At 48.6% G+C, this 57,671-nt stretch carries 49 protein-coding genes and 1 riboswitch (1 of these 50 running past the window's edge); of the genes, 20 read left to right on the top strand and 29 right to left on the bottom strand.

Translation table 11 applies throughout. The features are described 5' to 3' along the window. On the bottom strand, positions 1-893 hold the 5' portion of the coding sequence (locus K3G39_RS14145) for a POTRA domain-containing protein (protein WP_220626827.1). Its footprint begins 871 nt before the window's first position; 893 of the gene's 1,764 nt are visible here — the first part of the coding sequence; the start codon lies at positions 891-893; the stop codon falls past the left edge of the window. A 213-nt stretch (positions 894-1,106) separates the two neighbouring features. On the opposite strand from K3G39_RS14145, the gene hemW reads away from it, so the two are divergent. The 3 genes from hemW (at position 1,107) to K3G39_RS14130 (ending at position 3,499) form a co-directional block, all read left to right on the top strand. Further along, positions 1,107-2,234: a radical SAM family heme chaperone HemW gene (gene hemW, locus K3G39_RS14140; protein WP_220626826.1), complete on the top strand. Its 1,128-nt coding sequence runs from the start codon at positions 1,107-1,109 to the stop codon at positions 2,232-2,234. Between the two features lie 71 nt (positions 2,235-2,305). Beyond that, positions 2,306-2,725, top strand: a complete 420-nt coding sequence (locus K3G39_RS14135) for a hypothetical protein (RefSeq protein ID WP_220626825.1) — start codon at positions 2,306-2,308, stop codon at positions 2,723-2,725. A 3-nt stretch (positions 2,726-2,728) separates the two neighbouring features. Continuing rightward, entirely contained in the window at positions 2,729-3,499 is a 771-nt protein-coding gene (locus tag K3G39_RS14130) for a cyclase family protein (protein WP_220626824.1), read from the top strand. 201 nt (positions 3,500-3,700) lie between these two features. On the opposite strand, the gene metF is transcribed toward K3G39_RS14130, so the two are convergent. Both metF and metH read right to left on the bottom strand, forming a co-directional pair. Next, complete coding sequence (gene metF / locus K3G39_RS14125; RefSeq protein ID WP_220626823.1) at positions 3,701-4,657, bottom strand: methylenetetrahydrofolate reductase [NAD(P)H]; 957 nt, start codon at positions 4,655-4,657, stop codon at positions 3,701-3,703. Positions 4,658-4,704: 47 nt separating this feature from the next. Continuing rightward, positions 4,705-8,415, bottom strand: coding sequence for a methionine synthase (gene metH, locus K3G39_RS14120; RefSeq protein ID WP_220626822.1), 3,711 nt, complete (start codon positions 8,413-8,415; stop codon positions 4,705-4,707). 70 nt (positions 8,416-8,485) lie between these two features. Then, a riboswitch (SAM riboswitch) is annotated at positions 8,486-8,595 on the bottom strand. A gap of 380 nt (positions 8,596-8,975) precedes the next feature. On the opposite strand from metH, the gene K3G39_RS14115 reads away from it, so the two are divergent. Further along, on the top strand, positions 8,976-9,614 hold the full coding sequence (locus K3G39_RS14115; protein WP_220626821.1) for a hypothetical protein: 639 nt from the start codon (positions 8,976-8,978) through the stop codon (positions 9,612-9,614). Between the two features lie 74 nt (positions 9,615-9,688). Here the strand turns inward: K3G39_RS14115 and rpmA are convergent, their stop codons facing one another. Next, on the bottom strand, positions 9,689-9,958 hold the full coding sequence (rpmA, locus tag K3G39_RS14110) for a 50S ribosomal protein L27 (RefSeq protein WP_220626820.1): 270 nt from the start codon (positions 9,956-9,958) through the stop codon (positions 9,689-9,691). Positions 9,959-10,033: 75 nt separating this feature from the next. After that, complete coding sequence (rplU, locus tag K3G39_RS14105) at positions 10,034-10,342, bottom strand: 50S ribosomal protein L21 (RefSeq protein WP_220626819.1); 309 nt, start codon at positions 10,340-10,342, stop codon at positions 10,034-10,036. A gap of 646 nt (positions 10,343-10,988) precedes the next feature. Between rplU and K3G39_RS14100 the strand changes: the two genes are divergently transcribed. The 3 genes from K3G39_RS14100 to K3G39_RS14090 all read left to right on the top strand — a co-directional run bounded on the left by K3G39_RS14100 (position 10,989) and on the right by K3G39_RS14090 (position 15,374). Next, a complete protein-coding gene (locus K3G39_RS14100; RefSeq protein WP_220626818.1) occupies positions 10,989-11,948 on the top strand; it encodes a ribonucleoside-diphosphate reductase small subunit in 960 nt (319 codons plus the stop codon). Positions 11,949-12,295: 347 nt separating this feature from the next. Next, on the top strand, positions 12,296-14,674 hold the full coding sequence (locus tag K3G39_RS14095) for a ribonucleoside-diphosphate reductase subunit alpha (protein WP_220626817.1): 2,379 nt from the start codon (positions 12,296-12,298) through the stop codon (positions 14,672-14,674). A 94-nt stretch (positions 14,675-14,768) separates the two neighbouring features. Then, positions 14,769-15,374 carry a hypothetical protein gene (locus tag K3G39_RS14090; RefSeq protein ID WP_220626816.1) on the top strand — a complete coding sequence of 202 codons (606 nt, stop codon included), beginning with the start codon at positions 14,769-14,771 and terminating at the stop codon, positions 15,372-15,374. Positions 15,375-15,912: 538 nt separating this feature from the next. On the opposite strand, the gene K3G39_RS14085 is transcribed toward K3G39_RS14090, so the two are convergent. Together K3G39_RS14085 and K3G39_RS14080 are read right to left on the bottom strand one after the other, a co-directional pair. Further along, complete coding sequence (locus tag K3G39_RS14085) at positions 15,913-16,344, bottom strand: STAS/SEC14 domain-containing protein (RefSeq protein WP_220626878.1); 432 nt, start codon at positions 16,342-16,344, stop codon at positions 15,913-15,915. 640 nt (positions 16,345-16,984) lie between these two features. Then, positions 16,985-18,625, bottom strand: a complete 1,641-nt coding sequence (locus K3G39_RS14080) for a T9SS type A sorting domain-containing protein (protein ID WP_220626815.1) — start codon at positions 18,623-18,625, stop codon at positions 16,985-16,987. A 469-nt stretch (positions 18,626-19,094) separates the two neighbouring features. On the opposite strand from K3G39_RS14080, the gene K3G39_RS14075 reads away from it, so the two are divergent. The 6 genes from K3G39_RS14075 to K3G39_RS14050 all read left to right on the top strand — a co-directional run bounded on the left by K3G39_RS14075 (position 19,095) and on the right by K3G39_RS14050 (position 23,085). After that, positions 19,095-19,481, top strand: coding sequence for an Hsp20/alpha crystallin family protein (locus K3G39_RS14075; protein WP_255594356.1), 387 nt, complete (start codon positions 19,095-19,097; stop codon positions 19,479-19,481). Positions 19,482-20,364: 883 nt separating this feature from the next. Then, on the top strand, positions 20,365-20,670 hold the full coding sequence (locus K3G39_RS14070; protein WP_220626813.1) for a hypothetical protein: 306 nt from the start codon (positions 20,365-20,367) through the stop codon (positions 20,668-20,670). Between the two features lie 42 nt (positions 20,671-20,712). Further along, on the top strand, positions 20,713-21,462 hold the full coding sequence (locus tag K3G39_RS14065; protein ID WP_220626812.1) for a hypothetical protein: 750 nt from the start codon (positions 20,713-20,715) through the stop codon (positions 21,460-21,462). Positions 21,463-21,470: 8 nt separating this feature from the next. Then, positions 21,471-22,169, top strand: a complete 699-nt coding sequence (locus K3G39_RS14060; protein WP_220626811.1) for an alpha/beta fold hydrolase — start codon at positions 21,471-21,473, stop codon at positions 22,167-22,169. A 27-nt stretch (positions 22,170-22,196) separates the two neighbouring features. Then, positions 22,197-22,601, top strand: a complete 405-nt coding sequence (locus K3G39_RS14055; protein ID WP_220626810.1) for a septal ring lytic transglycosylase RlpA family protein — start codon at positions 22,197-22,199, stop codon at positions 22,599-22,601. Between the two features lie 118 nt (positions 22,602-22,719). Further along, a complete protein-coding gene (locus tag K3G39_RS14050) occupies positions 22,720-23,085 on the top strand; it encodes a hypothetical protein (protein ID WP_220626809.1) in 366 nt (121 codons plus the stop codon). 152 nt (positions 23,086-23,237) lie between these two features. On the opposite strand, the gene K3G39_RS14045 is transcribed toward K3G39_RS14050, so the two are convergent. The 6 genes from K3G39_RS14045 to K3G39_RS14020 all read right to left on the bottom strand — a co-directional run bounded on the left by K3G39_RS14045 (position 23,238) and on the right by K3G39_RS14020 (position 27,272). Next, on the bottom strand, positions 23,238-23,993 hold the full coding sequence (locus K3G39_RS14045; RefSeq protein ID WP_220626808.1) for a ZIP family metal transporter: 756 nt from the start codon (positions 23,991-23,993) through the stop codon (positions 23,238-23,240). A 6-nt stretch (positions 23,994-23,999) separates the two neighbouring features. Beyond that, positions 24,000-24,734, bottom strand: a complete 735-nt coding sequence (locus K3G39_RS14040) for a bifunctional 2-polyprenyl-6-hydroxyphenol methylase/3-demethylubiquinol 3-O-methyltransferase UbiG (protein ID WP_220626807.1) — start codon at positions 24,732-24,734, stop codon at positions 24,000-24,002. 161 nt (positions 24,735-24,895) lie between these two features. After that, the gene (locus K3G39_RS14035) at positions 24,896-25,192 is read right to left on the bottom strand and encodes a hypothetical protein (RefSeq protein WP_220626806.1); all 297 of its coding nucleotides are present in this window, start codon (positions 25,190-25,192) and stop codon (positions 24,896-24,898) included. Positions 25,193-25,293: 101 nt separating this feature from the next. Further along, a complete protein-coding gene (locus K3G39_RS14030) occupies positions 25,294-25,875 on the bottom strand; it encodes a hypothetical protein (protein WP_255594355.1) in 582 nt (193 codons plus the stop codon). A gap of 50 nt (positions 25,876-25,925) precedes the next feature. Further along, positions 25,926-26,783 (bottom strand): carboxylating nicotinate-nucleotide diphosphorylase, encoded by an 858-nt coding sequence (nadC, locus tag K3G39_RS14025; protein ID WP_220626805.1) that lies wholly within the window; start codon positions 26,781-26,783, stop codon positions 25,926-25,928. A 66-nt stretch (positions 26,784-26,849) separates the two neighbouring features. Continuing rightward, entirely contained in the window at positions 26,850-27,272 is a 423-nt protein-coding gene (locus K3G39_RS14020) for a DUF4783 domain-containing protein (RefSeq protein WP_220626804.1), read from the bottom strand. 308 nt (positions 27,273-27,580) lie between these two features. Here K3G39_RS14020 and gpmI point away from each other — a divergent pair, with 308 nt between their 5' ends. The 3 genes from gpmI to K3G39_RS14005 all read left to right on the top strand — a co-directional run bounded on the left by gpmI (position 27,581) and on the right by K3G39_RS14005 (position 31,307). Beyond that, a complete protein-coding gene (gpmI, locus tag K3G39_RS14015; RefSeq protein WP_220626803.1) occupies positions 27,581-29,113 on the top strand; it encodes a 2,3-bisphosphoglycerate-independent phosphoglycerate mutase in 1,533 nt (510 codons plus the stop codon). A 1-nt stretch (position 29,114) separates the two neighbouring features. Further along, on the top strand, positions 29,115-29,690 hold the full coding sequence (locus K3G39_RS14010) for a hypothetical protein (protein WP_220626802.1): 576 nt from the start codon (positions 29,115-29,117) through the stop codon (positions 29,688-29,690). Between the two features lie 123 nt (positions 29,691-29,813). Then, positions 29,814-31,307, top strand: coding sequence for a M43 family zinc metalloprotease (locus tag K3G39_RS14005; protein ID WP_255594352.1), 1,494 nt, complete (start codon positions 29,814-29,816; stop codon positions 31,305-31,307). A gap of 13 nt (positions 31,308-31,320) precedes the next feature. Here the strand turns inward: K3G39_RS14005 and K3G39_RS14000 are convergent, their stop codons facing one another. From K3G39_RS14000 to prfA, 3 genes are all read right to left on the bottom strand, one after another. After that, the gene (locus tag K3G39_RS14000) at positions 31,321-31,746 is read right to left on the bottom strand and encodes a secondary thiamine-phosphate synthase enzyme YjbQ (RefSeq protein WP_220626800.1); all 426 of its coding nucleotides are present in this window, start codon (positions 31,744-31,746) and stop codon (positions 31,321-31,323) included. Between the two features lie 201 nt (positions 31,747-31,947). Continuing rightward, positions 31,948-33,318: a hypothetical protein gene (locus tag K3G39_RS13995; RefSeq protein ID WP_220626799.1), complete on the bottom strand. Its 1,371-nt coding sequence runs from the start codon at positions 33,316-33,318 to the stop codon at positions 31,948-31,950. A 136-nt stretch (positions 33,319-33,454) separates the two neighbouring features. Next, a complete protein-coding gene (prfA, locus tag K3G39_RS13990; RefSeq protein WP_220626798.1) occupies positions 33,455-34,528 on the bottom strand; it encodes a peptide chain release factor 1 in 1,074 nt (357 codons plus the stop codon). Positions 34,529-34,715: 187 nt separating this feature from the next. Between prfA and K3G39_RS13985 the strand changes: the two genes are divergently transcribed. The 3 genes from K3G39_RS13985 to K3G39_RS13975 all read left to right on the top strand — a co-directional run bounded on the left by K3G39_RS13985 (position 34,716) and on the right by K3G39_RS13975 (position 36,052). Beyond that, a complete protein-coding gene (locus K3G39_RS13985; RefSeq protein ID WP_220626797.1) occupies positions 34,716-35,339 on the top strand; it encodes a DUF3365 domain-containing protein in 624 nt (207 codons plus the stop codon). Between the two features lie 146 nt (positions 35,340-35,485). Continuing rightward, positions 35,486-35,806, top strand: a complete 321-nt coding sequence (locus tag K3G39_RS13980; protein WP_220626796.1) for a thioredoxin domain-containing protein — start codon at positions 35,486-35,488, stop codon at positions 35,804-35,806. A 3-nt stretch (positions 35,807-35,809) separates the two neighbouring features. Further along, positions 35,810-36,052 (top strand): hypothetical protein, encoded by a 243-nt coding sequence (locus tag K3G39_RS13975; protein ID WP_220626795.1) that lies wholly within the window; start codon positions 35,810-35,812, stop codon positions 36,050-36,052. An 84-nt stretch (positions 36,053-36,136) separates the two neighbouring features. On the opposite strand, the gene K3G39_RS13970 is transcribed toward K3G39_RS13975, so the two are convergent. The 9 genes from K3G39_RS13970 to rbfA all read right to left on the bottom strand — a co-directional run bounded on the left by K3G39_RS13970 (position 36,137) and on the right by rbfA (position 46,398). Then, a complete protein-coding gene (locus tag K3G39_RS13970) occupies positions 36,137-36,745 on the bottom strand; it encodes a TetR/AcrR family transcriptional regulator (RefSeq protein ID WP_220626794.1) in 609 nt (202 codons plus the stop codon). 162 nt (positions 36,746-36,907) lie between these two features. Beyond that, entirely contained in the window at positions 36,908-37,591 is a 684-nt protein-coding gene (locus K3G39_RS13965; RefSeq protein ID WP_220626793.1) for a carotenoid biosynthesis protein, read from the bottom strand. Further along, positions 37,584-39,080: a 1-hydroxycarotenoid 3,4-desaturase CrtD gene (gene crtD, locus K3G39_RS13960; protein ID WP_220626792.1), complete on the bottom strand. Its 1,497-nt coding sequence runs from the start codon at positions 39,078-39,080 to the stop codon at positions 37,584-37,586. Before crtD ends, K3G39_RS13965 begins: the two co-directional genes overlap by 8 nt. Before the next feature lie 165 nt (positions 39,081-39,245). Next, entirely contained in the window at positions 39,246-39,686 is a 441-nt protein-coding gene (locus K3G39_RS13955; RefSeq protein WP_220626791.1) for a hypothetical protein, read from the bottom strand. A gap of 348 nt (positions 39,687-40,034) precedes the next feature. Beyond that, positions 40,035-42,968, bottom strand: coding sequence for a DEAD/DEAH box helicase (locus tag K3G39_RS13950; protein WP_220626790.1), 2,934 nt, complete (start codon positions 42,966-42,968; stop codon positions 40,035-40,037). A 180-nt stretch (positions 42,969-43,148) separates the two neighbouring features. Continuing rightward, entirely contained in the window at positions 43,149-43,823 is a 675-nt protein-coding gene (locus K3G39_RS13945; protein WP_220626789.1) for a hypothetical protein, read from the bottom strand. Positions 43,824-43,863: 40 nt separating this feature from the next. Continuing rightward, positions 43,864-45,087 carry an FtsX-like permease family protein gene (locus tag K3G39_RS13940; protein ID WP_220626788.1) on the bottom strand — a complete coding sequence of 408 codons (1,224 nt, stop codon included), beginning with the start codon at positions 45,085-45,087 and terminating at the stop codon, positions 43,864-43,866. An 88-nt stretch (positions 45,088-45,175) separates the two neighbouring features. Next, positions 45,176-45,985: a bifunctional 2-polyprenyl-6-hydroxyphenol methylase/3-demethylubiquinol 3-O-methyltransferase UbiG gene (locus K3G39_RS13935; RefSeq protein ID WP_220626787.1), complete on the bottom strand. Its 810-nt coding sequence runs from the start codon at positions 45,983-45,985 to the stop codon at positions 45,176-45,178. A gap of 17 nt (positions 45,986-46,002) precedes the next feature. Continuing rightward, complete coding sequence (gene rbfA, locus K3G39_RS13930) at positions 46,003-46,398, bottom strand: 30S ribosome-binding factor RbfA (protein WP_220626786.1); 396 nt, start codon at positions 46,396-46,398, stop codon at positions 46,003-46,005. 145 nt (positions 46,399-46,543) lie between these two features. Here rbfA and K3G39_RS13925 point away from each other — a divergent pair, with 145 nt between their 5' ends. After that, positions 46,544-47,908 (top strand): hypothetical protein, encoded by a 1,365-nt coding sequence (locus K3G39_RS13925; protein ID WP_220626785.1) that lies wholly within the window; start codon positions 46,544-46,546, stop codon positions 47,906-47,908. A gap of 15 nt (positions 47,909-47,923) precedes the next feature. Here the strand turns inward: K3G39_RS13925 and rpiB are convergent, their stop codons facing one another. From rpiB to K3G39_RS13905, 4 genes are all read right to left on the bottom strand, one after another. After that, positions 47,924-48,361 (bottom strand): ribose 5-phosphate isomerase B, encoded by a 438-nt coding sequence (rpiB, locus tag K3G39_RS13920; RefSeq protein ID WP_220626784.1) that lies wholly within the window; start codon positions 48,359-48,361, stop codon positions 47,924-47,926. A gap of 4 nt (positions 48,362-48,365) precedes the next feature. Beyond that, complete coding sequence (tatC, locus tag K3G39_RS13915) at positions 48,366-49,208, bottom strand: twin-arginine translocase subunit TatC (protein WP_220626783.1); 843 nt, start codon at positions 49,206-49,208, stop codon at positions 48,366-48,368. A 36-nt stretch (positions 49,209-49,244) separates the two neighbouring features. Next, positions 49,245-50,519, bottom strand: coding sequence for a serine hydroxymethyltransferase (gene glyA / locus K3G39_RS13910; protein WP_220626876.1), 1,275 nt, complete (start codon positions 50,517-50,519; stop codon positions 49,245-49,247). A 241-nt stretch (positions 50,520-50,760) separates the two neighbouring features. Next, positions 50,761-56,904 carry an IPT/TIG domain-containing protein gene (locus tag K3G39_RS13905; protein ID WP_220626782.1) on the bottom strand — a complete coding sequence of 2,048 codons (6,144 nt, stop codon included), beginning with the start codon at positions 56,902-56,904 and terminating at the stop codon, positions 50,761-50,763. Positions 56,905-57,671: the final 767 nt, after the last annotated feature.

Here is a 57,671-nt window from a genome sequence, read left to right as displayed (position 1 = left end):
AGGCCCAACTGCTTACCGCTCCCTTTGATGTTGCGGATGTTCATATTAGCCTCGCCCGTAATAAGTAGCTTGTTGCCGGAGCGACTCGGGTCAGGTAGGAAACCAACCACACCATCTAGCTGGTTTGTCTGTCGGTCTTCTAAAAAGTAAACTACTTTTGCCTTGTCCCGGAGAAACTGTACCTGCGGCGGACGCACCACTTTTAGGTATGACAGCGTGGTGAGCATCCGCTGCGAGGCCTCCACCTGATCCTGGTTATAAGGCTGGCCAGGGTATAGCTGCAGGTAGCGCATCAGGAATTTAGGCTTCGTTTTGCTGCCTCCCATCACTTGCAGCGTATCGTAGATTACCACAAAGGCTTTCTCCACCATCAGGGCAGCCGATATTTTGTTGTCTTTTATCTGAATGGAGTCAAGCCAGACGGAGGCGAAGGGATAACCGTTGCGCTCGGCATAGTCGAGGATGCGCTGCTGCAGCCGGGCATATTCGGCAGGCTTAAAAGGTACGTTGCGGTAAAACTTCTCCCGAAAACCCGACTCCACCAGTATACCTTCGCTTAGGTTGCCATTGCGCAGCTCAGCCCAGTCAAAACGATTGCCGATGTGCAGTTTCACGTGGAGCGTATCGTTGCGCTTGTAAGAGCTGTCGGCAGAGGTCAGCAGGTAGGCGTCCTGATGCAAACGATGTACCAGTGCTGTTACTTCTTTGCGCGCCTCTATGGTGTCGGCCAGTTGCGTGCGGTAGTTGTACTGCCGGAGCACCTGTTGGTCAGAGCCGGCAGCGTATACCCTGAGCGCTGCCATTGGCTGTTTAACCAACTTGGGCGTTGGCGGCTGCACCTGCTGCGGTGGCACAGGCGGCTTGTCCTGCGCCTGCAGCAGGGGCAGGCACATGAATAAGCACCACACTAAGACAGCGATTTTGTACATTTGTACACTAAATGGTTGAATTGTTTACTGGCTAAATTGTTTCTCTATTAACATGAGGCTTTTGCTCAAATTATGCTCGCAAAGGTATAACTGCCCGAACGGATTCCTGCATCATACCTTCACATAATAATTAAGCGAAACAACAATTTAACCATCAGCAATTTAACAATTAAAGATTTGTCCGGCATATACCTTCATATTCCCTTTTGTAAACAGGCCTGCCACTACTGCGACTTCCACTTCAGTACTTCCATGGGGCACAAAGAGGCTACCATACAGGCCATTGCCCGGGAGCTGGAACTGCGTAAAGATTACCTGCAGGGACAGGAAGTGCGTACCATTTATTTCGGTGGTGGCACCCCTTCGCTGCTCACACAGTCGGAGCTATACCTTCTCCTGCAAACCATCAAAGCGCTGTTTATAGTTTCGGAGGGGGCAGAAATAACACTGGAGGCCAACCCGGATGACCTTTCGCCGGAGAAGCTTCAGGAGCTGAAAGCGGCAGGTATAAACCGATTAAGCATTGGGCTGCAATCCTTCCATGAGCCGCACCTGCGCATGATGAACCGCGCTCATAACGCAACGGAGAGCCTGCAATGCGTACGCGACGCACAAGCTGCCGGCTTCGACAACATCACCGTGGATCTGATCTATGGTATACCTGCGCTGGACCACAGCATCTGGCTGGAGGATTTGAAAACACTCTTTTCACTTAATGTGCAGCATGTTTCCTGCTACGCCCTGACCATAGAACCCGACACTGCCCTGGGCCGTTGGAGCAAAAAAGGCACTTTCAAGCCTTCGGAAGACGAGTTTACGGCGCAGCAGTTTGAGATCTTGCTGGAGCAGATGAAGGCGCATGGGTATGTGCAGTACGAGGTGTCCAACTTCAGCAAGCCCGGTTTCGAGTCGAAGCACAACAGCAATTACTGGCGTGGCGTGCATTACCTGGGCGTTGGCCCGAGCGCGCATTCCTTTAACGGCCACAGCCGGCAGTACAATGTAGCCAACAACCGTAAGTATACCGCCGCCCTGGCTGAAAGCGCTATACCTGCCGAGGTGGAAGAACTGACATTGGCCGACCAGGCCAACGACTACCTGCTTACTACACTCCGCACCATCTGGGGTTGCGACCTGAGCGTGATGCGCGACAGGTATAGCTACGACCTGCAGTCACAGCATCGGCTTTACCTGCAACAGCTTAGCGAGAAAGGATTGGCGCGTGTTGAGGCGAATGTGCTATACCTGACCGACCCAGGCAAGCTGCTTGCCGACCAAATAACCCTGGACCTGATGATAGAATAGCACGTGCTGATTATATCAGATTTATTTGTAGATTTGATTTCAGCCGGAAAAAAGCCCCGCGCTACACCACCATGCAGCTATTGGAAACACTTTACCTAAACGACATCAGCCGAATTTCCACAGACCTCCAACACGGCATATTGGCGAACACCTGGCTGCGCCCCGTGGAACACAGCGAGATGCTCCAGACTGCTGAAAAGTTAAGCTTGCTACTGGAGGAGTCTAAGGCTGATAAGCTGCTGCTGAATGCGCTGGTCATTGGCAAACTGCTTCCCCATACCAAAGAGTGGCTGTCTACTACCTTTTACAAATCGCTTTCGGAACTGGGCGTGAAAAAACTGGCTCGTGTGCTGCCCGAAAATGTGTTTAACAGGCTCTCATTTGAGTCTGTGATGACAAGGGCAGAGGCACTTGGGGGAGTGCACTTTGAGGCGAGGAACTTTACGAATGATGCAGACGCCCTGCGCTGGCTGCGCGATTATGAGAGTTAAGTGATGCAGGCCTCCATTACATACCGCGACCAGCCCTATACCTTCGACCCGGCACAGCCGCTGGACATCTCCATGCCGCTGCACGATAAACAGCTGCAACCTGAGTGCTTCTGGGCTGAGCCAGCGAAGTTTGATGTGATCCGGGTGGGAGATTTTGTCGGAAGCGTAGCCCAGGGAGGAAGCACCAATTACAAGCGCATGCACCTGACGCCGCACGGCAACGGCACTCACACCGAATGCTACGGCCACATTTCAGCCGACGAGCACGCCACCATCCACAACTGCCTGAAACGCTTCCTGTTTGCAGCACAGCTCATCACGGTAACTCCACAAAAGCAGGAAAACGGCGATGAAGTGGTACTACTCGAGGATGTGAAAGCCGGACTGCAAGGTATAAAATGCGAAGCGCTCATCATCCGCACCCTGCCGAACTCCGACGAGAAACTCACCCGCCACTATTCCGGCACCAACCCGCCCTACCTGGAGCATGCCATTGGGCAGTATCTGGCTGAGAAAGGTATACAGCACCTGCTACTCGACCTGCCCTCTGTGGACCGTGAGCTGGACGAAGGCAAACTGGTCTGCCACCACGCTTTCTGGCAGTACCCCAAAAACACCCGCTGCGGCGCCACTATCACCGAACTGATCTATGTACCGAACCAGGTAGAAGATGGGCTATACCTGCTCAACATCCAGCTCGCCAGCCTGCAACTCGACGCCAGCCCAAGCAAGCCGGTGCTATACAAGCTGTCGCCTGTTTTCCCGACTTTATAAGGTATAGCTATACCTGCCAGATCTCCCGCGAGTATCTTAGCCAACCGCCTAGCTAAACCTGCGACAGCCCATTTTCTCGATAATCATAGAACTAAAAGATGCTTTAAAGTCGTGCGATAGGTATGGCTATACCTGTTAAAAAGAAAAGCTGAAGCCAAAAGCCCCAGCCTTAAGGTTAGATTTAGTTTAGTTGAGGTTTCTTTAAAACAACTGCTTCGCCACTTTCCGCACCGATTCCGACTTGCCCATGGAGTAGAAATGCAGGCAAGGCACACCAAACTCCATCAGTTCTTTAGACTGCTGAATCGCCCACTCCACACCTACCTGTGCGGCCGCTTTGTTATCGGCACAAGACTCAATAGCATCGGCCAGCGCGCACGGAATCTCGACATGAAACAAGCTGGGTAACAGGGTGAGCTGCGTTTTGGTGGTCATGGGTTTCAGGCCCGGAATGATCGGCACGTTTATACCCTCGGCACGGCAGCGATTCACGAAATCGAAGTACCTCTGGTTTTCAAAGAACATCTGCGTGACGATGTACTCTGCGCCGAGCTCCACTTTCTTTTTGAGCCAGCGCAGGTCTGAGGTTATGTTGGGGGCCTCGAAGTGCTTTTCTGGATAGCCCGCCACGCCAATGCAAAAATCAGTACCGTTGTGGTACGCCTGCTCATCATCGAGGTAACAGCCCTTGTTCATGTTCACGACCTGGCCGATCAACTCTGTTGCATAGGTATGCCCGTCGGGTTCCGGCACGAAGCGCTGCTCACTCTTCACACAATCTCCCCGAAGCGCCAGTACATTATCTATACCCAGGAAGTGCAGGTCAATCAAGGCATTTTCTGTTTCCTCCTTGCTGAAGCCGCCGCATATCAGGTGAGGCACCGTGTCTACCTTGTAATGGTTCTGGATGGCCGCACAAATGCCTACAGTACCCGGGCGCTTGCGCGTGCTGCGCTTTTCCAGCAGGCCGTTCTCGCGCTGCTTGTAGATATACTCTTCGCGGTGGTAGGTCACATCGATAAAGGGCGGCTTGAACTCCATCAGCGGGTCAATGTGGCTGAAGAGGGTTTTCATGTTCTCGCCTTTGAGTGGCGGCAAGATCTCAAAGGTGAACAGCGTATTGCCGTTGGCGTTCTGGAAGTGCTCGGTTACTTTCAAGGTATAGCTGAATTGTTAAATTGCTGTATTGTTAAATGGTTTGAGTACTACACCGCCTGCTGCGCTACCGGCTTTGGCTCGTAGTTCAGGTTTGGAGAGAGCCAGCGCTCCAGTTCCTCTTTGGCCATACCTTTGCGCCGCGCAAGGTCGGCTACCTGGTCTTCGCCGATTTTGCCGAGGCCGAAGTAGCGGGAATCCGGGTGGGAGAAGTACAGCCCGCTTACCGAGGATGCCGGATGCATGGCCAGGTTCTCCGTCAGGATCACACCGGTTTCTTCTGCCTTCAGTAAGTTGAACAGCGTGATCTTCTCGGTGTGGTCGGGGCAGCCCGGGTAGCCAGGGGCAGGGCGTATACCTTTGTATTGCTCTTTGATCAGCCCTTCGTTATCCAGCTGCTCGTCTGCCGCGTAGCCCCACAGTTCTTTTCGCACTTTCAAGTGCATCAGTTCGGCAAAGGCTTCGGCTAATCTATCAGCCAGCGCTTTCACCATGATGGATTTGTAATCGTCGTGCTCGGCTTCGTACTGCTCCAGGAGCCTCTCGATGCCAAAACCAGACGATACGACAAAGCCGCCAATGTAATCGGCTATATCTGTTTCTTTCGGGGCCAAGAAATCGGAGAAGGACAGGTTCGGCACATTCGCTCCTTTCTTGCCCTGCTGTCGTAAGGTATGGAATTCCGTCAGCACGTTTTCACGTGAATCATCGGTATATACCTCGATGGTATCGTCGGCCTCCACGTTGGCGGGGTAGAAGCCCACCACGGCGCGGGCCTCGAGCAATTGCTTGCCTACGATCTCCTGCAGCATGGCCTGTGCGTCGGCAAACAGCTTGGTGGCTTCCACACCCAGCTCCGGATCGTTCAGGATTTTCGGGTACTGCCGCTTGAGCTCCCAGGTATGGAAGAAAGGCGTCCAGTCGATGTAAGGGATGATTTCCTGCAGCGGGTAGTTGGTGTATACCTTGTTGCCGGTAAAGCTTGGCCTGGCAACCTCCGTTGCCGCCCAATCTACTTTATACTTATTGGCGCGGGCCTCTGCTATACTGGCAAAGGCTCGGTCTTTCGTTCGATTCAGGTGGTCTTCGCGCAGCTTTTCGTATTCGGCTCTGATTTCAGCGATATAAGTGTCGCGCTCGCTGCTGAGCAGGATACTCACCACCGTCACACTGCGCGAGGCATCATGCACGTGTATCACCGGGCCGCTGTACTGCGGCGCGATCTTCACAGCTGTGTGCACCCGCGACGTAGTGGCTCCCCCAATCAGGAGCGGGATCTTCATGCCGCGGCGCTCCATCTCCTGCGCTACGTATACCATCTCGTCCAGCGAAGGGGTAATCAGCCCGCTCAGGCCGATGATGTCTACCTGATGCGCTTCGGCTTCTGCCAGGATCTTATCCAGCTGCACCATCACGCCCAGGTCGATCACTTCGTAATTATTGCAGGCCAGCACCACGCCCACGATGTTTTTACCAATGTCGTGGACGTCGCCTTTCACGGTGGCCATCAGTATTGTGCCTGCCGTTGACTTTGAGGTGTCGGACGCCAGCTTTTCTTTTTCCATAAAGGGCAGCAGGTACGCCACGGATTTTTTCATCACGCGGGCACTCTTCACCACCTGCGGCAGAAACATTTTGCCGGCACCAAACAGATCGCCTACCACCGACATACCTGCCATCAAGGGTCCCTCGATCACATCCAGGGTTTTAGTTGCCTGCTGACGCGCCTCTTCGGTGTCTTCGTCGATAAAATCGACGATGCCTTTTACCAGCGCATGTTTCAGACGCTCCTCCACCGGCGCCCCACGCCAGGAGTTATCAGCGGCAGTGGCTGTTTTACCTTTGCCTTTGATGGTTTCCGCGTAGGTCACCAGCTTTTCGGTTGCGTCCGGATGGCGGTTGAAGATCACATCTTCGATCAGGTCGCGCAGTTCAGCCGGAATTTCGCTGTACACGCCCAGCATGCCGGCGTTCACGATGCCCATGTCCATCCCTGCCTGCACGGCGTGGTAGAGGAACACGGTGTGCATGGCCTGGCGCACCAGATCATTGCCACGGAAGGAGAAGGAGAGGTTACTCACGCCCCCGCTTATCTGCGCATGCGGCAGGTTGGCCTTGATCCATTTTACTACTTCAATGTAATCAACCGCATAGTTGTTGTGCTCCTCTATACCTGTGGCGATGGCCAGGATGTTCGGGTCGAAAATAATGTCCTGCGGCGGGAAGCCTACTTCGTCCACCAGGATGCGGTAAGAGCGTTCGCAAATCTCTTTTCTACGCTCCAGCGTATCGGCCTGACCTGTTTCATCAAATGCCATCACCACCACGGCAGCGCCATACTGGCGTACTTTGCGTGCAAGTCTTTTAAAAGCTTCTTCTCCTTCTTTTAAGCTGATAGAGTTAACGATCGATTTACCCTGCACGCATTTCAGCCCCGCCTCTATCACACTCCATTTCGAAGAATCAATCATAATGGGCAGTTTGGCAATGTCGGGTTCGGAGGCGATCAGGTGGAGGAAGTCGGTCATGGCCTGCTCCGAATCAAGCATACCTTCGTCCATGTTCACGTCAATGATCTGGGCACCGCCTTCCACTTGCTGACGGGCAACTGAGAGGGCTTCTTCAAATTTGCCATCAACGATCAGGCGGGAGAATTTTTTGGAGCCGGTGACGTTGGTGCGTTCGCCGACGTTCACGAAAAGGGTATCAGAGGTGATGGTGAGGGGCTCGAGGCCGCTGTAGCGGGGAAGGGGGGCTACGGGAGTGGGAACGTGCGGTTTATACCTGCGCACCAGGTCTGCGATTACTTTAACGTGTACGGGCGTCGTGCCACAACAACCACCCAGTACGTTCACCAGCCCTTCCTTCAGATATTCCTCTACAATAGCGCCCATCTGCTCGGCTGTCTCGTCGTAGCCGCCAAAGGCGTTCGGCAGACCAGCATTCGGGTAGGCGCTGATGTAACAGTCCGAAATGCGGGAGAGCTCCTGAATGTGCGTCTTAAGCTGACGCGCCCCCAGGGCACAGTTAAAGCCCACGCTTAGGATAGGCGCATGCGAGATCGAGTTCCAGAAAGCCTCTACCGTCTGCCCGGATAAGGTACGTCCGCTGGCATCGGTGATGGTACCAGATACCATAATGGGGAGTTCTTTGCCGCCATCATTTACATACTGCTGAATAGCAAAAAGTGCGGCTTTGCAGTTGAGCGTATCAAACACAGTTTCCACCAACAGCAAGTCTGCACCGCCGTCCACCAGGCCGCGTACCTGTTCGTAGTAAGCTTCCACCAACTGGTCAAAAGTGATGGCGCGGAAACCGGGGTTGTTCACATCCGGGGAGAGCGAGGCCGTGCGGTTGGTCGGACCGATGGCGCCGGCTACGAAGCGCTTGTGCGCAGGGTTTTTTGCTTCCGCTTCATTCGCCGCCTCACGGGCTATCTTCGCCGACTCGTAGTTTATCTCATACACCACATGCTCCAAGCCATAATCCGCCATCGCGATGCTAGTACCGCTGAAGGTATTCGTCTCGATGATATCGGCACCGGCCTCCAGATACTCGGTATGAATGGCGCTGATGATATCCGGACGCGTGATGGAGAGCAGGTCGTTGTTGCCCTTCAGGTCAGACGGATGATCCTTAAAACGCTCGCCGCGGAAATCGGCTTCGGAGAGTTGGTAACGCTGGATCATGGTACCCATGGCGCCATCGAGCACGAGCACGCGCTCCTGCAACAAAGTATGGATCGGATGTGATTTGGTCATTTCGGTGTTCCCCTCTTGGTTAAGTCTACATAAGCGCTTATCAAGAAGGACACCCTGAGGTAGGTATACTCTCTTATCTTTTCCCGGCCAAGGTATGGCTGAGAAGGGAATTAGCACCAAGCTGGTACAAGGTTGCTAAGACGTCATAGGGCCCTGTCCCTCGGTCTTTCTTGATAAGAAGCTGTAAAGATACATACTTATCCGAAAACCACGAATTTTTGTTGCCTAAGAATAGGAAGTTATCGGGCAGATGTGGGGGGTGTACTGAACTGTACAAAAGGTATAAAAACAGAAAGGGACACCAGAAGTGTCCCTTTCCTAAAAGAGTTTAATTGTTTTCACTCTATAACTCTTTATATCTAGGTATACGGGCCTTATGCAGGTATGTTGCCGTATACTGAAAAGAATTTTCCCCTGATCAGATGCTTCACCAAGCCCCCTTGCTTCCGCCTCAGGTATAGCCCGATCGTCTGCACATTTAGCCGGTTAGTATAATACTTTATGTTGGTTTAATTAAAGACAATATCTTAAGGACTCAGAGCAGCTTAGCAGGTATATACATGAACTTCAAAACATTCACGCTCAATGGCATCAGCGTTTTCCTGGGGCTTATCTTCTTCACGGCAGGTATGGCGAAGATCTTCTACGAGCACCGGTTCCCTGGCCTGATCGGGCCGGTATGGCTGGAGGAGAAACTGGCGGAGTTCGGCTTAGGGCTCTTCGCCCGCTTCATCGCCTACTCCCAGATTGTGGTAGGGTTTATGCTGTTGACGCTCCGATACCGCACGCTTGGCGCCATCGCCCTGCTCCCCATGTTGCTGAACATCCTGCTGGTTACTATATCGCAGGTCTGGAAAGGCACGCCCTATGTACTGGCCTTTTTCCTTTTGCTGAACCTCGCACTGCTGGCAGCGGAAGCCCCCAAACTTCTGCATCTGCTCGGAGTCAGAACGAATTATGCAACTACAGCCCACTCGCCTATACGCTATGGTTTGATCTGGCTGTCGGGCCTTAGCCTGGTGCTATGCAGCGTACCGCTTTCTTTCCAAAGCCAGACTGCTGCTTATTTACTTTGTGGGGCAGGTATAGCTACCGGGCTCTATACCTACTGGAACGGCGGCCGGGCAGGAAAGCAAACAATAGCGCCCCCGGCTATACCTGAAGCCGAAGCCATACCTACCCCGAGGCAAAAAGTATAGCAAATAAAAAAGGGATGCCGTGGGCACCCCTTTTTTATTCTTCCACCCGCAGGTGGCAGTATAGGCTGTAAAGCTTACGCTTCAGCTTCTACTTTAGGAATTACAGAAACGTAAGAACGGTTCTTAACGCCTTTTTTGAATTGAACTACACCGTCAGTCATAGCGAAGAGTGTGTGGTCTTTGCCCATACCCACGTTGTTACCTGGGTGGTGTGCAGTACCTCTTTGTCTTACAATGATGTTACCTGCGATGATGTCCTGACCACCGTAAATCTTAACACCAAGTCGTTTTGAATGTGACTCGCGGCCGTTATTAGAACTACCAGCTCCTTTTTTGTGTGCCATTTTCTTTTACTATTTAGTTCAGGTCAGTAGTGACTCCAACCCGAAAAGATTTTACGATTAATTTCCTCTTACTGCTTACCCAATGCTCTCGATCAGGACTTTCGTATAATGCTGGCGGTGACCATTCATTTTACGATAGCCTTTTCTTCTCTTCTTTTTGAAAACGATCACTTTGTCGCCTTTCACGTTGCCAAGGATTTTTCCAACCACTTTAACACCGCTAACGAAAGGAGCACCCAAAGTAATAGTGCCGTTATCATCAGTAAGAAGAACATTGGTGAACTCCACGGCGTCACCATCATTGCCGGAAAGCTTGTTAGCGTAGATGAACTTACCGCTCTCTACTTTGGTCTGTTGACCTGCGATTTCTACAATTGCGTACATCAGCTTCAATGTATGATTTAAAAAAATTTAAGTCTGCAAAATTAGCGGACTTAAAGTTAATATGCAAATCATTGTTTTCTAATTCTTTCTGTTTCTGCAGCGCTTATGGGCAACCATGTGGATAACGCTGTTGAAATCTACACTCCGTAATTTTGCACCTTCCAAAAACACGCATAACACATTAGTCCGCAGCGCCTTGACTCATTAGCGCAAGAAACGGGTTTTCCACAGCAGCTTCCAAACCCAAACAAAATTCAGCTTTAAGAAGATAGCTCCTGCAGCTAAATTTGGATTTTGCACCGCCGAAATCAACCCCAACTCCTGAGCAGGCTCCCTTAGGTTGTACTTTTCAGCACTTAACAATGATTTAATATTTAATTAACTATATTTTAACAATCATATATGTTAACGGCATCATGTTAATAAGCCTGTTAATTCCGGCTCAATTTTCAGACAATCAACCACTTAACAAAGTGTTAATAAATTGAACAACTTTAGCCCGCCAATTCAAGTTCTTATCACTATATTTGAAATCCTGTTACCCAAAGGTCATTCCCCGTAGGGTGATCAGACAGGTAGGTTTAACATCTAATAAAACAGTAACGAAGTGTCGCTGTTAATTTAAATAACATTAAAGTTTACGCGCATGGAGCCAATACTACAAGAAAACCCGAATCGCTTTGTTTTATTCCCGATACAGCACGACGAGGTGTGGCAGATGTATAAGAAAGCAGAAGCCAGTTTCTGGACTGCCGAGGAGATCGACCTGTCGCAGGACCAGAAGGACTGGGAAAACCTGAACGACGGCGAACGCCACTTTATCAGCCACGTACTGGCCTTTTTCGCCGCTTCAGATGGCATCGTAAACGAAAACCTGGCGATTAACTTCATGCAGGAAGTGCAGCTTCCGGAGGCACGCTGCTTCTATGGCTTCCAGATCATGATGGAGAACATCCACGCCGAAACCTATTCGCTGCTGATCGACACCTATATAAAGAAGCAGTCTGAGAAAGACTACCTGTTCAATGCGCTAGAGACGGTGCCGTGCGTGAAGAAAAAAGGCGAGTGGGCCCTGAAGTGGATCAACAGCGAGAATTTTACGGAGCGCCTGATTGCTTTTGCGGCTGTGGAAGGTATTTTCTTCTCCGGTTCTTTCTGCTCTATTTTCTGGCTCAAGAAGCGTGGCCTGATGCCGGGTCTTACCTTCTCAAACGAGCTGATCTCCCGCGACGAAGGCCTGCACTGCGACTTCGCCTGCCTGCTCTATTCTATGCTGAACGAAAAACTGCCTGAAAGCCGTGTGCACGAAATTATCCGTGATGCCGTAGAATTTGAGAAGGAATTTGTGACGGACGCACTACCGGTTGACCTGATCGGCATGAACGCCAAGCTGATGAGCCAGTACATTGAGTTTGTGGCCGACCGTCTGCTTGTGTCATTGGGTTGCAGTAAACTTTACAACGCCACCAACCCGTTCGACTTTATGGAGATGATTTCGCTGCAGGGCAAGACCAACTTCTTCGAGAAGCGCGTGGGCGAGTACCAGAAAGCCGGCGTGATGGGCGACAAAGACAAAAACGTTTTTTCGCTCGACGAAGACTTTTAACAATCTGAATTACTTTGTAAGTTTAGGAAATAAAGGGCGCCGGGCCTCGGTCCGGCTGCTTCCCGAATTACCTTACCATCCGGATGCAGGTACAGCCAACCGCGTCGATGCCTGCAAACCGGACTCTATACCTGGCAAAGGTCGCCAGACGGGGCATTCGCCTCCAAACCTGTGAAAGCAATTGGCTTTAGCTTTTAAACTATAGTATTTCAACGGATTACGTATAGTCATGCGTATTTCCCTATGAAAATATTAACATGTATCAACCCGCTGCATCGGTAGCGGCTCTCTTATACCTATACCTTATAAAAAACCCGGGCTTTTGACTCCCGCTAAATGTATACGCTATGTTAGTAGTTAAACGAGACGGCAGACGCGAATCCGTCAAATTCGATAAAATTACCGCACGCATCGAGAAGCTGTGCTATGGTCTGAACATGGACTATGTGTCGCCGATTGAGGTAGCCAAGAAAGTAATTGACGGCATCTACGACGGCGTAACAACCATTGAGCTGGACAACCTGGCGGCTGAAACTGCTGCATCGCTCACCACCAAGCACCCCGACTATGCGGTGCTGGCTGCGCGTGTAGCCATTTCGAGCCTGCATAAGGTAACGAGCAAGTCGTTCTCCAACACCATGAAGCGTCTCTATACCTACGAGGATCCAAAAACGGGTGAAAACGCTTCTCTATTGGCCAAAGATGTGTATGAGATCATCCGCAAGCACGCTGCTACGCTGGACTCGACCATCATCTACGACCGGGACTACAACTACGATTATTTTGGATACAAAACGCTGGAGCGCTCATACCTGCTTCGCCTTGATGGCAAGATCGTGGAGCGCCCCCAGCATATGTTGATGCGTGTGGCCGTGGGTATCCATAAGGAGGACATCGAATCTGCCATCGAGACTTATAATCTCATGTCTGAGAAGTGGTTTACGCACGCCACACCAACATTATTCAATGCCGGCACCCCAAAGCCGCAGCTGTCCTCATGCTTCCTGCTCACCATGCAGGACGACAGCATACCAGGCATCTACGATACGCTGAAGCAATGCGCGCAGATCTCGCAGAGCGCCGGTGGTATCGGCCTTAGCATCCACAACGTGCGTGCAACAGGCTCTTATATCAAAGGCACCAACGGTACAAGCAACGGTATTATACCTATGCTGAAGGTGTTTAACGACACTGCCCGCTACGTGGACCAGGGTGGTGGCAAGCGCAAAGGCGCTTTCGCCATATACCTGGAGCCATGGCATGCCGATATCTTTGAGTTCCTGGACCTGAAAAAGAACCACGGCAAAGAAGAAAACCGCGCCCGCGACCTGTTCTACGCCCTCTGGACGCCAGACCTGTTCATGAAGCGTGTGGAGCAAAACGGAGACTGGAGCCTGTTCTGCCCGAACGAAGCACCTGGCCTGGGCGACACCTGGGGACAGGACTTTGAGCGCCTGTACGAGAAGTACGAGCGCGAAGGCCGTGCCCGCAAGACGGTGAAAGCACAGGATCTGTGGTTTGCCGTACTGGAGTCTCAGATCGAGACAGGTACGCCGTACATGCTCTATAAGGATGCGGCTAACAGCAAGAGCAACCAACAGAACCTGGGTACAATCAAGAGCTCCAACCTCTGCACCGAGATCATGGAGTATACCAGTCAGGATGAAGTAGCGGTGTGTAACCTGGCTTCGCTGGCACTGCCTCGCTACGTGAAAGAGGAGAGTGGCCACAAGGTGTTTGACCACCAGAAGCTGTTTGATGTGACCTACCACGTGACGATGAACCTGAACAAGGTGATCGACATTAATTACTACCCGGTACCTGAAGCCCGCAATTCCAACATGCGCCACCGTCCGATCGGATTGGGTGTGCAGGGACTTGCCGATACCTTCATTGCACTGCGTATGCCGTTTGAAAGCGACGAAGCCAAAGGCCTGAACAAGGATATCTTCGAGACGATCTACTTCGCCGCCATGACGGCTTCTAAAGATCTGGCCAAGAAGAACGGAGCTTACGAGACGTTTAAAGGTTCTCCACTTTCAGAGGGTAAATTCCAGTTTGATATGTGGGGCGTAACACCAGACAGCGGCCGCTGGGATTGGGAAGAGCTGCGTCAGGAAGTAGTGAAGCACGGTGTGCGTAACTCTCTGTTGCTGGCTCCAATGCCTACTGCCTCTACTGCACAGATCCTGGGCAACAACGAATCGTTTGAACCTTATACTTCTAACATCTATGTGCGCCGCGTGCTTTCAGGCGAGTTCATGGTGGTGAACAAGCACCTGCTCAAAGACCTGATTGGCCTGGGTCTGTGGAATGATAAGATGAAGAACGCCATTATCGCAGCCAACGGCTCGGTGCAGGACATCCCCAACATCCCGCAGAACATCAAAGACCTGTATAAGACAGTATGGGAGATCAGCCAGCGTACCGTAATCGATATGAGTGCTGACCGTGGTGCTTACATCTGCCAGAGCCAGTCACTGAACCTGCACGTAATGAACGTGAACTTCGGTAAGCTGACCTCAATGCACTTCCACGCCTGGAAGAAGGGCCTAAAGACAGGTATGTACTACCTGCGCACTAAAGCCGCTGTAGACGCCATCAAGTTCACGGTAGAGAAACAAGCCGCTGAAACCCTGGAGCCAGTTTACAACCAGGACCAGAATCGCAGCGACATGAGCTGCTCACTGGATAACCCAGACGCTTGCGAAGCTTGCGGATCATAAATAACTGAAGAAGGAGGACTTAGTGTCCTCCTTCTTTTTTATTCGATACTCGTTTATCCTATGTTATGAATAAATAAGCATTAATAAACAAATAATGATGTTCACATCCTCACGCTCTAAAGAAAGAAGCAAAGGACTTAAAGAAGCTAACTATATATTAGGGAACAAGGGTGATGTATTTTCAATACATTACTCTTGTGAGTGCTTCAACAGATCTAAAAGCAGTAGGCCAAGAGTAACATCAATTTCTATCTATAACGTAGCAACAAGAGAACAAAACTCTTTCAATATACATGTCGAGGCCCAATTGAAAAGTTACAATTGTAAGAGGCTATCAGAGAATGATCTAGACGCATCTGAGCGATCACTACTACACAGGTTTTATAAGTTTGTAAATAATAATCATGGCTGTATATGGGTTCATTGGAACATGAAGAACTCAAAGTATGGCTTCGATGCATTAAGTATTAGGTATAAATTCCTCACGAAAAGGTCAGCCCCAAAAGTAAGGGCTCAGCAGTGTTATAATTTAGATGTGTTACTTAGGAAACTTTATGGCCATAACTTTGAAGTAGATACCTGTAATAGCAAACTCCTTAATTTAGCAAAACGCAATAATATTCCTTTTAAAGGGATGCTATTGGGTGCTGAAGAAGCTAACGCATTCTCAGCAAAGAATTATCAGGCTATCATGGAATAAAGCCAGAGTAAAGCTGAAGCAATAGGCTTAATAATGAAAGCTGCAGGAGAAAAGAGCCTAAAAGTTAATGCTTCACTTCGGGAGATATATGGCATAAGTCTCTTTAGTATTATTCTATTTGCTGGAGACAATTATGGCAAGATTAAAAAGATTGTAGCTGCAATAGGTGGCTTTTCAATGTTATTGACCACTCTATGGAGACTTGTTGAAAGCTAAACTCTATAAGCAAATTCTAAAATACAAACTGAGGCCTGATTACTCCTTCTAAATTAAGCAACAATAACATCCCACAGATCTCGCGGTGTCTTTACGACCCGCGAGGTCTTTTAAGCCAAATCATATATTGGCATCCCAGACCAAGGTACCATAAGGCGTAGTATCCTCAACCTCAACTAAGCCCCTTTCACCTACATCTCAAAGCTGCTCTCCTTCCAGCTAGATCCAGAAAGGTAGTAATCAGTCACACGACCACCCATTAAAAACAAAAAGCCACTGACAAAGATCAGCGGCTTCACAATAAATTAAGTTTAAAAAAGGACTAACAAGAGCTGGCAGTAGCTGACACCTGAGCAGGCTCCAGCAACCAATCCATGGCCTCATTTTCATCTTCAAAATCCCGGATTTCTAAAGGAACATCAAACGTATATCCTTTGTTAATCATCACCCCTACGGCCTCCCGATTCACTTCAAATTTCGAAGGTATACGAGCTAATCGCTTTAAGTGACTTTTAGCCATTCTCGGGACATGTACCTCTAAGCTCCATTTTAGGTCAGCAGGCGATATGGTGCCCATTAAACGGTCATCAGCCAGCCACCTTACTAATGAAAAGCGGTTGATCAATTCATGGCAAAGCAGATATGCTTCTCTGAGCTCAGCGCCATGCAGGCGACCGCGCCATTCTGCTTTGCCTAGCTTTAGGTGTTTGTCATATGAAAGCTTGACAAAGCTGTTTTGAAAGTAAACTTGCATCAAGAGAATTTCCTCTCAGGTAAATAGTGTTGTAAATAAGATTCGGAGCGGCCGTGGCTTTAAGTGAAAATGTGAGGTCACTAAAGCTAAGCTTTATGCTACACAAGGAATGGTTACTGCAGCGAAGCCTGCCATTTATAAGCCTGGGTATAGCATCCTGCACAAACCTATCCTGATAAGCTTGTCAGATAGCTCTTATTGTGCTTTATCGCCAAGCCAGCACAGTAGTTTATACTCATCCATCTAAATAAGACAAGTTTCCACCGCCTGCCGGGATTCCGAACTATTTAAAAAGCTACTCCAACAGCTGTGTCCATCTGCTGACTTATCATAAGGGATCACTACTATGTCGTCCGAAAATGAGAAATCATCATCAGGCTATCCTTTCATCTGCACCTGTGTTGCAAATATACTTGGTAACTGCATACGAGCAATACTTAGAATTGCACTTTAGCTCTGTATCTGTTTTAAGACATAACCTTTTAAAAAATAATAATATTTAAATTCTGCACATGCCTGGTTGTCTACACTTAGCCGGAGACTTTGGTATACCTTGCCTAGAGTGGTACGTTTTCCTCACAAAATAAAAGAGACCAGCCCTGTGGACCAGCCTCTTTACCAGGTATAGGTATAGCGTTAATTAACGCTTCACGAAACGGAATACTTCTTTTCCTGTACCAGAGATCACTGTCACGAAGTAAACACCTTGCTGCAGTTGCTGCACCGGCAACACTACCTGGCGCTCTGAAGGATTTTGAACTGCCAACAACTGCTTTCCGGCCATATCAGCCACAGCAATTGTTACCTGTCCATCAGAAGGAGCTAATCTTACAGTGATATCACTTGTGGCCAAGGTAGGATAAACAGTAGATGCAGAGGCCAGCGTCAGGTTTACAACTATAGTTTTAGAATACTCAAATGCACCATCAAAGTCAACTTGCTTCAAGCGGTAATAGTTAGTGCCGGCCGCGGACTTTGTATCCAGAAAGCTATAATTCTGCGCGAGTGAAGTAGTACCTACTCTACTTTCCACAAAAGCTATTTTCCTGAAGTTCTTACCATCAGCAGACACTTCTACTTCAAAGCCTTTGTTATCTCGTTCAGAAGCAGTCTTCCAGTTAAGCTGAGTTCCGTCGTTAGTAGATTGGCCTTTGAAAGAAACAAGTTCTACAGGGAGCGAGATAATTTCCTGAGAGGTTACAAAGAGGGATGACTCATGGTAGCATACAGAAGCAATAGGCAGAATTGTAGCCTGAAAATACGTGTCGCCACCAGGCATTGATGCAACTGGGAGTGAGGCAGGAGAAGCTCCGGGTGCCTCTGTAACTCCTAGCTCAGTAATCACTCCGGTAATTACGTTTACTGATTGCCACTTTATGCTCACCGCGTGTCCTCTGTCGATAATGTCGGAGTTAACTTTAATTATGCCCGGTTTACCTGCTTCATAGCTTTGCTTAACAAACTCGGTGTTTGCAATTAGCCCCGTATTTATAGTTGCGGCTGCAGGCACACGTGCACTTTCGCAGCCATTTGCATTTACAGCACTTATGTAATAAGTAGTGGAGGAATATATGATTGGTGATACGAATGTACCGTTGGTCGATTCAGCCAAAAAATTTCCTCCCGTGCTGTTGCCATATAGACGATATTTTCCACCTGCAGGAACTCCTGTAGCAGATATGTTTACAGTACCTGCGCCACAGCGGCTCCCATTAACTACAGCAGGTGCATTAGGAGCAATACATACCTCAGTTATAGACAAGTCATCAATGTATAACTCAGCGTTATTTGATTCAATATCCATTACATGCAAAGCCAGAAACTGATTAGGTATATTTTGCGAAACGGTGAAGCTGATAGTATACAAATTTAAAGTTGTACCAGTATTTATCACACTAACAGAATTTAACGGAGTACTCGAGCCGCTTCCAGCACTTGCCTGACTTCCGCCTCTTACCACAGCTACACTACTTGGGGAGTTGTTATTATTAGAGGAAATTCGGGCTTCAAAGCTCACCATATAAGTGTACCCAGCTCTTAAGTTAAACTGTCGAGCACTGATCACTACATAACCTTCAAAACCTCTGGATTGCTGGTTGCCATTCTCACCAACTGCTCGCAATTGGCTTCCTGTTATAGCGACAGTACCACGTGCTGGAGCAGGCAAAGAAATGCCCGTGTTATCATTAAAATTGTTAGGTCCGTACAGAATCACACTCTGCCCGAAAGCAGAGGCACTTGAAAATAGTAGGGCGAAAATTAAAATGTAAATGTGTTTCATGGCTTAATTGCTTATGCCACTATATATGAAAGAAGTATGCCAGCTTACTTTAAAGCTATTTGTTTTGAGTAGAGTACAAATAATCAAGAAACCCTGTCTTGATCGGTAGCTGCAACAGCATGAAAGACAGCTGCCTACAGAAAACCCAACAAAAGATAAATTTGCGCGAGTACAACTACTAATTTGTCTTATTACCAGAAACAAATCACAGCAATTCCCTGTATGGGAATAATTGCACCGGATTGGGACTAAATTCCCCTTTGATCTTGCTCTTTAATTGTACCAATTATTTACACTTATACTCCTCTTTTACCAAAGCCAATCTTATAATATATCTATAAACTTATATATTAAGGCCATTTTGACATAACCAGGACGCTTTTAATGGAATTTACCAGCCAATTTGACACCAAACTCTGTTGGCACCTGTTTTGCATCATTAATCTTTGAAAACTTAGAGGAGAAAGAGATGAAAATTATAAAAGATAAAGAGTTTTTAAGATCAATTGCTCACCAGATCGATCTATTGAACACAGTAGGTGGTGGAGTTAGTGAGACATATACTGAGATTAGAAAGAAAAAGAAAAGTGCTGTGATTAATGTGTGGGCAGCTGGCGTTAATCCGGAGTCGTTTAAGGTGGTATTGCATCAAAATCAGCTCACAATATTTTCTGTGCTGCAAAGTCATGAAAATCCCCAAATGGCAGTGCCTATGTTTAACCGCATCTTCACGTTGCCACCACAGGTTGATTTAAGCCGTATTGAGGCCATTTACAAGGATGGTGAACTTCGGGTGAAACTACCCTATCATGATGCTGCGCTCCATCCTCGCCAGATTGATATCAAACAGATCTAAGCTTATTATCGGCGTGGATGTTCGTGGCGCCAACCTACCACAGCTGTAATACCCCACACAGCATAAAAAGGGGTGAAAACTGCCGCTAGATATGGGTCTACTGCTACAGTGACGATTACTTGGGCTATAAAAGTTACAATTGCTCCCCAAAAAGCAATTCTGTAATATTTATTCCACTTCCTCATAATATCCTGTAAATAAAAATACCCGGCTTTAGGGCCGGGTATTCATTAATCTGAACGCTTCTGCGCGCGATATCTTTTTTTCTACTATCAGCGGCGGATCATCTTCTTTCGATATTACTAACGTATAGTTATTGTTGTTATCTTGATAATAGATAAGCGTTGTGAGATCTTCATAGCCAATGCTAAAGATCTTACGTGTCTTATCACCGTAGTTAAAATAGTGATTGTTTAATTTAATATTCTTCAATAACCTCATATCCCTACATTCATCTGGTATTTTAACGGGTTTCTCCACTTAAATTGTTTCATATTATTACAGATGTGCAACCATATTCTTTTTATCTTACCATAAATTGCACTAATTAGGCACACGTGCACAATCTGAATCGTAATAATATCTATATATGTGCCTAATAATGAAAAGCAAACAACATGCCAAGGCTCATATATACCTTACTGATAATATAAACGAAGGCCGCTTAGCCTATTAAGTAAGGTATACGAACAGTTCTGAAAAATTATACTTCTGGTGAAAAATCAGCTTCCTATTACTATATTTAAGTGAAGAAGTGTTTACTCAAATTTGAGCACCAAACACGATATAACTTTTATCAGGTTTTGACTCAAGATACTAGCAGGTATATCAAGGCAAGAAATTGGCTTGATGGCTGTTATGAACTACAGTATGATCCGGCAACATGGCAGAGCAAAAACGCAACAGGCTTTATGGTCTGTTTTTCTTTATAGTCTTTGAAGTAGTGGTGTTCTTCCTGCTTCGCTATCTGGTGTCGGGTATGGGTATGGATAACCAGTACCAGGCAGAGAATACGATAGTGCCAAATTGGGTGAAAGCCGTTACTTTTATACTATTGTATATATTATGCGTATTGATAGCCGTTGTATTAGTGAGCAATATTGTGCCCAGTAAGCATAGAGGCCAGCTGATGAGCTGGGTATACCTGGCGCTGGCCGGCATGATCGTGATGCTCGCGGTTATTTTCTGAACCTAAGCCTATTTCTAAATTTAGCTGAAATTACCCTTCTACATGAACAAGACAATCTTTGCACTTTTTGCCTGCTTGCTGCTAAGCTTTGGTCTGCAAGCGCAGGAATACTCTCAGGAAAACTACCAGCCGCAACGCCAGAAGGGCCGTCACTTTATACAGCTGCGCAATGGCCAGGTGGTGTACGGCAACCGGGTACAATACAAGTCACCTCTCTTTAAACAGGATTTCTTTTTAGTAGACGACACCCTAAAGTATGCTCCTGAGCTGGTGGATGTATACCAGAACAACGATGGTTACTTTGCCAGAGTGGCCGCCGGCAAACGTTTCGACTCTTTTGCCAAGCGCATCATGGAGGGTCCGCGTGTTTCCAAGTTCTTCACGACCACCATTGATTATGCTTCCATGGGGTATCACCCATACGGATATGGCATGCCTCGTACCAGCCGACGACGCATTTACTTCTTCTCCAAAGACAACGGCCCACTTATGACTTTCAACCAGCAGAACCTGGAGCAGGCCCTTGCTGACAACGCCTCTAGCATGGTGCTGATCCAGCGTCATAAGCGCGAGAAGACTATCTCGACAGTAGTAGGTATAGCGGGTGCGGGTTTGCTTACGTACGGCCTGCTGTCGTCTTCCCAGAGCTCTACTAACCCGAACTCCGTTAACATATCGCCGGCCGTATACGCCGGGGCCGGACTTATAGTCGTGCCGCTGGTCATCCAGCTTTTCCGCAAAGACAAGCTGACACAGGCGGTTGACGTCTATAACTACCAGGTAAAACAATAAGGTATCTAATGCCCGATCTGCTCCTTCTCCATGGCGCCTTAGGCGCAGCCAGCACCCTGTATCCCCTTCAGCAGTTGCTCGAAGCAGACTTTACCGTGCATACCCTGAGTATTCGGGGACATGGAGGTGGCATATTATCTGAGGAACCCTTCCGTATAGAACGGTTTGCAGAGGATGTGCTTCACTACCTTGACCAGCACCAACTGCAGAAGGTTAATATATTTGGGTATAGCATGGGAGGCTATGTGGCACTATACCTGGCGCTCCGGCACCCGGATAGGGTAGGCCGTATCTTTACATTAGCTACTAAATTTGCCTGGAGCCCCGACACGGCAGCGAAAGAAGTGAAAATGCTGCAACCGGAGAAAGTACAGGAAAAAGTGCCTGCCTTTGCGGCTATATTAGCTGAGCGCCACCAGCCTACCAATTGGCAGGACGTGATGCGCCGAACAGCCGACATGATGCAACACCTGGGCAGTCATCCACCGCTTACAGAAGAAAACCTGTCGCGTATACCTGTGCCTGTCCGCGTTAGTGTCGGCGACCGCGACAATATGGTCAGTCTGCAGGAAACTGCCTGGGCTTATCAGCACTTGCCCAATGCCAGCCTACAAGTGTTTCCTGACACGCACCATCCCCTGGAAAAGGTCAACCTAAGCCAGCTGCAGCACGAGATAAGGCAATTCTTTGGTGAAGCCTCCGTTTAAATTGAAACCATACCTGTACCAGTACTTATGCGCTTACAACACTTCTGTGGCACTTTGCTAATTGCTTTTACCTTATTCAGTGCAGGTGCCTGCACCAGTTCGAAACCAGCCATGGGGCAGCGGGGCTATACCGAGGCAGGAAAGGCATCCTACTACAGCAACAAACTGCATGGCCGTAAGATGGCGAATGGGGAAGCCTATAATCGCAGGAAGCTTACAGCCGCGCACCGCACCCTTCCTTTCGGCACGAAAGTAAAGGTCACCAATCTGCAGACGAAAAAATCAGTTAAGGTAAGTATTACCGACCGGGGGCCTTTTGTGAAGGGACGTGTTATAGATTTGAGTGAGGCGGCAGCCAAACGGCTCGACTACATCAGCGCAGGTATAGTACCAGTTGAGGTGAAAGTCGTGAAACCCGGTCCGACACGCTAACACACGCTATTTAGACACTGACCACCTCCGAAATTGCTTTCACTTTAAATTTCAGACAAGTCTGCAAATATTCCTATTAATTGTTTGGAATGATGCATTTTAAATGATAATTTTGAGCATGCTTAAAAAGTGGAAATCCCTTTCGGTAACGGCTAGTCTGGCAACAATCTTGATGCTTGGTGTAACTACTACACCTAATGCTGCCGATCTGAACAATGGGAACACCACACCGGAAGCAACCACAATTGTAGCGCCCGAGGCTAACACTAATCCATTACCATTAACAGACGAAATAAAGCCTCTTGCTCCTAAAAAGGAGAAATCAGTTTTAGACGCTGATGTGCTCGAGAGCCCGCTTTCCTTCTTTAAAGACTTATCTTCCAGATCAGAGGAGGAAGAGTCATCTGACCTTACAGTGAAATCGAGCACAATCGTATTGGCCCTGAAAGCACTTGCGGCCACGCTGCTTTCCACTATCATGTAATTTCCCTTATTACTTTACTAAAGGCAGGCTGATATAGATCAGCCTTTTTTGTTTTTAGCCGGCTTTATACCTGTTAAAGCTAAATCAGAGGACATTATAACCACTCAGAACAAGGTACAGGCCTGCATTTACTACGGTGCTATACCTGTTACTTAGGCCAGATCTGTGAGCAGCGCCAGTCCCAGCCCGAAAAGAGTTGCCAGCAACTTGTTGCGGTTGAAGCGGTGATCGGGGCTTGTTTCGAAGAGGATGGTGGTGGAAATGTGCAGGAAGTTACCAGCTACTAGGCCCGTAAGCGCAGTAAATACCAACTCACCGCCAATATTATCTTTTATGATGTAGTTGCTTACCAGTATACCTAGTGGCGCGCCGATGGCAAATATGAGGAGCCACAAAAAGGCTTTCCGGAAAGAGCCAATGCGTGACATCAACACAGACATAAGGGCAAAAGCAGCCGGTACGTGGTGTATGGCTATACCTAATAATACCGCATAAAAGTTCTCCCCTGCATGATGATGTCCTCCATGCCGAACGCTGCCTTCTACCAATATACTACCCTCCAGAAAGGAATGAATGAAGAGTGAGCCCAGCAGCAGAAAAGGCATAGAGCCTGCATGCGCGTGCCCCTGATGGCTGGTGTGCATGTGCCCGTGTTCAACACCATGCGAGAAAAGCTCCAGCACCAGCTGCAAAAAGAAGCCAGCCAGCACCCAGTAACCGACACGATGCGGGCTTGTGTTGCCGATGAGCACGTCAGGGAGCAGGTGCACGATTGTAATGGTGAACAGGTATGCCCCACTGAAAGCCAGCGCCATTTTGAGCCAACGGCTATTGTCTGGCGGGAATACCTTTACGAGGAAGCTGGACAGCACCACCGTGAAGAAGAGCACAAGTATAGCTATGATCATACCGCGTTACTTTTTTAGCACGAAAATGATTCGCTCACTTTTTCCCGGATCAAAAGCATGCAGCTTGTAATCCCCGAAAATCTCGACCTCGCGCAACTGAGCGATACGGAAGTACTCCATAAAATTCTCCTGCCGCAATGCCCGCACACGTTCTTCGAAGCAATAATTCCGGCCTTTGTCCTTAAAGCGAATGGTCTTCACAATGAAATCGTTTTCCACTTTTCGGCCGATATCAAATAAAATGCCCTGTACCTCTTTTTGCTCACGCGATACCAAACGCTCAATGGTACGGTCGGTGTTCATAAAGTCGATAACCAGTTTGCCTCCGTGCTTCAGGTTGGCGGCAGCGGCTCTCAGGGCCACCACATTTTCGGTTTCGGTCTCAAAGTAGCCAAAGCTGGTGAACAGATTCAGCACAAAATCGAAGGTTTCAGGCTTGTATACCTCCCGCATATCGTGCACATCAAAACTTAGCCGCTCGTTCTCGTACTGGCGGGCATAGGCAATGCTTTTCTCCGACAGGTCTATACCTGTTACATCGTAGCCAAGCTGGTTCAGGTAGAGGGAGTGGCGGCCTTTGCCGCAGGCAAGGTCCAGGATTTTGTACTGAGGCTTTGGGTGAAGGTAGGCCAGCAGGTTATCCATGAACAGCCGGGCATCACGATCATCGCGGTTGCTGTAAAGGATATGATAATAAGGGGAGTCAAACCAAGTGCTGAACCACTCTTCCTGTTGGGCCATAGGAGTTGCGCAATTGCGATAAGGATGCAAATATACTCTTTTATTTTCGGAACATGGGTATACGCAGTCAGCGTAGACAGGTATAGCAACTCATAAAAAAGCCTGCCGCCACTGCAATGCGCAGCAACGGCAGACTTCATTTTATGAGCTTAAGCAGTGAATTAAAGCTTGTCTGCGCCAGCCTCAGTTGTTACTTCAGATCCACGAACGCTATCGCCCGGCTGAATAGTGTTTCCACCTGTATCGTGGGCAGGCATGATCTTATCAGTTCCGTGTGAAGGACTTTGAGCCGTATGCACTTCGCCGCCCATGTCAGATACATTGTTGGTGCTGCGAGCGCCTGGCTGCACATAGTCAACAGAGGCCTTAGCGCTTGGTCTATCATCTTTCGGCGTGTCACATGAAATCATAAACAAGCCACAAACTGCGGCGAATACTGCAAGTACGTTCTTATTCATCTCTATTTTATAAGTTATAGGTCTTTGTTTTAAAGCACTACTACACAGCGCAGTAGCAAATCCATTATTACGACAGGTATACAGGCCTGGTTTATAAACAATTAAGCGATCAGCTCTTTACGGCGTAGCATCGACTCCAACAGTTTCAGGTCGTTTGGATTGTTGAAGATACGGAAAGGCAGCATCACAAACACCGGCGCCTGGAAGTTTTTGGCCAGCCAGCCTTTCCAGCCGCCCGGCAGCTGGGCAGCCGTAGGAGGCTTCAGCCACAGCAGGTACGACTCTCCTTTACGCTCCGCCGAACCGATCATGTCCCAGGTCAGGGCCATACCTTCACGCTCGTTACGTTTCAGCAGAATCTGGCGGGAGTCGATCTCGTAGCTCAGTTTCTCGAACAGCGGATTGCCCTGCTCCATCTGCGTCACGCCCATTACCTGTGCGGAACGGAGCAGCACAAAGATAAGCGTAACCAAAATGGCACCTGCTACCCACCACCATGAGAAACTAAACACAGCCGGCAGCAGAAACAGCACCAGCGGAATAAGGGCCATCCACCAGTCTTTGCGCCATACCTTGGCCAGAGCTATACCTGTAAAAGTGTTTTTCTCCAGTTGGTACTTTTTGGTGCGAATGGCATTCGGAGCAGCGCTTGACTGCATCCGGTAACGTTGATTTTGTTGCATAAAAAATAGAAAGTAAGCTTCTGCCCGCTATAGGGCAAGTATAAGTTCAATTAATAAGCCTTCAGGCTCAGGTCCATGCTCTTGATAGAGTGCGTGAGGGCACCTACCGAAATAAAATCGACACCACATTTGGCAACTTCTGCAATAGTTGCTTCCGTGATACCACCTGATGCCTCAGTTTCGAAGCGGCCTCCGATAAGGGTTACTGCTTCGCGCATCATCTCCGGCGTCATGTTATCGAGCATGATGCGGTGAATGCCGCCAGTCTCGAGGGCTTGCTTCACTTCCTCCAGGTTACGGGTCTCCACCTCAATGCGCAGGTCTTTGCCTTTCTGCTTGAGGTAGCGTTGTGTGGCTTCTATGGCTTCGCGTATACCTCCGGCATAGTCCACGTGGTTGTCTTTCAGGATGATCATGTCGAACAGGCCAAAGCGATGGTTCACACCGCCGCCAATCAGCACAGCCCATTTCTCCATAATGCGGAAGTTCGGCGTGGTCTTGCGTGTATCCAGCAGCCTGGCTTTGGTGCCGGCAATCAGGGTGTTCAGATAGTGGGTATAGGTCGCGATACCGCTCATACGCTGCATGCAGTTCAGCACCAGTCGCTCAGCCGTCAGGATGGATTGTGCCTTCCCTTTTACGGTGAGGGCTACGTCACCAAATTTCACTTTGGCGCCATCCTGCAACAGTACTTCTACCTGCAGGTCAGTGTCTACTTGCTTAAAGATATAACCAGCCAGCTCCACGCCAGCCAGTATGCCGTCACCCTTCACCAGCAGTCTTGCCTGGTTCTGGGCATCGTTCGGAATAGAAGCCAGCGACGAGTGGTCGCCATCGCCTACATCCTCGGTCAGGGCCTGGGATATAAACTCGGCTATGCTTTTTTCTGTCAGGTATGATGCTTTCACGGTGCAAAAATAAAAAAAGGCCCGGTATATAACCCGAGCCTTGCTAAAAATCTCACTATTATCTTCTTAATCTTTTATAAAATCGATGGAATGGATCAGAAACTTGCCTCCTGCGTCCTTCACACGGATCAAAGTAGTGTAAGAACCGTTGCGATGGGTATAGGTTCCGATCACATAGCGCTTGTCTTTTCTTACAGACTCACTCGGAGTCGGGAAGTTGTAAGCGAAACCGGTAGGAGGGTTTTTGCTGAAGAAGTTCTTCATTACAAACTCTGCCTGGGTCTTGCTGTAGTCCGTAGCTTTCTCGTCGGCAAACGACAGACTTACCTTGCTGTCGAAGTGCTTGGCCAGATCTTTGGCTGAACCTGCCCGCAAAGCTGCCTCCACGCCATTAAACACATCTTTCTGGGCCACGGCCTGATTGGTAGTGAATAATGTGGTGACAAAAGCCAGGAAAAATACGACAGCAATGTTTTTAAAATTCTTCATAAGGTGTGTAAGTAATCTCGTCCTCTCTATCAGCTAAAACTATGCCAACAAAAGTCGTAAGCAAGTACCTAAATATAACAGGAATTATCAATATATGCCGATGTAACGGTGTAAATATACCTGCCGTTACATAAACAACCACTATACCCTGGATCTGAGGCAATAGCATGGGGCTTCGCGAGTTGGCGCGAGGCACCTTTGCCGGCATTTGTTACAATTTAAGCATTTCCGGGCAGGCTTCCCATAACCAAAGCACAAATCAGCTATTTAGGCGGATAAGGCACCACAGATTATCTTATATTTGCACCATGGACAAAAAGGTAATGCTCATGATTCTGGATGGTTGGGGAATTGCCACCAACCCAGAGGTTTCAGCTATTCACAAGGCGCATACGCCCTTCTACGATCATATTGTACAGGCTTACCAGCACACCACACTGCAGGCATCAGGCGAAGCTGTGGGGCTTCCGGAGGGGCAAATGGGCAACTCGGAAGTTGGCCACATGAACCTGGGCGCTGGCCGGGTAGTGTACCAAGACCTGGTGCGCATCAACAAATCCATTGCGGAGCATAAGCTGGCTTCTATGCCGGCGCTGGCAGGGGCCTATAGCTTTGCCAAAGAAAACAAGAAAGACGTGCACCTGATCGGCCTGCTTTCAGATGGTGGCGTTCACTCCCATATCGAGCACCTCAAGGCGCTCTGCACCACTGCCTTCGACTATGGCCTGGACAAGGTATACATACACGCTTTTATGGATGGCCGGGACACGGACCCCAAAGGAGGCGTGAAGTACATCAACGACCTGGAGCAACACCTTGAAAACACAACTGGCACTATTGCTTCGGTGATCGGGCGCTACTACGCCATGGACCGCGACAACCGCTGGGAGCGTGTAAAACTCGCTTACGACCTGCTGGCGCACGGCCAGGGTACGCCATCGCAGAATCTCATCAAATCTGTGCTGGACTCTTATAATGCCGGTGTCACGGACGAGTTCATCCAGCCGATTGTAAAAGTAAACAACGAGCAGCAGCCTATTGCCACGATTAAAGACGGCGATGTGGTGATCTGCTTCAACTTCCGTACCGACCGTGGCCGCGAGATTACGCAGGCGCTTACGCAGCAGGACTTCCCGGAGCAGAACATGCACAAGCTCAACCTTCGATACACTACCCTGACCAATTACGACGATACTTTTGTGGGCGTGGAGGCCATTTTTGATAAAGACAACCTGAATAATACCCTTGGTGAAGTAGTAGCCAAAGCTGGTCGCAGACAGATTCGCATTGCCGAAACGGAGAAATACCCGCACGTAACGTTCTTCTTTTCGGGTGGTCGCGAAGTGCCGTTTGATGGTGAGAAGCGTCTGCTGTGCCCATCACCGAAGGTAGCCACATACGACCTGCAGCCTGAGATGAGCGCCTACGACATCCGTGACGCCATCGTGCCGGAGCTTCAGCAACAAACTGCCGACTTTATCTGCCTCAACTTCGCTAACCCCGACATGGTGGGCCATACCGGCGTATTTGAAGCCGCAGTGAAAGCCTGCGAAGCAGTAGACCGTTGCGCTGAAGCAGTAATACAAACTGCCCTGGAGAGCAATTATGATGTGATCGTGATAGCTGACCATGGCAACGCGGACTACATGATCAATCCGGACGGTACGCCGAACACCGCCCATACCACCAACCTGGTACCCTGCGTACTGGTTAGCAACGACTATATGGGCACCCTGAAGCCAGGTAAGTTGGGCGACATTGCCCCAACTATTCTGGAGCTGATGGGTATAGCGCAGCCGCTGGAGATGACAGGCGAATCACTTCTTCAGAAAGAACAGTAAGTTGAGCAGCTACCGCATCATCGGACTATTTGCCCTGCTGTGGGGACTCACGGCTTGTGAGCGGCCTACTCCGCCACTTGCAGCTGACAAAGCGCCTATCTATGACCTCACTGGCTACCTGCAGGAGCAAACGACCCGCCTGCAACAGGAACAGCCGCCGGTGCTAAAGTCGGTTATCACAAAAGGGCAGCCAACAGAAACCGCGCAGATGGAGGAGCTGGACTGGGAAAAAGAGCTGGCCATTTTTCAGGAAGTGGATTTGAGCCGCCCTGCCCTACGCGACTTTTACATAGAAGAGCGCCATACCTTGCCCAATGGCAGTACAGTAAGTATTTTCACGAAAGATGCCGAAGCGGCCGCCCCTGTTGATCGCCTGCAGCTCACCGTTTCGCCTTCCCAGAAGCTGGAACGCCTCGAAGCGGTAGTGTTGGAAGAGAACCTGCTGTTCTACTCTAAAAGAAACATCAGCCTTAATGCAGACCCGGTCTCAGGAAATTTATCCGGCTATCGGGTGGAGGGCGTGCAAAAGCTTCTATTCGGAGATTCCCTCCGCTACCGCGTTGATGCCAACTTATAAGCGGCCCCCTTATACCTGATTTCTTTTTTAAGGGCGAAAATTGTGTATCTTGCTCTACTAAGCCACTCAAGCCATGCACTTTATCTGTGCTTGTGGGCTTCGATGCCTGTTTGATTTGTGCGTATGCGTGTCTATACCCTGGCCCTTCTTCTAATCTTTTCCTTTGCTCGTTTAGCCTTTGCGCAAACGTCGGAGCAGGGTCGTGGCTGCAGCACGGAAGCATACCTGGAAATTCTAAAGCGACAGGATCCGGGCTTTGAGGAGCGAAGCTTAAAAACACAACAGGCTGTGCAGCAACTCATGCGCCAGCGCCCTGCCGGTCAGGCCATGCAACAGGCAACCATCACTATACCTGTGGTGTTTCATGTAGTTTATAAAACCGGAAGTGAGAACATCTCTGAAGCGCAGGTACGCTCCCAACTCGAAGTGCTGAACCAGGACTTTCGTCGCCTTAATTCTGATACAACCAATACCCCGGATTATTTCCAGCCTCTCGCCGCTGACAGTCGCATAGAGTTTTGCCTGGCCATAGTAGATCCAAACGGCAACCCGACTTCAGGTATCACCCGCACACAAACAGCCAAAGAAAGCTTCAATTACTTTTCTGATCAGATCAAGTCCTCATCCAACGGAGGTGTGGATGCCTGGGACACTAGGCTATACCTGAACATCTGGATAGGCAACCTGGGCACCAGCAGCATCGGCTATGCCTCCTCCCCGGACGCCTCGCCAGAGCGTGATGGCGTGGTGCTGCATTACCGCACGGTGGGAGCAGCGCCGCACAACAACAGCCTGTGGGCCTATAACCAGGGGCGAACGGCTACGCACGAAGTAGGCCACTGGCTGGGCCTGAAGCACATCTGGGGTAACGGAATGACCTGCAACGACTCCGATGACATAGACGATACACCCAACCAACTCACCCAGACGGATGGCTGCCCTGACGGAATAGACGTCTCCTGTGACAATGGCCCTTACGGCAACATGTGGCAAAACTACATGGATTACTCTGACGACGCCTGCATGAGTCTCTTCACCAAGGGGCAGGCGGCCTATATGCAAGGTATACTGCAGTCGGCACGCGGGTACATGTTTGCGTCCACGGCCTGTACCGGCGAGTTGCGATCCCGTTTCAGCACTGCCCAGCCCCAGGACACGTTGTTAGCCCCCGGCGATCAGGTACAGTTTATCGGTTCTTTTGCTGGCTTTAAGCCAACACAGTGGCAGTGGGAATTTGAGGGTGGTACGCCTGCCTCGTCTACTGTTCAAAACCCAACTGTCAGGTATAGCCGCCCAGGCAGGTATAGCGTTACCCTCACCACCTCCAACGGAACTTCCGGCCATACCCTCACCAGAGAGGACTATATCTATGTGACGGCTGATCATGTGAAGGTATACCCGAATCCGGCACAGGCTTATCTCGTTCTGGAACAGGCAGCCCGTCAGCAGATTCAGTTGGTAGAGTTGCTGAACCGCCACGGACAGGTGATGCTGCGCGAGCAGGTGGCCGAAAGAGTGATCAGGCTGGATGTGCAGCACATGCCATCCGGTATTTACCTCCTGCGCACGACCAGCACCAATGGTGTCGCGGTTACCAAAGTAAGTATTGTGAAGTAAGAACTCCTATACCTTAAACGCCTTCTCCCTGCAACGTAACCACCACGGTGCGCTTTGAAGCATGGTTGCGGTGTTCGCACAGGTATACGCCCTGCCAGGTTCCCAAATTAAACTCCCCTTTCGAGATCGGCACCGTCACAGAACTCCCCAGTAAAGCAGCCTTGAGGTGCGCCGGCATATCGTCTGGGCCTTCCATGGTATGGTGGTAATAGGGCGCATTTTCGGGTACCATGTGGTTGAAGTGGCTTTCAAAATCCTGCCGCACGGTTGGGTCTGCATCTTCGTTTATACAAAGGCTAGCAGAGGTATGCTTGATGAAGATGTGCGCCAGGCCAACTTTGTAGTTCTCCAGCTCAGGCAGCTGCGCCGCAAGCAGGTCCGTGATCAAATGAAAACCGCGTTTCACGGCTGGCAAGCGTATCTCTTTCTGAAACCACATGGATTGTTGAGTTAGTGAATTGGTGAATGAGTAAGTTTAAATTGAGTGAGTAAGTGACTGAGTGATTTAGTGATTGATTTTTCTGGATGACTCGACCGTTATGGTTCATACGCGAATACTTCACCGGGGTAAATGTAGATATGAATTGCACGCTTTTTTAAGCATTGCACCATTGATCAACTAACTCGCTTAGTCACTAAATCAGTCTATTAGCCGCTCAAAAGCGCCGATGTCTGGTTTGTCAGGACTGCGGTTTATACCTCTGATGTCTTTGTTTATACCTGGAAGAGGTATAGCCGCACCGCTGGCAGGGGAGAGTGTGTCGAGCTGGAAGTCATGTTTGCGGACGTCTTTGAATTTGGGATCAATGTTGAGCAGGTTGCCGTTTATGTTGAGCGTATTTTTGTAGGCATCCGTGCGAAGTATGTTATGCGCCACCTCAGCTGATAGATCGCCTTCCAGCAGCACCTCGTTTGTATAGTTGGAGCCATCGCTGTACACAATGCTGTTGACCAGACGCAGTTGTGTGGGCTGGTTTCGGATATCGGTACCAGGTATAAAGTCGGCTACGACAAAGGCAGGTGTCTCGCGTTGCAGCTGGTTCTGATAGTTGACGATGGTGGAGTACAGTACCTCGTAATTACCACCGCCCAGGCCACCGAAACCGTACTGCCCGCAGTTGCTGATCAGCGTATTCACCACCTTCACATCCGAGGTGAAAGCCACGATGCCGTCCAGGAAAGCGTATTGTATCGCACAGCCTTCCACTAAAGTGCCTCCCTTGCCCGGATTGCCGATCCTGAGCCCGCGTATGGTGTTGCGGATGTCAGCGTAACGGATGGTGTTGTTCTGGCTAGCTGTTAGAATGCGTATACCTTCCCACTGTCCGGGCGCATTGACATAGGCTGGCTCGCGTCGTATACCTGAAAACGTCACCCGATCCTCCGGCGTACCCTCGACCCGCAGCGTACCATTGACCAGCAGAACGGCTTTATTCGTTGCAAAGATGCGTGCCCCTTTTTCTATGGTCAAGGTCGCTCCTTCGCGCAGCAGCACTGTGTCGAGCAGCACATGCGGCTTGCCAGCTGCCCAGATGGTATTACCGATCACACCTTTTGGATGGAACACCGCATCCTGCCCGTAAGCTACCAGCTTCACATGCTGCTGGTTTCCGTTGGTATGAAACAGAATTGAGTCCGCTACCAGAAAGGGCTGATTCTGATCTGCCGGGTTGATGTTGACGCGCACCAGAATATAAAGGCTGTCCTGCCCCCGCAACTCAAAGTCGTTTGCGATCGGGGTTTCCTGGCCATTAATGATCAGTTTGTAAGGAGAAGCGTTGGCTCCACCCAAGCTGATGCTGCTGATGCGCACGGCCTTTTTTTGGGGGTTGTATACCTTGAGTCGGCGCGTTACGCTGCCCTGCGTCACAAATACCGTATCGAACAGCACTGTATCTGCTGAAAAGCGCAGCATCGCATCCGAGTCATTAGTTACAACCTCGTCTTTGGGTTCACAGCCTACCATCGAAAGCAGGAACAGGAGGGGCAGTATGGCGAGCAGGTATCTCAAAGGGTGATCAATTTTTTTTTGCCTTTTGGATGGGACTTTAGATTTCTCCAACAAGTTAAAAATAAAAAAGGAATGCAGCGCAGCTTCCGGCTGCACTACATTCCTAAATATGTCTTTTCAAAAGCAGGTTAGCTTGTTACGCTGTGGCACCTTCTTTCAGGCGCTCGGCGTTCTCTGCTATACGCAGCTCTTCCACAAAGTCTTCAATACCGCCATCCATCACGTTTGGCAGGTTGTATACGGTATAGCCAATGCGGTGATCGGTTACACGACCTTGCGGGTAGTTGTAGGTACGGATCTTGTCAGAACGGTCGCCGCCGCCTACCATGCTCTTACGCTGGGCGCCTTCAGCTTCGTTTTTCTTGGCCAGCTCTACTTCAAAAATACGCGAGCGGAGTACTGCCAACGCTTTGTCAAAGTTCTTGAGCTGTGATTTCTGGTCCTGGCACTGGGCCACTATACCTGTCGGAAGGTGCGTCAGACGAACGGCTGAGTACGTCGTGTTTACCGACTGACCACCCGGGCCTGAAGAACAGAAAAGATCTTTGCGGATCTCATTCATATCGAGCTCGATGTCGAATTCCTCTGCCTCTGGCAGCACCACTACTGAAGCAACCGAAGTATGGATACGACCCTGCGTTTCGGTAGCCGGTACGCGCTGCACACGGTGTACGCCCGACTCAAACTTGAGTTTGCCATATACATCTTCGCCAGACACGCCTACTATAATTTCTTTGTAGCCGCCGGATGTACCTTCGGTAGCATCCATCAGTTCCATGCGCCAGCCCATTTTCTCAGCAAAACGGCTATACATGCGGTATAAGTCACCGGCAAAGATAGAGGCCTCATCGCCACCAGCTCCTGCACGGATCTCCATAATAATGTCTTTGCTGTCGTTCGGGTCTTTCGGGATAAGTAGCTCTTTCAGGGTATCCTCCATCGCCTCGCGCTGCGGAAGCAGCTCGTCCAGCTCTTCCTTGGCCATTTCACGGAAGTCCTCATCCTTTTCAGTCGCAATTACCTGCTTGGCATTGTCGATGTTGCTCAGGATGTTGAGGTACTTCTTATACTCTACTACTATCTTGTCAAGGTCCTTATACTCTTTATTCAGCGATTTGAATTTCTTCATATCGCTGGCCACATCAGGCTGGATAAGCAGCTGGCTTACCTCTTCAAACCTTTGATTAATGGCTTCTAATTTATCTAACATCGCTCTGTTATGGTTTTAAGCTGCAAAGATACTAAATTGGCGTTTAAGTAATAAAACATAAGTGCTGGTTGCAGCTGTTATATTACTTATTTATCCTACTACAAATTTGTATCGAAAGATGTTCAATGCCCGTTCTTTGCTCGCTACTATAACCCTTGGCACAGTCTTTATAGTTTCAGGCTGCGATGTGAAAGTGAAACCAATAGAAGGAGGGAAGGAAATTGCCCAAGAGTTGGAGCGCCACAAGATCAAGCGCCTGACACAAGAGGACATCCTTAAGGCCGCTCAAAAGCACGGCGACTCCATTGTGGTGGTGGCCCAGCGCCTGCATATCCAGCGTCTGACGGAGCACCTCGCCCAGGGAGGTATTGCAGCCGCTATACCTTATTGTCAGCCCGAAAATTTTGAAGAGGTGGAAGTTTTGCAGGATAAGTTCGGCGCCATTTCGCGCCGCTTCAGCGAGCAGCCACGCAACCCACAAAATCTGGCCAAAGGTAGCACGACCCAGGCGCTGGCCAGGTATAGCAGCGGCCAGGAGCAACAGGCAACAGTAGAAGCGCTGAACCAGAACGAGATCCGCTATACCTCCCCGATCTACCTCCACGACGAAACCTGCCTGAATTGCCACGGCACGGTGGGCCAGGAGCTGAGCGATTCCGACTATCCCCTGATCAAAGAAAAGTACCCGCAGGACCAAGCCACAGGTTATAAGAAAGGCGATCTGATGGGGATGTGGGAGCTCACGTTCGACAAAATGGACCTGGTGGCCTTCCTCAACGACCAACCCAAGAAAAGCCGGCGTCCACGCTAAATATTCTGCTGGCAGGCCTGTATTAGGGCCATACAGCAGGTATTAGGTGACATATGTCACTGCATTTTACGCTCAAAACCTTTAACTTTGCACCTAGTAGATGAGGTATACCTGATCTGATGTTTAATCTTATAAAAAAGAATAACATGGCTGTAATAGTAGCAACCGATAACGATTTCGATAACGTACTGAGCTCAAACCAAAACGTGGTAGTGAAATACTACGCCGACTGGTGCGGCAGTTGCCGTTTGTTTGCGCCCAAGTTCAAGCGCATGTCTGGCGAAGAAGACTTTGCCAATGTAGCTTTTGTGGATGTTAACGCTGAAACAAGCCCGGAAGCCCGCAAAGTGGCTGGCGTAACCAACCTGCCTTTTTTCGCTGTTTTCAAAAATGGCCAACTGGTAGACACCGTGGCTGCCAGCAAAGAAGAAGCCGTACGTGATCTGATCAACAAATTGACTGTTTAAGAAATGAAGATACCAGTAATCAAAAAACTAGTAGAAAACGAGTCGCTGGAGAACCTGATAGCAGCCGAAGAGGCCCTGATGGAAGAGCAGCCGCTTGCCATTGAGGTAGAAGGCGACGATGAGGGCGAACAACTGACGCACGTGATTGCCGCCGCCTGGATTTTGAACTACATGAACGACAATGGTGTGGACTTTAAGGCTGCGCTGCGTGAGTACACCAAGAAGGTGCGTGTTTCTATCAGCTAGTTCAATCTGATAAATATAAAAAGCAGCAGGCCCTGAAGCGTAAAGTTTCGGGGCCTGCTGTTCTTTTGTAGGTATAGCTACTGCTTAAATTTTGTTATTGGCGAAATACTCTTCTGCCAGCTTCCCGCCCATTTCAGTGCAGATGCCGCGGACATAGTACAGGTATACGCTGCGAAAAACGTCGGACAGATCATACTTATCAGGCGGAAAAGACACTGGGTTGAGTATCATGAAAAATTGCTCAATAATGATTTTTGTAACTAACTGCAGGTTGAGGTCTTTGCGGAAGTAACCCTGCAATATGCCTCTGTTCAGGATCTCAGCATTTATGTGTCGGTTGTTGTCAATCACGTTCTGCATGCTCATATGCCAGGCTTCCGGATACTTCTGCAGATCACCAATATAAACCGGATTTACCTGTTTGATAACTTTGATACCATCGAGCAGCAGCGTCATAACTCCTTCTACAGGATTGGAGGCCTTCGAGAGCAGATCCATTTGCCTTCTGTTCTCTACTTCTATATCAAACAGAATTGCCTGCTTCACCATATCCTCGCGACCCGAGAAAAGCTCATGGAAAGTTGACTGACGTATGTCGAGTTTCCTGATCAGATCCGCATCCGAATTCGCCTCTATACCTTCCCGCTTAAAAATCTGCAGGAGCTCGCCTAATATCGTTTCTAAAAAAGTCATTGAATAGGGTACGTCATCAAGCTGCTGAAAAGGATAAGTACCTATACGCAATAACAGGCTTGATGTATTATTAATTTGCTTGTAATGTCTCGTCCGAAACATGCAAATGTAACATAATAAGTTGCGCCCCGCAAACTCCGCTCTACTCGAAAAAAGACAGATTTATAGTAAGGTCCAGATACTTATGAAGAATACTGCCTGCACCAGGTATACATAAGGTGCCAGGCGGTTCTGCTTATAAATGGGCACTTTTTGGAAGTATATTTGAAACAGGAAAGCCAGCCCCAGCCACCCTAGGTAGTTGGACCACGGAATGTACCCGCCCTGCCAGTCCCAGAAGTCGAAAGCCACCGCCACCGGCTCCAGAAAAAAATCGAGCCCGACCATCAACAGGGCCGCCAACACAGCTCTGGCAAGCCAGTGCATGTCTATCATATTCACCAGGTGTCCTGTTGTATACACGAGCATCAGCCAATTAAGCCCGATCAGCAGGGGTACATCCAGCAGTTTTAAACCCAGTGACTCTCCATAGGCATAGTCTCCGAACAGCAGGCCGGTGTGTATACCTATCACTTCCGCAAAAAAACCCATCGTCACTATCACCAGCACGAAAAGCAGAAAGGCCGCATTCCAGCGTTTATGAAAAGAAAAGAGCAGGAAATTAGTCAGGAGCAGGTTCATGGGCGTGAGCTGCTGAAACTTTTCGGGCTCGCCGCTAAACAAGAGTCCCCAGAAACCGACTGCGTGAAAAATTGCCAGCACCCCCAAAGCCACCGCAAAAGCATAGGGTTTGAGGCGCTGCTGTAAAGGTATAGCCGGCTGGTATGGATGTGTTGTATCAGGCATGCTGTTTTGATTGATTAACTGATGTTGCGACAGGCACCAAGTTGCCCACTATACGGGCAGAAAGCAGGCAGAGCGGTATACCTCCGCCAGGGTGCACACTACCGCCGCAAAAGTAAAGCCCTTTTAATTTAGAGCTGAAATTCGGGTGCCGCAGAAAAGCGGCCATGCGGTTGTTGGAACTGCTGCCATAAAGCGCTCCGGCATAAGAAGAAGTTTGCTGTTCAATCAGCAGCGGGTCCAGCACCTGCTCACACACAATCGCCTGCCGGAGATCTGTCTGCAACATGCGGCTCAGTTTATCCGTCACAGCTTGGCGTGTGGTGCTGACCAGTTGCTCCCAGTCCTGGCCCTGGTGGTGCGGCACGTTCACCATTACAAACCAGTTCTCGCAACCTGCCGGCGCATCATTCTTTTCCATCTTGGAGGTGATGTTCACATACACCGTCGGGTCAGAGCTGATGGATTTGTGATGGAAGATGTGCTCGAACTCCTGCTTGTAATCCTGGCTGAAGAAAATGTTGTGCAGGTGCAGTTCCGGGAACTCGCGGGCTATACCCCAATAGTAGATCAATGCCGAGCTGGAGCGCGGCTGCTGGAGCGTTTGCTCCGGCGCAGGCTGGTCGGGCAACAGGCGGCGGTAAGTCGGTACCACATCCATATTGCTCACCACAATAGCGGCGCTATACCTGCCGGAAGTGGTTTCTATACCTGTTGCCGTACCATTTTGCGTGATGATCCGCTCCACCCGCTCGTTATACCTGAACTCCACACCCAGCTCTTCAGCCAGCTTCACCAGACTAGCCGCGATGCTGTAAATGCCTCCTTTCGGATAAAAAGCACCGATGTTATGCTCCAGATGCGGAATCAGGTTGAGCGTACCCGGTGCCTGGTAGGGGTCGGAGCCATTATAAGTGGCAAAGCGGTCGAGCAGCTGCACAAAACGCGGATCATTGAACAGCCGGGCATTGGCGTCGTGCATCGTCGTTGTCAGCCCCAGGTCCGAAAGGCATGCCAGCGCTTTGAGCACATCTGTGCTCAGGTAAGTATCGAGCCGGTGCAATGACTTATGCAAGAAAGTATCAGCTGTACCTTTATAAAGCCGGGCACTTTTGGCCAGCACATCCCGTACATCCTGCGCCTTCACGCCCAATTGCTGCTCCGCCTCAGTAGCAAAAGCTTCGGCATCGGCGTAAGCTTTCAGGCGACTGCCATCGGGCCAGAAGTAATGCGTAATCGGGTCGAGGCGGGTATAGGTGAAGTAGTCGGACGGGTTGCGGCCAGCCAGCGTGAAGAGCTCGTCTACCAGGTGCGGCAGTGTGAACAAGGAGGGACCGGCATCGAAGCGATAGCCCTGCAAATCGAACTGGTGCATCTTGCCGCCAAACGAAGCGTTGGCCTCAAACACGGTCACATCATAGCCTTTCACTGCCAGCCTGATGGCCGTAGCTATACCTCCAATACCTGAACCGATGATGGCGGCTTTCGTCATTTCCGAATTTAAGCAGATTATTTCTTTCCTGCACTTAACTGCAAGGATAGGGCAAAGGTTTTGAAGATTTGACACTATATACCTTATCAATGCCTCTTCAGACAGGTATAGGGATAGCGGTACCTGTGTTTCAATAAGGAAGCTATACCTTTCCGAACTGCTTCACTATACCTTACGAAACAGTTTCTTATAAATCGGCTTCCGCATACCGAAGGCCGCCAGCATAAAGGGATATAGCATGGCATCCAGCGCCTTGTACCCAGTGCTGTAGTCAATGATGTCGTGGATGAGAGCGCCGCTACCGTGTTGCGTGACCAAATGCTTATGCCGCCAGCTGCGCAGGGGAGGAGGGACTTCCTGACCTTCGTCTACAAACCAGGCAGCCGTATCTGTTATTTCCCGTTCTGTGATCAGGCTGGTCCACCGGAAGGATTTTATACCTGTCTGCAATTCCACTTCTACCACGTCACCCGGGGCACTGCCATCAAACCGCAACAGCTTCAGCCGCGGGTAGGGCGGCGCCAGTTCTCTGAACAGCTGCTCGTCAAATGCATAAAACACGCTCCGGAAGTCCTGTTCTACCGCTGTCTTTAGGTGAAGGTGCATGTGTGCTTAGTTGTTAAATTGCTGATGGTTCTATTATTGATCCGCAGTTATACCTGCTCATTCTGTATCCGTCAGGTATGCTAAATAACACCTTGTGGCTTTATATAGGTATAGCTAATACACTCAGGTTTTGCCAGGCGTGGCGCAACAATGTAAACTTTTGAAGGTATAACTTTCCCTCTCTATACCTGCCCAGCCTACCTATACCTAAGAGCTCTATCTATTAACCAAACAACAACTATAAGGTTATACCTGCCTTCTTGCTGCAGCCACAAAAAAGCCGCAAGATGCATCATGCTGCGGCTTTGGTATACTACCCGGCTATCGAACCAACAATTTATCTAATCCCTAACTTAACAGATTGTCAATGTCCTCTTTCGTCAGGCTTTTGATGATGTTCTCGTCGGTGCTGATCAGGTCGGTTACGAGTTGGATCTTGCGGTTTTGCAGCGCCAGGATCTTTTCTTCTACGGTGTCTTTGGTGATGAACTTATAGGTAAACACCTTGTTCTGCTGCCCGATGCGGTGGGCTCTATCCACGGCTTGCGCCTCCACGGCTGGGTTCCACCACGGGTCCAGGATAAAAACATAGTCCGCAGCGGTCAGGTTAAGGCCCACGCCACCAGCTTTCATCGAGATCAGGAACACCTGTATGCTCGGGTTGTTCTGGAACAGTTCTACCTGCTGCTGGCGGTTCTTCGTGTTGCCATCCAGATACGCATAGGTAATTTCCTTCTCATCCAGTGCCTGCCTTACAATTTCCAGATGCTTCACAAACTGACTAAAGATAAGCACCTTATGACCTTTGGCTACAATGTTCCTGGTCATGCGCATCACCTCTTTCAGCTTACCCGATTCGCCTTCATAGTTCGGATCCGTCATGAAAGGATGGTTGGCAATCTGGCGGAGCTTCATCAAACCCTGCAAAAGGACAAACTGCGTGTTGCCCGGCCCTTTTTCTTCCAGACTGGTCAAAATCTTGTTGCGGTAATACGACTTGGTTTCTTCGTAGGCTTGCTCCTGCTCTTCTGTCATCCGGCAGAAAGTGGTGTGCTCAATCTTAGGCGGCAGTTCACGAGCTACCTGCGATTTGTGCCTGCGCAGTATAAATGGCTTGATGAGCGCATGCAGCCGGCGTGTCTTGTGCTCGTCTTTCTGTTTCTCAATCGGCTTCAGAAACTCTTTCCGGAAGAAATGCTGATTGCCCAGCAGGCCTGGATTAATGAACGACATCTGCGACCAAAGGTCCATGGTGCTGTTCTCGACCGGCGTACCTGTCAGGATCAGGCGATGGCGTGACTTCAGCGAGCGAACTGCCTTTGAAGTATTGGAATCCGGGTTTTTAATGGCCTGCGACTCGTCCAGTATAATATAGTCAAAGTAGTACGTCTTGAGTAGTTCCGTATCCAGGCGCACAATGCCGTAGGAGGTCAGCACCAGGTCATAATCCTTGAACTGCTCTACATTCTTGTCGCGGTAAGTACCGGTATAGGAGAGGATGCGCAGCTCCGGTGTGAACTTCTGCGCTTCGTTCAGCCAGTTGTAGATAAGCGAGGTCGGCATCACAAGCAACGTCGCCGACTCGGCTCCGTTTTCTTTGCGGTGCTGCAGCATGGCCAGCGTCTGCACGGTTTTACCAAGCCCCATGTCATCGGCCAGGCAGCCGCCAAACTTAAAGTCTTTTACAAAATGCAGCCAGTTGTAACCCGCTTTCTGGTAGGGACGCAACTCCCCCAGGAAGCCTGCCGGCATTGGTTTGTCTTCTATGGCATCAAACTCGCGCAGTTTTTCCAGCTTTCGCGTCATCGTTACCTGGGCCAGGTTGCCGTTTTGCAGGTCGTTAACGAGCGCCATGTGGTGTTTGCGCAGCGTCAGCTGTTGCTCCCCCTCCGAGAAGGCAAACAGTTCGATGTACTGCGTGAACCACTCTTCAGGTATAATAGCTACCTGCCCGTTCGGTAACAGATATTCGTTGTTGCGCGTCAGGATGTGGTTTCTTAGCCTGATGAACGGCACTTCGAACTCACCGAAGCGCACAGTGCCATAGATGTCGAACCAGTCGTTGTTTTCAGTTATACCTACGTTTACAGAAATATCGCCAATGAAGTAGTGCTTGCCACTTTTCTCGGATTGTTCCACCGTAAAGCCCAGTTCCTCCAGTGCCTGCAGGTTATTGTTGAGCCACGAAAAAGCAGCGCTTTTGTCCAGCACGGCCTGTCCGTTCTTTACCTCCAGTTCGCGCTTGGCCAGCTCTTTTACATACTGCTTTTCATACACCGCATCGCGCAATAGCTTATGGAAAATGTAGGAATCCTCCGTTTTTTCCATGCTCACACTAATCCGCTTGGCATCCTGCGCCTCCACCAGGTGGTCGCCATACCTGAAGGACAGGTTGAACAGGATCTTATCGGCTGCGGCAGCCTTATCTACTCTGCTGGCCTCACTACCCCCGTTGCTCAGCAACGCAGATACTTCGGCCGACTTGATTTCGGAGAAGTTGAGGTGCGGCCTGGGTTTGAACACCTGTGGCTTTATCTCGAACCCATTCGGTTTCACGTCGAAGGACTCTACCAGCGAGGTCACAAACTTGCGGTAGTAGTTTTCCTCAACTGAACGCGGAATCAGGATAAACTTTTTATTCAGGAAGGGCTGCAGCTTTTTACCGTCAATGCCGCTTTCGAAACTGTATATAACACCGTCCACCATCAGCCAGGCTGGTTCGTAGCAGATCAGGGCCGCATTCCGATACTGGAAATTAAGCTTATCTCCTTTATACTTGACAGTGGGGTAATAATGAGTATTGTCCGGGTTGCGGTGCAGGTGAAAGCGCACAGTTGCTTTATCGGCTGCTACCTGAATTTCTTTCCAAGTAGGGTCGCCATCTTTGCCAATGATGAAGGTGCGGCGGTCCTGGAGCATTTCCAGAATCTTGTTCATGCGCACCTGTATGTAATGGCCGATCGCTTCCTGCATGTTTTTATCGCCCTTTTCAGGGTCGTATACCTTCAGGAAAAAATCAATAGGAGAGAGTTTCTTTGAAGAGAACTTCTTCAGTACCGCGTCCTGCTGAGTCTGATCGATCAGGTCGATCAGTTTAAAATCTTTAGCATCGAGACGGGAGGAGAATTCGTCGGCGTTTTTGGCAGAAATATTCTGGTGCTGTAAAGTCAGCTGCCCCTTAGTATTAATCTGCACCACAAAAGATTCGAACAGATATCCCAGGTACTCATGCTCGAACAGAGAATAGATTACCTGAAACGGCTGCGTGGTGTATACTTTCATACAGGTACAATTTTAGGACTCCAAATTTAACCCTAAAACTGCTAATTTCCTATCTGAAACGCCCATAATCGCAGCCATAAATCAGAATATTTTCATATTCGCAGCATTAAATCACACGCTGTAACACATTAAAGTCTTTTAATCTCAATATATAGCGACTGTCATATGCTTGCTGCTAATTTAAAGCCCTCCCGATAACTTTAGTTCGGTTCTGTTCACCTCTGACTTATCTACTTTTAGCAAACTAATGGCACTATCCTGAAACAGGAAGACATTCTCCTCCGTCCACTCCCAGGCAGCATTCATGGGTAGGTTTACGCCGCTTGCCCTGAACCATACTTTAATCGTATCACTCTGGGTAGTCAGGTATAGCTCATCGAATGTTTGCTGGCTTGAGGCGGTAAAGGGCACTCGGGGACAAGAGGCCAGGCGAGCCAGTACTTCGTGGTCGTTCCGAAACCAGTTTTGCAGGAAGCCTAGGTGCTGATCGGAGCACTGATAACCCAGGTTTAATGCCGTAAGGGTTTTGCATTTCAGATTACTGAATTCCTCATTCGCCCTTCCATCCCAGTCGCACTCGCTGCCTATAAAAGTAACGACATAGCCCACAGCCGCTCGTTCGGCATCCGTCAGCTTATCAGCTAATGCCTGATCGATCATAATTGTGCTCAAGGAGTCCTCCAGGTCAGCATCGTATACCTGCTCACGCCACAGGAAACGGATTTTGCTGTTAGCGGAGGTATAGGTTTCTGTTTCGGTGGGTGCTATACCTGTAGCAGCTTCTTCTGCTGTATCTGTCTCAGTTGTGGAGCAGCCGGACATGAGAAGGAGAAGAATCAGAAGAACGGCTTTCATGATAGTAGGTGAGGTGTAATGGAAAAAAGGCGGCTATACCTTACAGGTTGTCGCGCACGGACATGGCAGCCGCTTTACGGGCAGGACGTATAGACACCAGCATGGTGATGATGACAATGGCAGCACCCGTCAATACAAAGTCCATCAACTCGAGCTTTACAGGGTAAGAGTCGACAACCGAAGTAGCCATCCCCATCGAGACAATGCCAAAGGTCTGTTGCAGGTTGGCAATCAGCATGCCCAGTGACAAGCCATAAGATGCCCCGATAAAGGCAACCAGCGCGCCCTCAAACAAAAATATGTTGCGGATCTGCTCTTTTGTGGCACCCATCGAGGCCAACACAGCAATATCCTTTTTCTTATCGATCACCAGCATGGAGAGGGAGAAAAAGATATTTAGTGAAGCTATGAGCAGAATAAAAGTAAAGGTAATGAACACAAAAAGCTTCTCAACCTTTACGGCACGTAGCAGACTAGTGTGTTGCTCGTCGCTGTTTTGTACCAGAAAGGACTCGCCCAACACCTTTTGCAAAGAGCGTTTCACGGTTTCGATACGATGTCCTTCTTCTACCTTAATCTCAATGGCCGTACGCCGCCGGCCGTATTCCATGAGCTCTTCCGCAAACTGTATGGGCACAAACACATAGGCGTCGTCGTACTGCCGCTCAATGGCAAACACGCCACCAGGTGTTATCTGTAGTGATTTGAAAGCTCCTTCGGGATTGAGTGGATTGAATTTGGTGTTGCGCGGGTACAGGAACTGCATATACGTGAACTCATTGCTCGTCCTGACAGATAGCTGATACTGTACTCCCCGCCCGAGCAATGCATAGTAATTATCGTTGGCATACAGATTATAGTGCCCCTCCACCACCGAAGAGCCAATCCTGTTCTGCTCAAAGAAATTTTCGCTGACGCCTTTAACTTTTACCACCATCTGACGGTCGTTGTAACGCAGCAGCGCATTGTCCTCTATTACCTCGGTTACCAGCGCCACCCCGGGCGTATTGCGTATCCGGTTCATGAACTCCGTATCCGTCTCAAATGACTTGCCTTCTGCCGCCGATATCTTCAGGTTAGGGTCAAAGCTGGTATAGATGGTACGGATGAGGTCTTCGAGACCGTTGAACACTGACAGCACGATAATGAGCGCCGCCGTGCCCACCGCCACCCCGATCATGGCAATATTGGAAATAAGGCTAATGATGTTCCTCTTCTTCTTAGAGAAAAAATAACGCTTCGCTATGAGATAAGGGACGTTCATTTAGCAGTTATGGGTGCCTAGGCTAAAGTTTCAACTTAATCATTGTGTTGAGTCAACAATTTAACAATTAAGCCATCAACAAATTAATTTATTTCCAGGCTTTCACAATCAGGCCTGTGCCCGAGGCGTGCTTGCCGTTTACATCAAGCCAGTTCAATACTAAGCTTATCGGGAAAGTAACCAGGTAATAGAATGGCAGCAGGATAAAGAATGCTTTGGATGTGTTGAGCATCAGGAGCGGGTACTTCATGGACAGGCGCCACGAAATTTGCCCTGGCTTGCCGTATGAATAACGCGCCTCTACCTTGCTGAAGCCAGCAGAGAAGAGCTTATCCTGAATTTCCTGGATGTTATAACCATCGCGCACGTGCTCTTCTATAAACGAGGTTTCATCATCGCCATGCACATCCGAGCCGCCTTGGTCAGACGGAGTGGAGATGACCAGTATACCTCCCGGCACCAGCGATGCCTGAAAGTTGCGGAACACTTCCACATCTTCCAGAATATGCTCCATCACGTCCACCGACAAGATCAGGTCGTAGGTGTTTTCCTCGCGGTACTTTACCAGATCGCCAATACGAAACAGCACATTTTGCCGCCCGATTGCCCTGAAAAATCGGTTGCTGTCCGATATCTGTTCATCTTTCACGTCGACGGCCAGTATGCTCCACCTGCTGCTCTGGCTCGAGAGCCAGTAGGTATACTGCCCAAAGCCGGAACCGGCATCGAGTATGTGCTGCTCTTCGTTTTTGCGGTTGGCGGCCCACTGGCGCAACTCCTTGTGCACGTGCCAGGCACGCAGCAGGAGCAGGTCCAGCAGGTTATAAAATATGCGGCGCAGGAATGGGGTCTTGTTGAACACATCGCCCAGCACACGCTTAATCGGGTCGTACTGCATAAGGGTGTTGCTGCTTCTTAGCGGGTATAGGTGTCGTCGTCCTCGTCCTCCTCAGGAGCGGGCGGAATGTCCAGGTTAGAGAATAATTTGTCTATCTTGGCAGAGTACTCAGCGGTGTCGTCCAGGAAGAACACGAGTTCGGGTATAACGCGCACCTGTTTCTTGATGCGCTGGGCCAGCTGGTGACGGATCGTTTTGGTATTCACCCGCAGCTCCTGCAGGAGCATCTCGTTACCGTCCTTGGCGTTCATCACGCTCAGGTATACACGCGCCAGGCCCAGGTCAGGCGACATGCGCACTACACTGACGGATATATAGGCGCCACCGAACAAGTGTGGCACTTCCCGCTGGAAGACCTCTGCCAACTCCTTCTGAATAAGGCGCGAAAATTTCTGTTGTCTTTTACTTTCCATATTGAAGATGCAAATATCATATTAATTTCGCATTTTTACCCCAATTGTACCGTACTCATTTCGGTTCAGGCTGGTGTATAGTTCCTTCTAACTCCGTCTTCCTTTGATTAGTTACTTCCGAAGCATACTGCCTTCCCGCTTATTTTTGCTGGTATTACTGTTCCTGGCGATCCGGTTGCCTCTTATCTTTTTAGGTATACCTGCTACTGCATCCGAGCTGCTGCATATGCTGGTAGGAGAGCGGATGGCAGACGGTTTTGCCATGTACCGCGATATTTACGACACCACGGCGCCGCTCTCGGCATTCGTGTACTGGACCATAGATGTGATTGCAGGACGCTCATACCTGAGTTACCGGATCGCGGCCACTTTCCTGCTTCTCTTCCAGGCGGTTATGTTTAATGTAACGCTCAACCGGCATCAGGTATACGCTGGCAAGGGTTACATTCCTGCCTTGCTATACCTGCTCATAGGTAGCCTTACCTTTGAGTTTGATATGCTGACGCCACTGCTGATCGGCAATACGTTTGTTATTCTGTCGCTACCTTATATTATCACCATTTCACGGGAAGGGTTTGAAAACAACCGTTTGTTTGTGGGCGGCTTTATGGTGGGGCTTGCGGCGCTTAGTTATCTGCCATTAGCCCAGTTTCTGCTGGTAGCGGCATTTGGAGTTGTACTCTTCGCTTCCAATACCTTCAGAAGTTTCCTGTTGATGCTATGTGGCTTTGCCTTTCCGTATGCCGTGTTGGTAACCTATTACCTGTACACCAATACGACCTCCCAATTTGTTGAAATGCACCTGCTGCAGCCCTGGCAATTTGGCATCAATTCACTGGTACCTCCGTCGCAACTGGCATTGGCACTAGCCCTGCCTGCAACCATTTTATTCCTTTCGCTCATCAGCACTACTTCACTGCCGCAGCGCTTGGTGTTTCAAGGAAAGTTTCAGCAACTCATGACGGTATGGCTCGTTGTGAGCATCCTGGTCTTGATAACCCGTCATGAACTATCAGTCGGATCGTTTGTCGTCATACTGCCGCCCATTGCTTATTTCGGTGAGTTTTTGTTTACAAGCCGCATAAGGAAATGGATTCTGAATCTGATGTTCTTTATCCTGCTTGGCGGGGTGCTTCTGATCCGTTACCGGCAGCCGCTGGGGATTGCCTCCTTTGTGAAGATAGATGATTCGCAGTTGCTGCTTCCGGCCGGTGGTGCAAGCGGCAATGTTAAAGGCAGCTCTGTTTTGGTGCTGGGTGATGACATGAGCTATTACGAGCACAACAAACTGGCAACACCATACCTGAACTGGCAACTGTCACAGCGTTACTTTAGTCGTCTCGACGAGTACCAGTCCGTGTACGATCTCTACCAGAACTTCCGTCTGGAAACCCCCGAATACATTGTAGACCAGGTAGGGCTTATGCCGCAGCTTAAACACAAACTGCCGTCCGTTTTCGAAGGCTATGCACCCACGCAAACAGCGGCAGTTTATAAGAGAGTCCGTTAACCGGCTATACCTGACTTAGCAAACCGGAATTTTATCTACCCGATTTTGGTGGCGTCCACCTTCAAATTCTGTTTCCAGAAATACACGTGTCATATCAGCTGCTACGTCCTGCGACACAAAGCGGGCAGGTATACAGAGGATGTTGGCGTTGTTATGCTCCCGTGAGAGCTTGGCCAGTTCTGTCTGCCAGCAAAGGGCCGCTCTTATTTCCTGATACTTATTGGCTGTCATAGCCACACCGTTTCCGCTACCACAGATCAGGACACCAAAGTCAGCTTCTTTGTTCACGACAGCTTTGGCAAGCGGGTGCACATGATCCGGATAGTCCACTGATGCGTCGGAGCCCGGACCGAAATCTGTTACTTCATGCCCTGCCGCTGTAAGCTGTTCTTTTAACAGACTTTTGTAAGTAAAACCGGCATGGTCGCCACCGATAGCTATTTTATATCCCATAGTTTTAAGCGTTATTTTCATTCAATCTCTTCAAATCGCGTTTGATAATTCTTCCCGACACACCTATACTTACTTCATACAGGACGATGAGTGGAAAGGCTATGAGGAGTTGGCTGATCACATCAGGAGGTGTGATAACGGCAGACAAAATCAGAATTACGATAATGGCGTGCCTTCGGTACACCTTCATCAACTCCGGCGAGAGCAAGCCTGCTTTGGTAAAGAAATACACAATAACGGGCAGTTCAAACATAAGGGCACACGCCAGACAAAGTGTCGTGAGCGTGGAAATGTAGGAAGACAGGTCGAACTCATTAATGATGGAGGGGTCTACCTGATAACCTGCCAGAAAATTGATAGAAATAGGGGAAACTACATAGTAGCCAAACAGCAAACCCATTGCAAACAGCACCGATACCCAGAAAACCGCTCCCCGCGAGCTTTTCTGCTCTTGTGGGTACAGGCCCGGCCTCACAAAACGCCAGATTTCCCAGAAGGCATACGGGAAAGCCATAGCCAGGCCGAGTACCAACGATACCATGATGTGCATGGAGAACTGGCCGCTCATCTGCCGGCTCTGTATCGTAAAGCCTAAGTCTTCTATACAGAATGCTGCCGATCCGAAGTACGTACTGATCTCGCACATCATTTTGTAACTCAGGAAATCGGTGCGCGACGGGGCCAGTATAATATCATGGAACACGAAGCCTTTGGCAAGAAACGCTGCAGTGGCAAATACCAGAATGGACCCCACTGAACGAATAATGTGCCACCTTAACTCCTCCAAATGGTCCACAAAGGACATCTCCTGCTGCTGTTCAGCTCCCTCGAGGTGTGGTTGGTCCATTAATTATGGCTTATAAATAAATTTCCTACGATTGAATTAATAAGCAAAAAGCGGGTAGTTTTTCATCCAGCTGTTCACTTCTTTGCGCGCAGCTTCTATTTTGCTTTCGTTGTCATTGTGTGTCAGTACATCATCGATCAATTCCACGATGCGGGCCATGTCGGCTTCTTTGAGACCACGCGTGGTTATTGCAGCGGTTCCTATACGCATACCTGAGGTCACGAACGGCGACTTGTCATCAAAAGGTACCATGTTCTTGTTGATGGTGATATCCGCCTTAACCAATGTATTTTCGGCGAGCTTGCCTGTTATACCTTTGGTGCGCAGGTCGATCAGCATCATGTGATTGTCTGTGCCGCCAGAAATGATGTTATAGCCACGCTCCACAAAAGCGGTTGCCATGGCCTGCGCGTTTTGCTGCACTTGCTTGATATAGCCCATGTAGTCGTCAGACAAAGCTTCATAGTAAGCCACTGCTTTCGCCGCGATCACATGCTCCAGCGGGCCGCCCTGCGTACCCGGGAAAACAGCGCCGTCCAGCAAAGAAGACATCATGCGGATTTCTCCTTTCGGAGTCTTGAGTCCAAATGGGTTTTCAAAGTCCTTGCCCATCATGATCATGCCGCCTCTTGGTCCACGCAGTGTTTTGTGCGTCGTAGTGGTAATGATATGGCAGTGCTCAAATGGATTGTTCAAAAGACCTTTGGCAATCAGGCCAGAAGGGTGGGAGATATCTGCCATCAGCAAAGCGCCTACCTCATCGGCAGCGGCACGTAGTTTTTTATAATCCCAATCGCGGCTGTAAGCAGATGCACCGCATATAATCAGCTTCGGCTTCTCACGACGAGCTGTTTCCACTACTTTATCAAAATCGATCAGACCCGTTTCCTGCTCCACGCCATAGAAGCTAGGCTGGTAGAGTTTGCCAGAGAAGTTAACAGGAGAACCATGCGTCAGGTGACCACCATGCGACAGGTCAAAGCCCAGGATCTTGTCGCCCGGCTGTAATACTGCGAGCATCACAGCGGCATTGGCCTGCGCACCGGAGTGAGGCTGCACATTGGCCCAGCTTGCTCCAAACAGCTCCTTTGCACGATCGATTGCCAACTGCTCTGACTGATCCACAATTTCGCAGCCACCATAGTAGCGCTTGCCCGGCAGGCCTTCGGCGTACTTGTTGGTCATCACGCTACCCATCGCCTCCATTACCTGATCCGAAACAAAGTTCTCGGACGCGATCAGTTCGATGCCGTGGGTCTGGCGTGCTTTTTCTTTTGCAATCAGGTCAAATATAGCTGTGTCTTTCTGCATGGCTTCTTTGGTTTTATATTCCTTCAAAATTAAAGCTTGTGCTTGAATAAACCAATGTTTCAAATGTTTATATCAGGAAGGCACAAGGTATAGCGGCGGCTATACCTGCACATTGTCTTGTCTATTGGATTTTGCTATAGCTGCATAGGTTGGCTATACCTGTTTAGGATTTGTTATACCTGGACAAAAAAAGAAGGCCCGCCAAGTTGGCGGGCCTTCTGCTATAAGTTAAGCTTTGGTTCTACTGCTTCATGAGCTTCACCTGCTCCATCTTACCGTTGAACTCTGTCATCAGGATATAGATACCTGTTGGCAGGTTGTTGTTCAGGTTCAGAAGGATGGTGTTCTCACCTTCCTCAATGTCGTAGCTTAGGCTCTGTACGGCTGAGCCATTCATGTTCACGATACGCACATTCAACTTACCTGCTCTGTCGGCGTTGTATACCAGCTTAGATTCAGCGTTGATTGGGTTAGGATACACTCTTGGACCAACTGCCAGGTTCACACCGTTAGACGATACGGCCACCACTTTGCTGTAATCAGATGTGCCATCTAGGTCCACTTGCTTTAGTCTGTAGTAACGTGTACCGTTGAAGTTACCCTTGTGGTTGAACTGATAGTCCTGACGAAGCGAAGTCGTATTCACTTTGCTCTTCACTTTGCCTACTGCCTTAAACTCACCTTTCAGGTCTTCCGTCATCTGTACCTCGAAGTAGTCGTTGTCCAGCTCAGAAGCTGTTGCCCATGTCAGTTGAACACCGTTGCCTTCTTTTCTAGCGTTGAAGGAGATGAGCTCTACTGGGAGTGGAATAATTTCGGCTTGCAGAGTGACCGTACGAGTGGTTGCTTCCAATGAAGAATGATTAGCAAGTACTGTCTGTCTACTGCTCTCATCATTCGCAACTGCTGTGCTATTATTTCTAGCATAAACAACCTGTGTCAAGTTACCGTTTTCGCCTGCTGAAAGCGTCATACCTGTCGTCCAAGCATCTTCTGCAGTTGAGTTTGGATCAAGTGAAAGCAAATATGGCATGTTCTCACTTAATGAGATAAGTAAGGTTTGCCCCACTGCCAGGTTAGTAGCTGTTACAGTGTAGCTTTTCACATCGTATGTTGTTACTTCTTCACTTTCAACTGCAGCTTTAAAGCTTAGCACTGTTGGGTCAACTGTTATGTCCGGTTTTATGATTTCCAGCATTTCTTCGCTTGCATCAGAACCCACTCCAGTTATAACATTTACTATTTCTCTGTCTGCTGTTCTAGGCACAATCATCTCCAGGGTATGCTGGTTATCTTCATAGTAGCCAAATACGTTTGTACTACCAATTCGCAGCCTTTGCACACCTACCAAATTATAGCCTTTCACAATTACTGTCTCTAGCAGACGTGCATGATTACCTACAGCAATTCTGCTTCCATTCGTTTTTTCGAATCTAATAACCACTGGACTAGTGACTGTGTAGACATCAACATTAGTATCTCTTGCTTCGGCAGTAGTAACTGTACCAACTTCGTTAGCTAATGTAATGACACCTGTAATCGCATTCACTGGCACTCTTACTGCAATCGTACGAGCAGTTACTAAATCTTCTGCAGTCACTGTGGCGTTTAGTTCAGCTTGGTCTACTAACTCAGCAGGTATAATCTCACCGCCATGACCTTTGAAAGATACTTTGATTCTACCATCAACAGCTATCAGGTTTTCACCTGTGATAGTTACAATTGAGCCAGAAGGGCCAGTCTTCGTATTGAAGTCATACACAATTGGTGCTTTTACTACCCTGAAGATATCTTCACTTATTACCGTAGTTCCTACTCCACCATTGAAAGGGGTTGTTACAGCTATTTTACCGATTTTAGCCGCCACTGGCACTGTAACAAGTAGTTCAGTAGTTGAAGTTCTTTCGAAAACTGCATCCACTTCATCAGCCTCTCCTTCGATACCCAGGAAAGTCACCTTAGATGCATCATCGAAGAAAGTACCGGTGATAGTGAATTTGTCTCCCACTAAACCAACTGCTTTACTTAAGCTAACGATGGTTGGAGTACCAAGAACAGTGATTGTACCAGCTGGGCCAGATGACTGACCTGCTCCACTTCTACTAGTTACCCTTACGAAGTAGTCTCCTGCAGGTATAGTAGTTGGAATAGTAGCAACAATCTCGTCTACACCCTCCTCATTTTCACCTGCATTGAAAGTGAAGCCTATTATCTCTATCGGGGTGGCTGTTGTACTATTAGTTCTAACAAGTGACATAGTTGGAGTAGCTGTTGTTACTGCTCCATTCCAGTACTCATCAAAGCGTGTACCTTTAATTGTTATAGTATTTACACCAGCATAAATTCTTCTGTCTGCAAGGCTTTCTTTGCCAGTTTCAAATACATTGGAAATTACTGGTCTGTAAATAGTAAATTCTCTACTGCCTGTACCACTTGTTGAAGTTACAGACAAAGTATTAGTTGTATTGTGGTCGATTACTGGTGCCACAAAAGTAATGGTACCTGTACCTTTCACCGAATCAGTTAACACAATGTTATACCCTGTAATCGGAATGTTCCCATAGGACATACCTGTTACATTGATAAAGTTCGTACCAGAGATGGTTACTGATTGGCTTGCATAAACTGCTGTAGGCGACAAAGAAGACAACACAGGGGCAAGTACGTTAAATTGTACTGGCTCACTTTCACCACTACCTGACACTACAGTTACACTACCTGTTCTGGCAGAACCTGGTACTGTCACAGTAATGCTAGTACCATTTGCCGTATAGGTTGTGGCCTCAATCTGTGCTCCGTTGAACTTAACTATTGGCGCTTTAACGTCTTCTTCGCCGCCGTTCAGTGTTTCATTCCAGTATTGCGTAAACAGCTCACCTGTGATGGTTAAAACTGTTTGAGCTGCATAACCTTCGGTAGCACTAATGCTTGCTATCTTTGGCTCTATGACAGTATAGTCATCAGCACTTATACCTGAGCCGGCAGGAGTAGTTACAGTGATTTTACCTTTGCCAGCATCAAACGGTGCTTTAACTGTAATCAGCTGGAAGCGCTCAGGGTTGGTGCTATCTTCACCTTCAGCATCTACTACAGTTATACCTGTAGTGATCTTTTTACCATTGAAGTCCACTTCAGTTGCACCCGTGAAATACTGACCTCTGATGGTTACTGACTGGTTAGCATAGCTCACAAATGGAGTTGTGGTGTTATTGGTAAATGTGATAGCAGCAGGGGTTGGAACAACGAAGTCCTCGAAATTCGCTGTACCTGCTTCTGTCGTTACCACTAAGTCGCCTGTTTTAGCACCTGTTGGAACTGTCACGGTAAGCACATCGAATGTTTCGTTAACTTCAATGTTCTCCCCTTCAACCACAACTTCATTACCTCCATTGAATGTAACAGACGTTACTTCAATAAAGTTAGTACCTGTGATAGTTACGACTGTACCTTCAACCCCTCTATCAGGGCTAACTACTATAATAGTTGGTGCAAGTATAACCGTGAAGATTTCATTTTCTGCTGTTGTAAACACTGAGTTTTCACCTTCGAACAGAGATAGTCTGCCAGTCGTTGCACCATCTGGCACCTTTACTTTAATTGTATCGCCATCTGCACTTGGCGTTACTGCAGTTCTTACTCCATTAAAGGCAACCTCTGTTACGTTCTGCATTAACCAACCTGTAATTACTACATCATCACCTACTTTACCTGAAGTAGGGGTAAAGCTGAAGATTTCTGGTTTAGTCGCTACGATGTAATCAGTTTCACTTGGCTCACTTGGCCCAGCAACATTCGTTACTGTCAAGTTACCTGTAATAGCACCTGTAGGAACTGTAACTTTCAACTGAGTTGGTGTAATGTCTCTAGCTGGCGCAACTACGCGGCCCTCTGCTCCTGCAAATGAAACTGTGATGTTTTCGCCGTAGAAATTTGTACCTGTGATAACTACTTCACTGCCTATGATGCCTCTTTCCGCTACAAATGAATCAATAGTAGGCGTTTTGATAACCGTAAAGTTTACAGGCTCGCTGTCACCAAATCCGTTTGTAATAATGATAGGCGAAATAACAGCAGCCTCAGCTGGAACTGTTACTGTGATCAGCTTATCTGAATCAATTGTAAAGCCTTCTGTACTTTGAGTCGCTGCTGGTATTACTACACCGCCGAAGCTAAGTGATGTTGCATTCTCAAAATTGTAACCTTCAATTTTTACAGTAGAAGCAATCACGCCCATAGTTGGCGTAATAGACTGAGCTACTGGATGAAGAATCACTTCAAAGTCCTCTGCCGAAACAGCGGCGTCAACAGAGTTTCTCACGAGCAGTTTACCTGAACCAGCTGGTGTACCTGTTGGAACGTTAAATACCAGTTGTGTCTCGCTGTCGTTAGGTGCTGTTAACGTTACTCTCGTATCTGATTCTTCTTCAGTATTGTTGTCTCCTAGGAAAACAACTTCTGTTACATACTTTAGGTTTGTACCTGTCAGTGTGATCTCCTGGCCAATAGGGCCTTCAGCGGGCGTAAAGGCTGTGATAGCTGGTGCAAGCACCACATCAAATGTTCCGTTCCAAACGCCAGTGCCACCCAAGAGTGTTGTTACAGACACAGTGCCTGTTGTCGCGTCTGTAGGTATAGACAATGTTATGACCGTGCCCTCAGCGTTAACTTCAAAGTCAGCTGCAAGCACTGTTCCGTCACCAATCTTTACAGAATCAGCCTCCTGGAAGTTAGTACCTGTTATGGTAATTTCCGTTTCTACTTCACCATAGATTGGTGTAACGGTAGCGATAGAAGGAGCTGGCACAAATTCAAAAATTTGTGAGCTATTCGCTATTTTATTACCGGGAGCAATTAACTGCAGAGTGCCGTTGGCAGCGCCTGCTGGTACAGTTACTGTCAACGCGGTGTCAGTAGTTGCAACCAGGTTAGTCCCATCAGCACCCTCGCCTTCGGCTGCAGCAAATACCACGCGGCTTACACTTGCCAGGTTCTCACCGTAGATCGTAATTGTCTTGCCTGCGCCTGTTCTAGCAGGATCAAACTCCAGATTAAGTTCTCCTATCGTTTTAGCAACAAATTTTGGTGCTGGCACTTCAAACGGTGTTTCGCTTGTACCAGTTCCCGCTGGACTTGTTACAGTAATAGGACCTGTGCTGGCGCCAAGTGGCACGTTTACTGTAATCTCATCATTAGTTTGATTGACTGTAAAACCCGTTGCGGTTACACCGTTGAACTTAACATCAGTAACACCATTGAAGTATTCACCTGAAATAGTAATCTCTGTTCCTGGACCTTCGCTTGCTGCCGGAGCAAATGATGAAACAACTGGGCCTGGTACCGTGAATGATACGCTATTTACGCTACCTGCTGGAGTTGTTACCGTTATCGGACCTGAACTAGCCAGGGCAGGAATGGTAGCAGTGATCTGACCATTATGGTCTACTGTAAATGCCGCTGCCACTCCGTTGAAAAGCACAGCACTTGCATCGATGAAATTGTTACCTTTCAGTAATACAGTCTCGCCCGCTATACCTGATGCCCGGGAGAAAGGTGTGGTCGCATCAAACTCAGGAGCAGGAACTGTAAAATCTACCGGGGCTGTAGTACCATAGGTAGTATTCACTGTAATAGGAGAGTTTGCTATTGCTCCGTATGGCACATACGCTATAATCTCTGTACCTGTCGCATTTATAGTAACTCCATTAACTGTGCTTTCTACACCAGCAGCATCTTTAATAGTCAACTCAGCTGGCACTACAATTTCCCCAAACTTTACAGTTGCGTTGTTCAGGCGGTTGCCTGTAATGGTTATAGCTGTGCCAGGCACACCACTAGCTGGCGTTGCAGTCAGTACTTCTGGTGTCTGTACCAACTCTATGGCATCCAGCAAAACGTATGCTTCAGAAACAGAGTTAAGTGTGAAGCGGATATTGGTTGTTGCTGCTGGAAGTAAATCTGTCAGTCGCTGTGCAGTTCTTGCAGGCGTTATGGCATCAGCACTTGCAGTTGGTGTGTAACTAGTACCACCATCGGTTGAGTAACTTACTGTGAAGCTCGCGCTATACCCAGATCTTGTCGTTATTGCTTGTAGGCTATACCTTAATCTAAAATCAGTAGTGCTTGCGTTTGCAATACTAATTCCGATGGTAGCGCTCGCACCTCTGAACTGTGCTGAACCTTGGCTACCGCCTTCTAAGTCCTGACCTGTAATAATAGTACCAGTCTTTGACCAGCCTTGTGGAAGTTCATCTCCCCACGGACCATCATAATTGATTGGTAAGGTGGCCTGCGCCACACCAGTGGAGACGATTCCCAGCATAATCATGCACTGCAGGAGCAGAGTGCGTATAAGCCGGCCTAATGGGGGATTGTAGAGTTGTGCCATAGCTAAAAGTTAAGAGTTAATAAATTTTTGTGCAGTTTTAATGCTAAGTTAATTATCACAAAATAAGATAATTTATCTTTCACTATTGCAATATTATCCCCTATTTTTTTGTCTGATTTTAACTCTCTCTTGTCAAGTCGCGTTTTTGATGCATTAAAGCCTATTTTTAAAAAGTGCCTTGATTAAGTTATTTGAAAACTTTTCAAGTTTATTTTTTACTACTAGAACTATACTATGTTGTTAATTGATTATTTTATCATTGTATAAAAATATTATATATAGCGTTTAGATATTATTTCATTTCTATCCGTAGTGCAATTTACTAAATTTATAGTACTGGAAAACTATGCAATTACTTTACTTGTAGAGGGGAATGGATTGACTTAAGAAAATTTAACTTCAATCAAGTTATCTACTTTAAACTTACGCGTATATCTACTGTTATCTGGATAATCCGGACCATGTTGACCCCACCTTCCGGTAGTACATTAAGGCTGGATTAGCTGTTGCTGACGAAAGCAACCTCTGACATTCCGGCGGATGCTGACCCCTCTGATAGCAGTATAAGGCACTAAATATTCCGGAGCATGTTGACCCCTCGGGTAAATTCCGGAGCATATTGACCCCACCTGCTATTTCTTTATCGATAGGTTTTGGTTCTTTGGTGCTATCACCAAAGAAGAGCGCACCGATGGCCGGAAAACCAAAACCTATGAGCCAGATAAAACAACTCCTCCAACTCCACCAGCAGGGCAAGGGCATCAAGT

It is taken from the genome of Pontibacter sp. HSC-14F20, assembly GCF_019599265.1.
GTDB lineage: Bacteria > Bacteroidota > Bacteroidia > Cytophagales > Hymenobacteraceae > Pontibacter.
This window is presented reverse-complemented; position numbering and strand designations above follow the sequence as displayed.

Coding starts and splice junctions, on each gene's coding strand:
- K3G39_RS13965 (WP_220626793.1), bottom strand. CDS start 37,591: ATGCCTGATACAACACATCCATACCAGCCGGCTATACCTTTACAGCAG.
- K3G39_RS14065 (WP_220626812.1), top strand. CDS start 20,713: ATGAACAAGACAATCTTTGCACTTTTTGCCTGCTTGCTGCTAAGCTTT.
- K3G39_RS14070 (WP_220626813.1), top strand. CDS start 20,365: ATGGCAGAGCAAAAACGCAACAGGCTTTATGGTCTGTTTTTCTTTATA.
- K3G39_RS14040 (WP_220626807.1), bottom strand. CDS start 24,734: ATGGCCCAACAGGAAGAGTGGTTCAGCACTTGGTTTGACTCCCCTTAT.
- prfA (WP_220626798.1), bottom strand. CDS start 34,528: ATGTTAGATAAATTAGAAGCCATTAATCAAAGGTTTGAAGAGGTAAGC.
- K3G39_RS13945 (WP_220626789.1), bottom strand. CDS start 43,823: ATGAAAGCCGTTCTTCTGATTCTTCTCCTTCTCATGTCCGGCTGCTCC.
- K3G39_RS14000 (WP_220626800.1), bottom strand. CDS start 31,746: ATGTGGTTTCAGAAAGAGATACGCTTGCCAGCCGTGAAACGCGGTTTT.
- K3G39_RS14085 (WP_220626878.1), bottom strand. CDS start 16,344: ATGCAAGTTTACTTTCAAAACAGCTTTGTCAAGCTTTCATATGACAAA.
- K3G39_RS13970 (WP_220626794.1), bottom strand. CDS start 36,745: ATGACTTTTTTAGAAACGATATTAGGCGAGCTCCTGCAGATTTTTAAG.
- K3G39_RS14100 (WP_220626818.1), top strand. CDS start 10,989: ATGGAGCCAATACTACAAGAAAACCCGAATCGCTTTGTTTTATTCCCG.
- K3G39_RS14130 (WP_220626824.1), top strand. CDS start 2,729: ATGCAGGCCTCCATTACATACCGCGACCAGCCCTATACCTTCGACCCG.
- K3G39_RS13955 (WP_220626791.1), bottom strand. CDS start 39,686: ATGCACCTTCACCTAAAGACAGCGGTAGAACAGGACTTCCGGAGCGTG.
- K3G39_RS14045 (WP_220626808.1), bottom strand. CDS start 23,993: ATGATCATAGCTATACTTGTGCTCTTCTTCACGGTGGTGCTGTCCAGC.
- K3G39_RS13950 (WP_220626790.1), bottom strand. CDS start 42,968: ATGAAAGTATACACCACGCAGCCGTTTCAGGTAATCTATTCTCTGTTC.
- K3G39_RS14115 (WP_220626821.1), top strand. CDS start 8,976: ATGAACTTCAAAACATTCACGCTCAATGGCATCAGCGTTTTCCTGGGG.
- glyA (WP_220626876.1), bottom strand. CDS start 50,519: ATGCAGAAAGACACAGCTATATTTGACCTGATTGCAAAAGAAAAAGCA.
- rplU (WP_220626819.1), bottom strand. CDS start 10,342: ATGTACGCAATTGTAGAAATCGCAGGTCAACAGACCAAAGTAGAGAGC.
- K3G39_RS13935 (WP_220626787.1), bottom strand. CDS start 45,985: ATGCAGTACGACCCGATTAAGCGTGTGCTGGGCGATGTGTTCAACAAG.
- crtD (WP_220626792.1), bottom strand. CDS start 39,080: ATGACGAAAGCCGCCATCATCGGTTCAGGTATTGGAGGTATAGCTACG.
- K3G39_RS14035 (WP_220626806.1), bottom strand. CDS start 25,192: ATGAATAAGAACGTACTTGCAGTATTCGCCGCAGTTTGTGGCTTGTTT.
- rbfA (WP_220626786.1), bottom strand. CDS start 46,398: ATGGAAAGTAAAAGACAACAGAAATTTTCGCGCCTTATTCAGAAGGAG.
- K3G39_RS13940 (WP_220626788.1), bottom strand. CDS start 45,087: ATGAACGTCCCTTATCTCATAGCGAAGCGTTATTTTTTCTCTAAGAAG.
- K3G39_RS14030 (WP_255594355.1), bottom strand. CDS start 25,875: ATGCAACAAAATCAACGTTACCGGATGCAGTCAAGCGCTGCTCCGAAT.
- K3G39_RS14090 (WP_220626816.1), top strand. CDS start 14,769: ATGATGTTCACATCCTCACGCTCTAAAGAAAGAAGCAAAGGACTTAAA.
- K3G39_RS13975 (WP_220626795.1), top strand. CDS start 35,810: ATGAAGATACCAGTAATCAAAAAACTAGTAGAAAACGAGTCGCTGGAG.
- K3G39_RS14020 (WP_220626804.1), bottom strand. CDS start 27,272: ATGAAGAATTTTAAAAACATTGCTGTCGTATTTTTCCTGGCTTTTGTC.
- K3G39_RS14055 (WP_220626810.1), top strand. CDS start 22,197: ATGCGCTTACAACACTTCTGTGGCACTTTGCTAATTGCTTTTACCTTA.
- tatC (WP_220626783.1), bottom strand. CDS start 49,208: ATGGACCAACCACACCTCGAGGGAGCTGAACAGCAGCAGGAGATGTCC.
- metH (WP_220626822.1), bottom strand. CDS start 8,415: ATGACCAAATCACATCCGATCCATACTTTGTTGCAGGAGCGCGTGCTC.
- K3G39_RS14095 (WP_220626817.1), top strand. CDS start 12,296: ATGTTAGTAGTTAAACGAGACGGCAGACGCGAATCCGTCAAATTCGAT.
- rpmA (WP_220626820.1), bottom strand. CDS start 9,958: ATGGCACACAAAAAAGGAGCTGGTAGTTCTAATAACGGCCGCGAGTCA.
- K3G39_RS13905 (WP_220626782.1), bottom strand. CDS start 56,904: ATGGCACAACTCTACAATCCCCCATTAGGCCGGCTTATACGCACTCTG.
- K3G39_RS14080 (WP_220626815.1), bottom strand. CDS start 18,625: ATGAAACACATTTACATTTTAATTTTCGCCCTACTATTTTCAAGTGCC.
- K3G39_RS14135 (WP_220626825.1), top strand. CDS start 2,306: ATGCAGCTATTGGAAACACTTTACCTAAACGACATCAGCCGAATTTCC.
- K3G39_RS14060 (WP_220626811.1), top strand. CDS start 21,471: ATGCCCGATCTGCTCCTTCTCCATGGCGCCTTAGGCGCAGCCAGCACC.
- rpiB (WP_220626784.1), bottom strand. CDS start 48,361: ATGGGATATAAAATAGCTATCGGTGGCGACCATGCCGGTTTTACTTAC.
- K3G39_RS14075 (WP_255594356.1), top strand. CDS start 19,095: ATGAAAATTATAAAAGATAAAGAGTTTTTAAGATCAATTGCTCACCAG.
- K3G39_RS13980 (WP_220626796.1), top strand. CDS start 35,486: ATGGCTGTAATAGTAGCAACCGATAACGATTTCGATAACGTACTGAGC.
- K3G39_RS14050 (WP_220626809.1), top strand. CDS start 22,720: ATGCTTAAAAAGTGGAAATCCCTTTCGGTAACGGCTAGTCTGGCAACA.
- gpmI (WP_220626803.1), top strand. CDS start 27,581: ATGGACAAAAAGGTAATGCTCATGATTCTGGATGGTTGGGGAATTGCC.
- K3G39_RS14005 (WP_255594352.1), top strand. CDS start 29,814: ATGCGTGTCTATACCCTGGCCCTTCTTCTAATCTTTTCCTTTGCTCGT.